The organism is Pseudolabrys sp. (genome assembly GCF_035943735.1).
Taxonomy (GTDB): domain Bacteria; phylum Pseudomonadota; class Alphaproteobacteria; order Rhizobiales; family Xanthobacteraceae; genus Pseudolabrys.
Genome location: NZ_DASZBV010000001.1, coordinates 1 through 56,968, shown reverse-complemented (window position 1 = coordinate 56,968; position 56,968 = coordinate 1). Strand labels below are relative to the sequence as shown.

At 64.0% G+C, this 56,968-nt stretch carries 53 protein-coding genes (1 of these 53 cut by a window edge); 16 read left to right on the top strand and 37 right to left on the bottom strand.

The window, feature by feature from the left end; translation table 11 throughout:
* The 10 genes from VGV41_RS00265 to coxB all read right to left on the bottom strand — a co-directional run.
* Window positions 1-1,155, bottom strand: the 5' portion of a protein-coding gene (locus VGV41_RS00265) for a pitrilysin family protein (protein WP_326861634.1). It extends 117 nt beyond the left edge of the window; only the first 1,155 of its 1,272 coding nucleotides appear in the window; the start codon lies at window positions 1,153-1,155; the stop codon falls past the left edge of the window.
* Window positions 1,152-2,567 carry a threonine synthase gene (thrC, locus tag VGV41_RS00260; protein WP_326861633.1) on the bottom strand — a complete coding sequence of 472 codons (1,416 nt, stop codon included), beginning with the start codon at window positions 2,565-2,567 and terminating at the stop codon, window positions 1,152-1,154. Before thrC ends, VGV41_RS00265 begins: the two co-directional genes overlap by 4 nt.
* Before the next feature lie 80 nt (window positions 2,568-2,647).
* Window positions 2,648-3,394: an SURF1 family protein gene (locus tag VGV41_RS00255; protein WP_326861632.1), complete on the bottom strand. Its 747-nt coding sequence runs from the start codon at window positions 3,392-3,394 to the stop codon at window positions 2,648-2,650.
* Window positions 3,391-3,774, bottom strand: coding sequence for a DUF983 domain-containing protein (locus VGV41_RS00250; RefSeq protein ID WP_326861631.1), 384 nt, complete (start codon window positions 3,772-3,774; stop codon window positions 3,391-3,393). The genes VGV41_RS00255 and VGV41_RS00250 overlap by 4 nt, the downstream gene beginning before the upstream one ends.
* Before the next feature lie 67 nt (window positions 3,775-3,841).
* A complete protein-coding gene (locus VGV41_RS00245) occupies window positions 3,842-4,699 on the bottom strand; it encodes a cytochrome c oxidase subunit 3 (protein WP_326861630.1) in 858 nt (285 codons plus the stop codon).
* 63 nt (window positions 4,700-4,762) lie between these two features.
* Window positions 4,763-5,371 (bottom strand): cytochrome c oxidase assembly protein, encoded by a 609-nt coding sequence (locus tag VGV41_RS00240; protein ID WP_326861629.1) that lies wholly within the window; start codon window positions 5,369-5,371, stop codon window positions 4,763-4,765.
* 12 nt (window positions 5,372-5,383) lie between these two features.
* Complete coding sequence (locus VGV41_RS00235) at window positions 5,384-5,557, bottom strand: CoxF protein (RefSeq protein ID WP_326861628.1); 174 nt, start codon at window positions 5,555-5,557, stop codon at window positions 5,384-5,386.
* Window positions 5,558-5,571: 14 nt separating this feature from the next.
* Window positions 5,572-6,537 carry a heme o synthase gene (locus tag VGV41_RS00230; protein WP_326861627.1) on the bottom strand — a complete coding sequence of 322 codons (966 nt, stop codon included), beginning with the start codon at window positions 6,535-6,537 and terminating at the stop codon, window positions 5,572-5,574.
* 70 nt (window positions 6,538-6,607) lie between these two features.
* A complete protein-coding gene (ctaD, locus tag VGV41_RS00225) occupies window positions 6,608-8,221 on the bottom strand; it encodes a cytochrome c oxidase subunit I (RefSeq protein ID WP_326861626.1) in 1,614 nt (537 codons plus the stop codon).
* 60 nt (window positions 8,222-8,281) lie between these two features.
* Window positions 8,282-9,124 (bottom strand): cytochrome c oxidase subunit II, encoded by an 843-nt coding sequence (gene coxB / locus VGV41_RS00220; RefSeq protein WP_326861625.1) that lies wholly within the window; start codon window positions 9,122-9,124, stop codon window positions 8,282-8,284.
* 418 nt (window positions 9,125-9,542) lie between these two features.
* On the opposite strand from coxB, the gene VGV41_RS00215 reads away from it, so the two are divergent.
* The 4 genes from VGV41_RS00215 to VGV41_RS00200 all read left to right on the top strand — a co-directional run bounded on the left by VGV41_RS00215 (window position 9,543) and on the right by VGV41_RS00200 (window position 12,782).
* Window positions 9,543-10,079 (top strand): invasion associated locus B family protein, encoded by a 537-nt coding sequence (locus VGV41_RS00215; RefSeq protein WP_326861624.1) that lies wholly within the window; start codon window positions 9,543-9,545, stop codon window positions 10,077-10,079.
* A 139-nt stretch (window positions 10,080-10,218) separates the two neighbouring features.
* Entirely contained in the window at window positions 10,219-11,103 is an 885-nt protein-coding gene (locus VGV41_RS00210; RefSeq protein WP_326861623.1) for an amidohydrolase family protein, read from the top strand.
* Window positions 11,104-11,155: 52 nt separating this feature from the next.
* Window positions 11,156-12,133: a tripartite tricarboxylate transporter substrate binding protein gene (locus VGV41_RS00205; protein ID WP_326861622.1), complete on the top strand. Its 978-nt coding sequence runs from the start codon at window positions 11,156-11,158 to the stop codon at window positions 12,131-12,133.
* A gap of 214 nt (window positions 12,134-12,347) precedes the next feature.
* Window positions 12,348-12,782 (top strand): hypothetical protein, encoded by a 435-nt coding sequence (locus VGV41_RS00200; RefSeq protein WP_326861621.1) that lies wholly within the window; start codon window positions 12,348-12,350, stop codon window positions 12,780-12,782.
* Between the two features lie 70 nt (window positions 12,783-12,852).
* Here the strand turns inward: VGV41_RS00200 and VGV41_RS00195 are convergent, their stop codons facing one another.
* Window positions 12,853-13,902: an amidohydrolase family protein gene (locus VGV41_RS00195; RefSeq protein ID WP_326861620.1), complete on the bottom strand. Its 1,050-nt coding sequence runs from the start codon at window positions 13,900-13,902 to the stop codon at window positions 12,853-12,855.
* 326 nt (window positions 13,903-14,228) lie between these two features.
* Between VGV41_RS00195 and VGV41_RS00190 the strand changes: the two genes are divergently transcribed.
* Window positions 14,229-15,563, top strand: coding sequence for an MFS transporter (locus VGV41_RS00190; RefSeq protein WP_326861619.1), 1,335 nt, complete (start codon window positions 14,229-14,231; stop codon window positions 15,561-15,563).
* A 65-nt stretch (window positions 15,564-15,628) separates the two neighbouring features.
* Here the strand turns inward: VGV41_RS00190 and VGV41_RS00185 are convergent, their stop codons facing one another.
* The 7 genes from VGV41_RS00185 to VGV41_RS00155 form a co-directional block, all read right to left on the bottom strand.
* Window positions 15,629-16,603, bottom strand: a complete 975-nt coding sequence (locus VGV41_RS00185; RefSeq protein WP_326861618.1) for an amidohydrolase family protein — start codon at window positions 16,601-16,603, stop codon at window positions 15,629-15,631.
* Between the two features lie 651 nt (window positions 16,604-17,254).
* Complete coding sequence (locus VGV41_RS00180) at window positions 17,255-18,142, bottom strand: hypothetical protein (protein WP_326861617.1); 888 nt, start codon at window positions 18,140-18,142, stop codon at window positions 17,255-17,257.
* 39 nt (window positions 18,143-18,181) lie between these two features.
* Window positions 18,182-19,213: an amidohydrolase family protein gene (locus tag VGV41_RS00175; protein WP_326861616.1), complete on the bottom strand. Its 1,032-nt coding sequence runs from the start codon at window positions 19,211-19,213 to the stop codon at window positions 18,182-18,184.
* A 26-nt stretch (window positions 19,214-19,239) separates the two neighbouring features.
* Complete coding sequence (locus tag VGV41_RS00170) at window positions 19,240-20,109, bottom strand: hypothetical protein (RefSeq protein ID WP_326861615.1); 870 nt, start codon at window positions 20,107-20,109, stop codon at window positions 19,240-19,242.
* A gap of 5 nt (window positions 20,110-20,114) precedes the next feature.
* Window positions 20,115-20,966, bottom strand: coding sequence for an amidohydrolase family protein (locus VGV41_RS00165; RefSeq protein WP_326861614.1), 852 nt, complete (start codon window positions 20,964-20,966; stop codon window positions 20,115-20,117).
* Window positions 20,967-20,993: 27 nt separating this feature from the next.
* Window positions 20,994-22,016 (bottom strand): ABC transporter substrate-binding protein, encoded by a 1,023-nt coding sequence (locus tag VGV41_RS00160; protein WP_326861613.1) that lies wholly within the window; start codon window positions 22,014-22,016, stop codon window positions 20,994-20,996.
* A gap of 21 nt (window positions 22,017-22,037) precedes the next feature.
* Window positions 22,038-22,916, bottom strand: coding sequence for a Bug family tripartite tricarboxylate transporter substrate binding protein (locus VGV41_RS00155; RefSeq protein ID WP_326861612.1), 879 nt, complete (start codon window positions 22,914-22,916; stop codon window positions 22,038-22,040).
* A 318-nt stretch (window positions 22,917-23,234) separates the two neighbouring features.
* Here VGV41_RS00155 and VGV41_RS00150 point away from each other — a divergent pair, with 318 nt between their 5' ends.
* From VGV41_RS00150 to VGV41_RS00140, 3 genes are all read left to right on the top strand, one after another.
* A complete protein-coding gene (locus VGV41_RS00150; protein ID WP_326861611.1) occupies window positions 23,235-24,191 on the top strand; it encodes a LysR family transcriptional regulator in 957 nt (318 codons plus the stop codon).
* A gap of 122 nt (window positions 24,192-24,313) precedes the next feature.
* Entirely contained in the window at window positions 24,314-24,940 is a 627-nt protein-coding gene (locus VGV41_RS00145) for a dimethylmenaquinone methyltransferase (protein WP_326861609.1), read from the top strand.
* Between the two features lie 51 nt (window positions 24,941-24,991).
* Window positions 24,992-25,990 carry a tripartite tricarboxylate transporter substrate binding protein gene (locus VGV41_RS00140; RefSeq protein ID WP_326861608.1) on the top strand — a complete coding sequence of 333 codons (999 nt, stop codon included), beginning with the start codon at window positions 24,992-24,994 and terminating at the stop codon, window positions 25,988-25,990.
* 128 nt (window positions 25,991-26,118) lie between these two features.
* Here VGV41_RS00140 and VGV41_RS00135 read toward each other — a convergent pair whose 3' ends face one another.
* The 3 genes from VGV41_RS00135 to VGV41_RS00125 are packed head-to-tail and all read right to left on the bottom strand — an operon-like array spanning window position 26,119 to window position 28,914.
* The gene (locus tag VGV41_RS00135; RefSeq protein WP_326861607.1) at window positions 26,119-26,979 is read right to left on the bottom strand and encodes a polysaccharide deacetylase family protein; all 861 of its coding nucleotides are present in this window, start codon (window positions 26,977-26,979) and stop codon (window positions 26,119-26,121) included.
* Between the two features lie 30 nt (window positions 26,980-27,009).
* Entirely contained in the window at window positions 27,010-27,882 is an 873-nt protein-coding gene (locus VGV41_RS00130; RefSeq protein WP_326861606.1) for an isocitrate lyase/PEP mutase family protein, read from the bottom strand.
* Window positions 27,883-27,888: 6 nt separating this feature from the next.
* Window positions 27,889-28,914 (bottom strand): tripartite tricarboxylate transporter substrate binding protein, encoded by a 1,026-nt coding sequence (locus tag VGV41_RS00125; RefSeq protein ID WP_326861605.1) that lies wholly within the window; start codon window positions 28,912-28,914, stop codon window positions 27,889-27,891.
* Window positions 28,915-29,487: 573 nt separating this feature from the next.
* Between VGV41_RS00125 and VGV41_RS00120 the strand changes: the two genes are divergently transcribed.
* The 4 genes from VGV41_RS00120 (at window position 29,488) to VGV41_RS00105 (ending at window position 33,463) form a co-directional block, all read left to right on the top strand.
* Entirely contained in the window at window positions 29,488-30,213 is a 726-nt protein-coding gene (locus VGV41_RS00120; RefSeq protein WP_326861604.1) for a class II aldolase/adducin family protein, read from the top strand.
* A gap of 263 nt (window positions 30,214-30,476) precedes the next feature.
* Window positions 30,477-31,415 (top strand): tripartite tricarboxylate transporter substrate binding protein, encoded by a 939-nt coding sequence (locus tag VGV41_RS00115; protein ID WP_326861603.1) that lies wholly within the window; start codon window positions 30,477-30,479, stop codon window positions 31,413-31,415.
* Window positions 31,416-31,451: 36 nt separating this feature from the next.
* The gene (locus tag VGV41_RS00110; protein WP_326861602.1) at window positions 31,452-32,969 is read left to right on the top strand and encodes a tripartite tricarboxylate transporter permease; all 1,518 of its coding nucleotides are present in this window, start codon (window positions 31,452-31,454) and stop codon (window positions 32,967-32,969) included.
* On the top strand, window positions 32,966-33,463 hold the full coding sequence (locus VGV41_RS00105) for a tripartite tricarboxylate transporter TctB family protein (protein ID WP_326861601.1): 498 nt from the start codon (window positions 32,966-32,968) through the stop codon (window positions 33,461-33,463). The genes VGV41_RS00110 and VGV41_RS00105 overlap by 4 nt, the downstream gene beginning before the upstream one ends.
* A gap of 4 nt (window positions 33,464-33,467) precedes the next feature.
* Here VGV41_RS00105 and VGV41_RS00100 read toward each other — a convergent pair whose 3' ends face one another.
* The 6 genes from VGV41_RS00100 to VGV41_RS00075 form a co-directional block, all read right to left on the bottom strand.
* A complete protein-coding gene (locus VGV41_RS00100; protein WP_326861600.1) occupies window positions 33,468-34,970 on the bottom strand; it encodes an ethanolamine ammonia-lyase reactivating factor EutA in 1,503 nt (500 codons plus the stop codon).
* A gap of 26 nt (window positions 34,971-34,996) precedes the next feature.
* Window positions 34,997-36,214, bottom strand: coding sequence for a cupin domain-containing protein (locus VGV41_RS00095; RefSeq protein WP_326861599.1), 1,218 nt, complete (start codon window positions 36,212-36,214; stop codon window positions 34,997-34,999).
* Window positions 36,215-36,977: 763 nt separating this feature from the next.
* Window positions 36,978-39,374, bottom strand: a complete 2,397-nt coding sequence (locus VGV41_RS00090) for a xanthine dehydrogenase family protein molybdopterin-binding subunit (RefSeq protein WP_326861598.1) — start codon at window positions 39,372-39,374, stop codon at window positions 36,978-36,980.
* Between the two features lie 12 nt (window positions 39,375-39,386).
* Complete coding sequence (locus tag VGV41_RS00085) at window positions 39,387-40,187, bottom strand: xanthine dehydrogenase family protein subunit M (protein WP_326861597.1); 801 nt, start codon at window positions 40,185-40,187, stop codon at window positions 39,387-39,389.
* On the bottom strand, window positions 40,180-40,665 hold the full coding sequence (locus tag VGV41_RS00080; RefSeq protein ID WP_326861596.1) for a (2Fe-2S)-binding protein: 486 nt from the start codon (window positions 40,663-40,665) through the stop codon (window positions 40,180-40,182). Before VGV41_RS00080 ends, VGV41_RS00085 begins: the two co-directional genes overlap by 8 nt.
* 40 nt (window positions 40,666-40,705) lie before the next feature.
* On the bottom strand, window positions 40,706-41,686 hold the full coding sequence (locus VGV41_RS00075; protein ID WP_326861595.1) for an amidohydrolase family protein: 981 nt from the start codon (window positions 41,684-41,686) through the stop codon (window positions 40,706-40,708).
* A 258-nt stretch (window positions 41,687-41,944) separates the two neighbouring features.
* Between VGV41_RS00075 and VGV41_RS00070 the strand changes: the two genes are divergently transcribed.
* Window positions 41,945-42,919 (top strand): tripartite tricarboxylate transporter substrate binding protein, encoded by a 975-nt coding sequence (locus tag VGV41_RS00070; protein ID WP_326861594.1) that lies wholly within the window; start codon window positions 41,945-41,947, stop codon window positions 42,917-42,919.
* Window positions 42,920-43,007: 88 nt separating this feature from the next.
* Here VGV41_RS00070 and VGV41_RS00065 read toward each other — a convergent pair whose 3' ends face one another.
* Together VGV41_RS00065 and VGV41_RS00060 are read right to left on the bottom strand one after the other, a co-directional pair.
* On the bottom strand, window positions 43,008-43,358 hold the full coding sequence (locus tag VGV41_RS00065; protein ID WP_326861749.1) for a carboxymuconolactone decarboxylase family protein: 351 nt from the start codon (window positions 43,356-43,358) through the stop codon (window positions 43,008-43,010).
* A 203-nt stretch (window positions 43,359-43,561) separates the two neighbouring features.
* Window positions 43,562-44,458 carry a LysR substrate-binding domain-containing protein gene (locus VGV41_RS00060; RefSeq protein ID WP_326861748.1) on the bottom strand — a complete coding sequence of 299 codons (897 nt, stop codon included), beginning with the start codon at window positions 44,456-44,458 and terminating at the stop codon, window positions 43,562-43,564.
* Between the two features lie 210 nt (window positions 44,459-44,668).
* Between VGV41_RS00060 and VGV41_RS00055 the strand changes: the two genes are divergently transcribed.
* Window positions 44,669-45,058: a hypothetical protein gene (locus tag VGV41_RS00055; RefSeq protein WP_326861593.1), complete on the top strand. Its 390-nt coding sequence runs from the start codon at window positions 44,669-44,671 to the stop codon at window positions 45,056-45,058.
* Window positions 45,055-45,915, top strand: a complete 861-nt coding sequence (locus tag VGV41_RS00050; protein ID WP_326861592.1) for an alpha/beta hydrolase — start codon at window positions 45,055-45,057, stop codon at window positions 45,913-45,915. Before VGV41_RS00055 ends, VGV41_RS00050 begins: the two co-directional genes overlap by 4 nt.
* Window positions 45,916-45,942: 27 nt before the next feature.
* On the opposite strand, the gene VGV41_RS00045 is transcribed toward VGV41_RS00050, so the two are convergent.
* The 8 genes from VGV41_RS00045 to VGV41_RS00010 all read right to left on the bottom strand — a co-directional run bounded on the left by VGV41_RS00045 (window position 45,943) and on the right by VGV41_RS00010 (window position 55,525).
* Window positions 45,943-47,598: a UbiD family decarboxylase gene (locus VGV41_RS00045; RefSeq protein ID WP_326861591.1), complete on the bottom strand. Its 1,656-nt coding sequence runs from the start codon at window positions 47,596-47,598 to the stop codon at window positions 45,943-45,945.
* A 33-nt stretch (window positions 47,599-47,631) separates the two neighbouring features.
* Entirely contained in the window at window positions 47,632-48,210 is a 579-nt protein-coding gene (locus VGV41_RS00040) for a thiamine pyrophosphate-dependent enzyme (RefSeq protein ID WP_326861590.1), read from the bottom strand.
* A complete protein-coding gene (locus VGV41_RS00035) occupies window positions 48,210-48,737 on the bottom strand; it encodes a decarboxylase (RefSeq protein ID WP_326861589.1) in 528 nt (175 codons plus the stop codon). Before VGV41_RS00035 ends, VGV41_RS00040 begins: the two co-directional genes overlap by 1 nt.
* Entirely contained in the window at window positions 48,734-49,687 is a 954-nt protein-coding gene (locus VGV41_RS00030; RefSeq protein ID WP_326861588.1) for a tripartite tricarboxylate transporter substrate binding protein, read from the bottom strand. The genes VGV41_RS00035 and VGV41_RS00030 overlap by 4 nt, the downstream gene beginning before the upstream one ends.
* Before the next feature lie 141 nt (window positions 49,688-49,828).
* The gene (locus VGV41_RS00025; protein ID WP_326861587.1) at window positions 49,829-50,803 is read right to left on the bottom strand and encodes a tripartite tricarboxylate transporter substrate binding protein; all 975 of its coding nucleotides are present in this window, start codon (window positions 50,801-50,803) and stop codon (window positions 49,829-49,831) included.
* 83 nt (window positions 50,804-50,886) lie between these two features.
* Window positions 50,887-51,729 (bottom strand): fumarylacetoacetate hydrolase family protein, encoded by an 843-nt coding sequence (locus VGV41_RS00020; RefSeq protein WP_326861586.1) that lies wholly within the window; start codon window positions 51,727-51,729, stop codon window positions 50,887-50,889.
* Between the two features lie 26 nt (window positions 51,730-51,755).
* A complete protein-coding gene (locus VGV41_RS00015) occupies window positions 51,756-53,432 on the bottom strand; it encodes a hydantoinase B/oxoprolinase family protein (RefSeq protein WP_326861747.1) in 1,677 nt (558 codons plus the stop codon).
* Entirely contained in the window at window positions 53,429-55,525 is a 2,097-nt protein-coding gene (locus VGV41_RS00010; protein ID WP_326861585.1) for a hydantoinase/oxoprolinase family protein, read from the bottom strand. Before VGV41_RS00010 ends, VGV41_RS00015 begins: the two co-directional genes overlap by 4 nt.
* A gap of 117 nt (window positions 55,526-55,642) precedes the next feature.
* On the opposite strand from VGV41_RS00010, the gene VGV41_RS00005 reads away from it, so the two are divergent.
* Complete coding sequence (locus tag VGV41_RS00005; protein ID WP_326861584.1) at window positions 55,643-56,575, top strand: LysR family transcriptional regulator; 933 nt, start codon at window positions 55,643-55,645, stop codon at window positions 56,573-56,575.
* Window positions 56,576-56,968 lie beyond the last annotated feature (393 nt).

Sequence of the window (56,968 nt, the reverse complement as noted above, 5' to 3'; positions counted from 1 at the left end):
GCGCGCGCTCTCCACCGTCACCGCGTCGACCTTGGCGACGATCTCCTCGAGCGGGATCGGCCGGCCGTAGGCCAGCATCTGCCGCGCGAGTTGGCCGATGCGCGCTTCCGAGCTTTCCAGCGCCATCAGCAGGCCGGCCTTCATCTGCGCCTTGGCGCGGTTGACCTCCGCCTCGTTCAGCGTCTCGGTGGCGTTGCCGATCTGGTCGATGACGACGCGCATCAATTCCGGCGCATCGGTCTCGTCGGTGCCGGCATAGAGCCCGAACATGCCGATGTCGCTGTACGGCATGTGGAAGGCGTGGATCGTGTAGCAGAGGCCGCGGATTTCGCGCACCTCCTGGAACAGGCGCGAGGACATGCCGCCGCCCAGCGCACTGGTGAAGACCTGCATGCTGTAGAGGTCGGGATGCTTCACCGCCACGCCTTCGAGCGCCATGGCGATGTGCACCTGCTCGAGATCGCGCGTCTCGACGCGCGTACCGCCCGAGAACCGCGCAGGCTCCGGCGCCGGCCCGGCCGGTCCGACGAAGCTCGCGAACCGCTTCTCGGCCTCCTCGACGATCCGCCGGTGCTCGACGGCGCCGGCGGCGGCGATCAGCATGTCGGGCGCGCGATAATTGCGCGTCAGATAGGAGCGCAGACGCGCGGCATTGAACGAGCGCACGGTGTCCGGCGTGCCGAGAATGGAGCGGCCGACCGGCTGATCGGGAAACGCGGTCTCCTGCAGGCGGTCGAACACGAGATCGTCGGGCGCGTCTTCGGTGGCGCCGATCTCCTGCACGATCACGTTTTGCTCGCGGCGCAGCTCCTCCGGATCGAAGGTCGGATCGGAGAGGATGTCGGCCAAAACATCGAGCGCGAGCGGCACGTCGGCCTTGAGCACGCGCGCGAAATAGCCGGTCGATTCGACGCTGGTCGCCGCATTGAGATCGCCGCCGACCGCCTCGACGGTCTCGGCAATCTGCCGCGCCGTGCGCCGGCTCGTGCCCTTGAACGCCATGTGCTCAAGCAGATGCGAAATGCCGTGCTCGTCCGGCTTCTCGTCGCGGCTGCCGGCGCCGACCCAGACGCCGAGCGAGGCGGATTCCAGATGTTCCATGCGATCGGTGACAACCGCGAGCCCCGAGGGAAGACGCGTGACTTCGACGCTCATGCCGCTGCTCCTTCCTGTGCGGCGCGCGAGGCCGCCAGTACGAACTTTTCTACCTGCGTCTGGTCGGCCGGCAGGACGGTCACGCGCTCCTTGCGCTTGGTGAGGTCGCCGAGCCAGTCGGGCAGTCCGGGCTCGACGCCGCACGCCGCCTTCACCGCGTCGGGGAATTTTGCCGGATGCGCCGTCGACAGCACGACCATCGGGACCGACGGATCGCGCGGCTCTTTTTCGGCGACGGCCAGCGCCACCGCCGTATGCGGATCGGCGCAGTAGGACGCCTCGCGCATCCATGCGCGGATGGTGGCGGCGCTCTCCTGCTCATCGGCGCGGCCGGCCGCGAACAGATCGCGCATGGCCTCGAGTGCGTGCGCCGACACGGAGAAGCGCTTCGATTGCGCCAGCGAACTCATCAGCCCGCGCACCGCGCCGGCGTCGCGGCCGTAGGCGTCGAACAGCAGCCGCTCGAAGTTGGACGAGACCTGGATGTCCATCGACGGCGAGCTGGTGGCCATCACGTCGCGCACCTCGTACGTGCCCGTCGCGAAGGTGCGGGCAAGTATGTCGTTGACGTTGGTCGCCACCACCAGCCGGTCGATCGGCAGGCCCATCTTCCCGGCAACATAGCCGGCGAAGACGTCGCCGAAATTGCCGGTGGGAACCGTGAAGGCGACCTTGCGGTGCGGCGCGCCGAGCGCCGCCGCCGCGGCGAAATAATACACCGCCTGCGCCACGATCCGCGCCCAGTTGATCGAATTGACGCCCGACAGGCGGACGCGGTCGCGGAAGGCGTGGTGATTGAACATCGCTTTCACCAACGCCTGACAGTCGTCGAAGGTGCCTTCGACGGCGACGGCGTGGACGTTGGCGTCGGGCGCCGTCGTCATCATTAGGCGCTGCACGTCGGAGACGCGACCGTGCGGGAACAAAACGATCAGGTCGACCTGCTCGCGGCCGCGGAACGCCTCGACGGCGGCGCCGCCGGTGTCGCCGGAGGTGGCGACGACGATCGTCGTGCGCTCGCCGCGCTGGCGCAGCGCGTGGTCCATCAGCCGGGCGACGAGCTGCATCGCCAGGTCTTTGAAGGCGAGCGTCGGGCCGTGGAAGAGTTCCAGGACGAACAGGCCGGGATTGAGTTGCACCAGCGGCACGGTCGCCGGATGGCGGAAGGTTCCGTACGCCTCCTGCGCCATGCGCGCGAGGTCGGCATCGGCGATGCTGCAGCCGGTGAAGCGGCGGATGACGTCGGTCGCCACCTCGGCATAGGGCCGACCGGCGAAGCCGGCGATCTCCTCGGCGGACAGGCGCGGCCAGCTGTCAGGGACATACAATCCGCCGTCGCGAGCCAATCCCGCGAGCATGACCTCGACGAAATCGAGCGGAGCGGCTTCGCCCCGTGTGGAGATATAACGCATTGAATTTTCGTAGGTTTTTAAGGCGGTCCGGGACGCAAGGGGCCACACTAGCGGTCAGGGGCGGCTTTCACAAGGAACGCTCAGGCCGGCTTCTTGAAGTGGCCATAGACCCACATCCCATAGAAGGCGCCCAAGGCGGCCGCCAGCCCGAACCAGGTGATCGCGTATTGCAGGTGGTTGTCGGGCAGGTTGACGACGAGCTTGCCGGGCGATGGCAGCCCGCCGGCCGGCGCCGGCGCCTCCTGGTCGACGTAGAACGGCGCGATCGTCCCCCAATGGTGCGTAGCGGCCATCGCTGCGGGATCGCGCGCGAACCAGGTGTTGCCTTTGACGTCGGCAGCCGGCGTGAACATGCCGGGCGCCTCCGGCCAGCGCAGATAGCCGACCACATTCACGGCGCCCTGCGCCTCGCCCTCTGCCTGCCCGATCATCGCCTTGCGCGCGAGCGGCACGAAACCGCGGTCGACGACGATGGTGCTGCCGTCGGCGAGCTTGGCCGGCGCGAAGACGAAATAGCCGGGGCCTTTGACGTCGCTGCGCAGCGCGGAACCGGGTGAATAGACGAGTGCCTCCTCGCCCGGCGCGAACGTCGCGACGAAGGCGACGCGGCGGAATTCGTTCGCCGCCTGCGTCAGCGTCTGCCACTGCGCTGAAAGGGGCAGCGGCTGCGGCGGCCGATCGAGCCGCGACGTCATCGCGGCGATCAAGTCTTCCTTCCACACCTTGCGGTGCAACTGCCACACGCCGAGACCGATCAAAAACCCGACGCAGATCACAGTCGTCAGCGTGGTCCCGACGAGGCCGCGCACGCGTGCCGGCGCGCTCACTGATCGCCCCGCTCAAGGCGGCCTTCGGCCGCCTTGTGATGATATTGCAAGGCGATCAGCAGGCCCTTGAGCGGCCGCAGCGGGCCGAGCGTGACCAGCAGGATGAGCGGGAGCCACAGCGCCGCGTGGACCCAATACGGCGGTTGGTAGAGGAATTCGACGATCAGCGCCGCGAACACGACGATGAAGCCGCCGATCAGGATCATGAACACCGCCGGGCCGTCGCCGGCATCGGCGAAGCCGTAATCGAGGCCGCAATGGTCGCAAGCTTTCCGCAGCCCGAGAAATCCCGTGAACACCTTGCCCTCGCCGCAACGTGGACAGCGGCCGCGCAGGCCGCGCACGATGGAGCGCTCGATGGTCACCGGTTGCTGCCTCATCACTGGAATCCCCTAAAGCGAAAGGGCGGCGTTGCCGCCGCCCTTCGGAAACCTCAGGCCGGCGCGGTCATCCGCCGTGCCCGGCTGCGGCGCCCGCCCCCGAGCCCCACACATATATGCAGGCGAACAGGAACAGCCACACGACGTCGACGAAGTGCCAGTACCAGGCGGCGAACTCGAAGCCGAGGTGCTGGGTCGGCGAGAACTGGCCGTTGAGCGCCCGCACCAGGCAGACGATCAGGAAGATCGTGCCGATGATCACGTGCGCACCGTGGAAGCCGGTCGCCATGAAGAAGGTGGCGCCGTAGATGTTGCCGCTGAAGGCAAACTCGGCGTGCGAGTACTCGTAGCCCTGGATGCAGGTGAAGGTCGCGCCAAGCAGGATGGTGAGGATCAGGCCCCACTTGAGGCCCTGGCGGTCGTTCTCCAGGAGCGCGTGGTGTGCCCAGGTCACCGTGGTGCCCGAGGTCAGCAGGATCAGCGTGTTGAGGAGCGGCAGGTGCCAAGGGTCCATCGTCTCGATGCCCTTGGGCGGCCACACGCCGCCGGTGAAGGCGACACGGCCGACCTCGTTCAGCGCGTCGGGGAACAGCGCCGTGTTGAAATAGGCCCAGAACCACGCGACGAAGAACATCACCTCGGAGGCGATGAACAGAATCATGCCGTAGCGGTGCGAGATCTGCACCACGCGGGTGTGGAAGCCGCCGAACTCGGCTTCGCGGATTACATCGCGCCACCAGCCGACGAAGGTGTAGAGCACGCCGAGCACGCCGACGCCGAAGATGAACGGCGCGGCGGGGAACATGTGGTGCATCCAGGTGATCGCGCCCACCGCCATGATGAAGGCGGAAATGGAGCCGACCGCCGGCCACGGGCTCGGATCGACCAGGTGGTAGTCGTGATGCTTGGCGTGAGCGTCGGCCATCGTCGTCTCCGTTCAAGTCCCGTTTCGCTGTAGCGGCGCTGGCGGCGCCCCCGAATCTTGCCCTTAGAGTTTCTTCGACCCCGGAGCCGCCGGCGCTTCGGCGACCGGCTTCTCCGGATTCGGAATGCGGTAGAAAGTATAGGACAGCGTGATCGTGTCGAGCCGGTCCTGGTCGCTGTCCTTGACCAATGAGGGATCGACGTAGAACACGACCGTCATCTCGCGGGTCTCGCCTGCCTTCATGGTCTGCTGCGTGAAGCAGAAGCAGTTGATCTTGGTGAAGTAGGCCCCGACCTGCGGCGGCGCGACGTTGTAGCCGGCCTGCGCGGTGATTTCGCGCGCGGCCATGTTGGTGACCTTGTAGTGCACGGTCGCCACTTCGCCGATGTGGATATGAATCTCGTTCTGCTCGGGCTCGAACTTCCACGGCAGGCCCGGCGCGACATTGCTGTCGAAGCGCACATTGATCATGCGGCCGAGCACCTTGCCAGGCGCGGCGACCGCGACCTGGGTGGTGCCGCCGAAACCGGTGGTGCGGCAGAACCAGCTATAGAGCGGCACCGATGCGTAAGCGGCGCCGACCATCATCGCCGCGACGACACCGCAGATCCCGGCCACGATCACGTCGCAGCGGAGGTTCGGCTTCTTCGGATTTGGCGTGGGTGTGGTCATTGGTGCGCGTCCTCAGAACGGACGATTCAGGACGCCGGGACCCTTCACCAGCGTCATCACGTAGAAGAGAATGACCAGCGCGGCGAGCGCCAGCGCAATCGCGATCGAGCGCGAGCGGCGGGCGCGCTGCTGCGCTTCGGTGAGAACGACACCCTTATCCTTGTCGTCCCTCTGCGGTTCGCTCATGACGGCTCCGATGCTCACGTGGTCAGCCGAGCGAGGAGCCCGCCCCAACCGCGTTCGACCAGCAAGACCGCGAAGAGCAGGAACAGGTACAGAATCGAGAAGGCGAACAGGTTGCGGCTGGCGCGCTCAGCCGGCGCGCGCTCGAACAGCACCTGTACCGCCAGCAGCAGCATGATCGCGCCGGTCACGCAGGCAACCGTGCCGTAGAGCAGCCCGGCAAAGCCGAGCGCCCAGGGGGCGACGCCGAGCGGCACCAGCAGCAGCGTGTAAAGCAGGATCTGCCAGCGGGTCGACACCTCGCCCGCGACCACCGGCAGCATCGGCACGCCGGCGCGCGCGTAGTCCTGCATGCGGTAGAGCGACAGCGCCCAGAAGTGCGGCGGCGTCCAGAAGAAGATGATCAGGAACAGCAGCACCGGCTCGACCGCCAGCGAGCCGGTCACCGCCGCCCAGCCGATCATCGGCGGGAAGGCGCCGGCGGCGCCGCCGATGACGATGTTCTGCGCGGTCGAGCGCTTGAGCCACATCGTGTAGACGACGGCATAGAAGAAGATGGTGAAGGCGAGTAGCGCGCCGGCGAGCCAGTTGACCAGCAGGCCGAGCGTCACCACCGAGAAGCCCGACAGCGTCAGGCCGAAAGCAAGCGCCTCGCCCGGCTTGACGCGGCCCATCGGTACCGGACGGCGCGAGGTGCGGGTCATCACCGCGTCGATGTCGGCGTCGTACCACATGTTCAGCGCGCCGGAGGCGCCGGCGCCGACGGCGATGCACAGGAGAGCCGTGAAGGCCGTGATGGGGTGCATATGCCCCGGAGCTACCGCGAGACCGACCAGCGCGGTGAACACGACAAGCGACATCACCCGCGGCTTCAGCAGGGCGATGTAGTCGGAGACGGTCGCCAGACTCGGCTCAGCAAGATCGAAATCCGATCGCGCAGCCAGAGGACCTGAGAGTTTCGTACCTTCACCGACGAACGACATCTACGCTTGCTTCCTCGACATCCGGCGCGGCGAGACCCCGTGAACGGGACCCGGGATCTCGCCATTCGTTTCACTTGATTCGCGGCAGCGTCTCGAACTGGTGGAACGGCGGCGGCGACGACAGCGTCCACTCCAGCGTGGTCGCAGACGGGCCCCACGGGTTATCGCCGGCGACCCGCTTCTTCATGAAGGCCTCGATCACACCGATGAAGAAGATGAGAACGCCGAGGCCCGTGATGTAAGACCCGAATGACGATATCTCGTTCCAGCCGTGGAACGCCATGGGATAGTCGACCGTGCGGCGCGGCATGCCGGCGAGGCCGAGGAAGTGCTGCGGGAAGAAGATGATGTTCGCTCCGATAAACATCACCCAGAAGTGCGCCTTGGCGATGGCCTCGTTGTACATATAGCCGCTCATCTTCGGGAACCAGTAGTACCAGCCGCCGAAGATCGCGAACACTGCCGCGATGCCCATCACGTAATGGAAATGAGCGATGACGTAATAGGTGTCATGCAGCACGCGGTCGACGCCCGCGTTCGCCAAGACGACGCCGGTGACACCACCGATCGTGAAGATGAAGATGAAGCCGAGCGCCCACAACATCGGCGCGCGGAATTCGATCGAGCCGCCCCACATCGTGGCGATCCAGGAGAAGATCTTCACCCCGGTCGGCACCGCGATCACCATCGTCGCGGCGACGAAATAGGCCTGCGCGCCGGTCGACAGCCCGACCGTGTACATGTGGTGCGCCCAGACCACGAAGCCGATGCCACCGATTGCGACCATGGCATAGGCCATGCCGAGATAGCCGAACACGGGCTTCTTCGAGAAGGTCGATACGATCTGCGAGATGATGCCGAAGCCCGGCAGGATCAGGATGTACACTTCCGGGTGACCGAAGAACCAGAATAGATGCTGGAACAGCAGCGGGTCGCCGCCGTGGTCGCCGGAGAAGAAGGTGGTGCCGAAGTTGCGGTCGGTGAGCAGCATGGTGATGCCGCCGGCGAGCACCGGCAGCGCCAACAGCAGCAGGAACACTGTCACCAGGATCGACCAGACGAACAGCGGCATCTTGTGCAGGGTCATGCCCGGCGCGCGCATGTTGAAGATCGTGGTGATGAAATTGATGGCGCCGAGGATCGACGAGGCGCCGGCCAGGTGCAGCGACAGGATGACGAAGTCCACAGCCGGGCCCGGGTGACCCGAGGTCGACAGCGGCGGATAGAGCGTCCAGCCGGTGCCGGCGCCGAGCGAGCCGGGTTCGCCCTCGACGAACATCGAGGTGATCAGAAGCGCGAATGAAGCCGGCAAGAGCCAGAACGAGATGTTGTTCATGCGCGGGAACGCCATGTCCGGCGCGCCAATCATCAGCGGCACGAGCCAGTTGCCGAAGCCGCCGATCATCGCAGGCATCACCATGAAGAAGATCATGATCAGGCCGTGGCTGGTGGCGAACACGTCGTATTCGTGGGACGACGGGAAGAACTGGATGCCGGGATTCTGCAGTTCGAGGCGGATGGCGATCGACATCAGCGCGCCGATGACGCCGGCCATCATCGCGAACACGAGGTACATCGTGCCGATGTCCTTGTGGTTCGTGGAATACACGAAACGCCGCCACCCGGTCGGATGGTGCGCGTGAACGTCGTGCGTGTCGTGGGCCGCCGCGGTATTGCTCGCCATCGTCATTACCCTTCGCAGATTGTCGCCTGTCACCGTATTATATTCGGCTCACACTATATGTCACTCGGCGGCGGCGAGCGTCGTCGGCCCGCTGTTGTCGGCGGAGAATTTCTTCTTCGCCGTCGCCAGCCACGCCGCGTAATCCTTCTCGCTCAGGACATGGACGGCGATCGGCATGAAGGCGTGGTCGCGGCCGCACAGCTGCGAGCACTGGCCGTAATAGGTGCCCTCGCGCTCCGCCTTGAACCAGGTCTCGTTGATGCGGCCGGGGACCGCGTCGATCTTGATGCCGAAGGACGGCACCGAGAAGGAGTGGATCACGTCGGCGCCGGTGACGAGGACGCGGACGACCTTGTTCACCGGCACGACGAGCTCGTTGTCGACCGTGAGCAGCCGCGGCTGGCCGGGCTTGAGGTCCTTGTCCTGCACCAGGAGCGAGTCGAACTCGATCTTCTGGTCGGGATAGCTGTAGCTCCAGAACCACTGCTTGCCGGTCGCCTTCACCGTCAGATCGGCGGGCGGGACCTTGAGTTCGTAGAACAGCAGCCGGAACGACGGCACCGCGATCGTCACCAGGATCAGCACCGGCACCACCGTCCAGACCATCTCGATGAGGGTGTTGTGCGTGGTGCGCGACGGGACCGGATTGCGCCGGGCGTTGAAGCGCACGATCACCACCAGCAGCAACGTCATCACGAGCAGCGTAATGGCGACGATGATCCAGAGCAGGAAGTGGTGAAACCAGATGATGTCGTCCATCACCGGCGTCACGCCGGCCTGCAGATTCATCTGCCAAGGATGAGGCTGTCCCATCGGCTCATTGGCGGCGAACGCCGCGGCCCCCCCGGCAAACACGGCCACGAACGTGACCACACATGCGACCAACCGCTTGAGCAACATCATTGTCGACTGCTCTCCTCGACGAGAAAACCGGCCTTGCGAATCAAGGCTCCTTTTGCCGTCCACCGCAGGACTGATGTTCGGCCGGAACCCCCTCTGAGCACGGCACTTTGCCACGGGCGTGGCAGCTTGAACGGTGCTTCGGGTGGGGAAATCCCGGCTTCTCAAACCACAATTCCGACGCTGCCGCAATGCGCCAAATTACGCCCGCCACAGGGCTGACCGTATTACCCCCAGGCGGAAAAAATCGCCGTATTTACGCCACCCCGGCGCGGCTTAGGTCTCGCGTGCACCGGCGGTTGTTCTCGGGGGCCGCGTCGCTTGACAGGATCGGCCGGGCATGACCCAAACGGGGGGACGACGATTAGATAAAGCCTGGCGCGATTCGCGACGGCGCTGGCCGGGCCAAAGGACTGGAGTCATGGGCTTTTTCAACCGGCTCAGGACCGCTGTAGCGGGCTCGATCGGCGGCGGGGCGCTTGTGGCGGCCGCGCTCGTGCTTTTCGTGCCGTCGCAGGAAGCCCTTGCCCAGGGCGCGGTAAAGTCGGTGCACAAGGATTGGCAGATCCGCTGCGACACGCCGCCCGGCGCGAAGTCGCAGCAGTGCGCGCTGATTCAGAGCGTGACCGCGGAAGACCGGGCCAATGTCGGCCTGACTGTCATTGTACTCAAGACGGCCGACCAAAAGAGCCGGTTGATGCGGGTCGTGGCGCCCCTCGGCGTGCTGCTGCCATCGGGTCTCGGCCTGAAGATCGACAATGTCGACATCGGCCGCGCCGGCTTCGTGCGCTGCCTGCCGAACGGTTGCATCGCTGAAGTCGTCATGGACGACACCCTCATCGGCAAGCTGCGCAACGGCAAGACAGCGACCTTCATTATCTTCCAGACGCCGGAAGAGGGTATCGGCTTCCCGATGAGCCTCGCCGGCTTCGGCGAGGGCTACGACCAGTTGCCCTGATCCGGCTCCTGCCCTTCTGAAATCGCCGGCAAGTCCGGCACGATCCTGATACCGGCCTCGGTGCCATTGCCGTCCCTCGACGGCCGGCGAAGCGCGGCCTAAGCATGCCGATCGTCACGATCCGCATGCGAGGCCCCGCGTGAGCACCGAGCAGAAGCCCTGTCCGCCGCCTGATCGCAATCCGCACCCGCCGGCTTTCGCGGTGCCGGCCGGCGCGACCGATTGCCACGCGCATGTCTTCGGCCCGGCGGTGCGCTATCCCTACCAGCCTGACCGCTCCTATACGCCGCCGGACCTGCCGCTCGCCGACCTGCGGCGCATGCATGCGACGCTCGGTCTACAGCGGCTGGTGCTGGTGCAGGCGAGCGTGCACGGCACCGACAGCAGCGCCGTGCGCGATGCCGTCGCCAGCGATCCCGCCAACCTGCGCGGCATCGCGGCGATGACGGAAGAGACCACCGATAAGGAACTGGCAGCGCTGCATGATGCCGGCATTCGCGGCGTGCGCGTCAACCTGGTCGACCGCGGGGGCATGCCATTCCGCTCGCTCGACGCGCTGGCGCAGGCGGCCGAGCGCATCCGCGATCTCGGCTTCCACATCGAACTGCTCGTGCACGTCGAGAGCTTCCCCGACCTGCGCACGCTGGCGAAGACGATCTGCGTGCCGATGTCGGTCGGGCATATCGGTTACACCAAGGCGGCCGCCGGCGGCCTGCAGCATCCGGGCTTCCAGGATTTCCTGGCGCTGCTGCGCGACGGCTATTTCTGGGTGAAGCTCACCGGTCCTTATCGCATCAGCGCGTGCACGCAGTATCCGTACAAGGACATTTCCGACATGGCGAAAGCGGTGATCGCTGCCGCGCCAGAGCGCATCGTCTGGGGCTCGGACTGGCCGCACGTGATGGTGCAGACGACGATGCCGAACGATGGCGATCTCCTCGACGCGCTCGCCGAATGGGCGCCGGACCCGGTAGACCGCCATCGCATCCTCGTCGATAATCCGGCGCGCCTTTACGGCTTTTAGTTGAACCGCACAGCACAGAAGAAGCGGTCGACGATTTCCAGGGGAGGAGATTATGCAGAACCGCTTCCGACTCGTAGCGGCCGCCGCGCTGGCGACGACGCTCATTGTCCACGGCGCGCCCGCACGCGCGCAGAATTTCAGCGACCGCCCCATCAAAATGATCGTCGGCGTCGCCGCCGGCGGCGCCACCGATGTCACCGCGCGCGTCATCGCGCAGAAACTGTCGGAAAGTTTGAAGACACCGGTCATCGTCGAGAACAAGCCCGGCGGATTCTTCGAGCCGGCCTACCGCGAGCTGACGAGCGCGGCGCCGGACGGCCACACCGTGTTCATGATCTCGGCCGCCATCGTCGTGGCGCAGCCGGCGCGCAAGAACTACCCGTTCGACATCCGCAAGATGACGCCGATCTCGGAAGTTTCGTCGGGCCCGTTCATCCTGACGGCGCGCAAGTCGCTCAACATCAAATCCGTCGCCGATCTCGTCGCCTACGGCAAGGCCAACCCGGGCAAGCTCACCTTCGGCTCGGGCGGCGGCGCCGGTTCGTCGCTGTCGCTGTGCGCCGAGCTCTTCCGGCTCAAGGCCGGCCTCAAGATCGTCAACGTGCCGTACAAGGGCGCCGCCAACGCACTGACCGATCTCATGGGGAACAGCATCGACGCGATGTTCGACGCACTGCCGGTCGAGGTCGAACAGGTGAAGAGCGGCAACGTCGTCGGCCTGGCGGTGACCGGCGCGAAACGCTCGCCGGCGCTGCCGGACGTGCCGACGATGATGGAAGCCGGCATCAAGGATTACGAGACCTACAATTACTTCGGCCTGATCGCCCCGCCGAACACGCCCAAGAATATTGCCAAGGCGCTCAGCGACGCCACCGCCAAGGCCGTCGCCCTGCCCGAGATCAAGGCGCTGTTCGAAAAGCAGGGCATGGCGCCGATCGGCAGCGATCCGGACGCGTTCGGCAAGGTGCTCGGCGAGGATTTGCAGCGCTGGACCGACGTGATCAAGGACGCCGGCATCACGCCGCAATAAGCGCCTGCCCGCGTGGCGGCCCGCGCCGCCGGCCATTGCAGTCCTGTCGGCGCAACACCCGCGCATTGTTCCGCCGCGCGGGAATCGCAATTTTGTGTAGAGCTGTTTGCTCTGCCCGCCGTCCGGCAGGGAACGCTGTTCATTGTTCCTGTGTTTTTGGTCCGACTGTATCGCCCACCGTTCAGGCGAGATGGTAAACACAGGGAGGCTTCACATGCGGAACATTGCTAAATTCGCCACTGCCGCCGCGCTGGTCGGCGCGATGGCCATTGCGACGACGCCGAGCCAGGCGGAACATGGCCGCAATGCGGCGGCTGCCATCGGCTTCGGCGCCGGCGCACTGGTCGGCGCGGCCGCTGCCAGCAGCGCATATAACGGACCGGACTACGCCTACGGTCCGGATTACGCCCCGGCCTATTACGGCGGCGGCTATGCGTATCAGCCGGGCTATGCCTATGAGGCGGCGCCGGCATACGAGCCGGCCTATGCCTACGAACCCGCGCCGATGATCGCGCCCTCGTCCTGCTGGGTGAGCACGGACAACACGCGCGGCTTCGGCTATCGCGGCTCCTGCGCGTCGCACACCCAGGACACCGACGCGGCGACGCTGGGTCAGGCGCGACGCAACCTGAGCATCGGGCGTCCGTAGGCAAACGCGCTCCAGACCTGCTGTCTGAGGCTGCGGGGCGCGGCGGTTGTGAAGCCGCCGCGTCTCGCGGCTATTCGCATAACAGCGGTGTCAATCGTCGCCCGCCGCATCCGCACGCGGGGCTGAGACACATCATTTTCTGGATCGTGCCGCCGAGGACCGCGGGCCGGTGCTCTGCCGCAACCGCCGCATTCACCGTCGCCACCGGATCCACCTCGCCCATCTCGAATGGATAATCGCTGCCCAGCACCAGCCGCTCGACGCCGACCAGGTCGATGAGATAGCGCAACGTCACTGGACTGAACGTCACCGTGTCGAAATAAAGCCGTCGCAGCACCTCGAGCGGATCGCCGCGGAATCCTTTCGAACGCGGCTCCGGGCGAAATTCGGCGGCATGACGGAATCGCTCGATCTGATACGGCAGGAAGCCGCCGGCGTGCGGCACCTTGATTCGCAGCTTCGGGAAGCGGTCGAACACGCCGGAAAACATCATGCGCACGACGGCGATCGTGGTCTGCAGCGGGTAGCCGATGCAGTTATGCAGGAAATAGTCTTGCAGCCCCGCCGGCCTCTGCTCGTCGTAAGGATGGAAGATCAGAAACGTGCCCATCTCCTGCGCCGCGGCCCAGAACGGATCGAGCGCCGGATCGTCCAGGAAGCGGTCGGGCCCAAGATAGGTAGCGATCTGCGCGGCGCTGAAGCCGTATTTGTCAGCGCAGGTCTGCAGCACCGCGATCGCGGCCTTCGGATCCTGCAAGGGCACGTTGGCAGCGCCGGCGAAGCGATCCGGATTCGACGCGGCCACAGCGGCGATCGCTTCGTTCTGCAATTCCGAGAACTTGATGCCGAGATCGCGCGGCATCGTATAGGCGGAGAAATCGACCCAGCCGGTGAGGATCTGCATGTCGATCCCTTGCCGGTCCATGGTCGCGATGCGTTCATCCAGGTGCGTAAGAAAGAGCGGCAGCGGACGCACATAGGACGAACCGGCCAACTGCACGAGCGGCCGCGCCGCGTCGCCGCTGAAGCTCACGCCGTAGCCGGCCGCGTTGCTGCGCAACGCTTTGTACATATCGGGTGGGACGATATGCGCATGCGTGTCGATGACGGGTGTGACCATGTCTGCTCCCAACGATTGGCGCGGATGCGCATCAAAGCTTGGAGCAGCAGGGCCCACAAGCGTAAGTCGGGTTTACGTCGCCGGGTTTTTGCAGCGTGAAAGTGGCGTGTGCCGCTGCGGCGGTGCTTGCACGTGGTTCGATTTTGACCGAGCATGACCGGTAACGATCGCCGCGCGGCTCAGCGGAAATGCTGCAACGCCGCATTGCATGAGCGATCGGTTCGAGAAAATCCCAGTCGTCGAGCACTTCGCGGCATTTACTGCCCGCTCAGAAAAACAAGACCGGACCACCGGCGGGGAACAGCGACCATGAGGGAGGACTTCCCATGTCGACAGCTTCCATAGCTGGAACGGAGCCTTGGTATCGCAGCCTCAATGCAAACCAATGGAAGACGATGATCGCCTCGAACATCGGCTGGATGTTCGATGGCTATGAGACCTTTGCGCTGATCCTGACGGTCGGGGTCGCGCTGCACCAGTTGCTGCCCGCCTCCGAGCTCTCGCATACGCAGGCCTTCGCCGGCACCGTCATCGGCATCACGCTTCTCGGCTGGGGCGTTGGCGGCGTCATCGGCGGCATATTGGCCGATTATCTCGGCCGCAGGCGCACGATGATCCTGGCGATCCTTGCCTATTCGCTGACCACCGGCCTCAGCGCCCTGGCCTGGGATTGGGTGTCGTTCGCGCTGCTCCGCTTCGTCGTGGGCGTGGCGATCGGCTCCGAGTGGGCGACCGGCGCGTCGATGACCGCGGAAGTGTGGCCGGACCACGCGCGCGGCCGTGGCGCCGGCCTGATGCAGTGCGGACTTGGCATCGGATTCTTCCTCGCCTCGTTCATCTGGCTGTTCATCAGCGGCTACGGTCCGAACGCCTGGCGCATCATGTTCCTGCTCGGCATCGTGCCCGGCCTGTTCGCGCTGTGGCTGCGCAGCGGCATTGACGAGTCAAAACGCTGGGAAGCCACCAACGAAAAGCGCAAGAGCGCCCGCGCCAAGAAGATGAGCGGCGCCGTGCTTGCCCCCGAGGAGCACGCGCTCAACCGTTTCACGATTGCAGACCTGTTTGCCGACCCCGAGCTTCGGAAGCGGGCCATCATCTGCTTCTTCATGTCGCTGACGACAACGTTGGCGTGGTGGGGAATCTCGACCTGGGTACCCCCCTTCGTCGCGGCGGTCGCAGCCGCGCAACACCTGCCGCCACAGACTTGGGCCAGTTATGCGGCCATGAGTTACAACATCGGCGGCATCATCGGATATGCCGGACTGGGCTTCATGGCCGACCGATTCGGGCGCAAGCCCGTCGTCATGCTGTTCTTCGCAGCCTCGCTGGTCCTCACGCCGGCGCTCTACATGTGGACGACGAACCTGGAGCTGCTGGTGCTGATTGCCGCCGTGAACGGCATCTTCACGCTGGGGCAGTATTCGTGGCTGTCGGTATGGCTCCCCGAACTCTTCCCCACGCGCATGCGGGCCACCGGCATGGCCTTCGTGTTCAACGCGCCGCGCTTCATCGCGTTCATGGGGCCGCTGTTTGCGGGTCTGCTGATCGTGCAGTTCGGCGGTTTCAGCAAGATGGCCGTCGCCTTCTCGCTGATCTACATCCTCGGCTTCGTGCTGGTGCCGTTCCTGCCCGAAACCAAGGGCCAGCCGCTCCCGACCTGATCTGAAAACGACATGGCCCGTGCGGCGCTCGAACGCCGCACGGCCGCACGCAAAGGGCCTCGCCTTCAGAGCCGCAGCAGCCGCTCCGCATTGCCGTGCGCAATGCGTTCGCGATCGGCCTCGCTGACCGGCAGATGCTGCAGAAAGCTGCGCGCCTCCGCCATCGAGCCGTACGGGTAATCGGCCGAGAACATGATGCGGTCGACGCCGATCTCCAGCAGCAGATTGAGGAAGGTCGGCGTGAAATTGAAGCCGCCGAAAGTGTAGTGGACGTTCTGGCGCAGGTAGTCGGCGACGGGGCGCGCGAGTTTCGTCAGCTGCGGCGGCAGAACCCTGTTCGTCCGCTCGAGCATGAACGGGATCGCCTCGCCCATGTGGCCGATGCAGATCTGCAGCTTCGGATGCCGGTCGAACACGCCGGCGAGAACCAGGCGCAGCAGGTGCACCGCCGTCTCGATGTGCCAGCCCCAGGCGCCCGTCGAGAACACGGCTGTCACCGCCGGCGAGAAGCCGCCATAGAGCGCGTCGAGCACGGGCTTCGCCGGCGCCGTGGGGTGCAGGTAGATCGGCACGTCGAGCGCTTCGGCCCGCGTGAGGATCGGCGCGAAGAATTTGTCGTCGAGATAGCGGCCGCGCGTGTGGCCGTTGATGTTGGCGCCCTTGAAGCCCAGCTTGCGCACGCAGCGCTCGAGTTCGTCTGCGGCCTTGTCCGGCGCCTGGGTCGCCAGCGAGGCGAAGCCGGCAAAGCGTGTCGGATGCTTCTTGATCGCCTCGGCGAGCCAGTCGTTCGACTCGCGCGCGCAGGCGACCGCCTCGTCGGGCTCTGCCTGCTCCACGCCGGGCGCGTTGAGCGACACGACCTGCATATCGATGCCCGCCGCATCCATCTCGGCGACGCGCTTGTCGCCGAGGTCGGTCAGCCGATCGACGATCACCGCCCCGGCCGGCCCGGAATCGCGGAACCTGTTCATGAAATGCTTGCCGGGCCCCGCGAGGAAGGCAGGGGTGATGAAATGTTCTTCTACGGTGATGGTGCGCATCGTCACTCCTTGGACGTTCTTCGTTATGGTCGGGGATTCGCGTGCGGGGTCGGCCGGCACACTAGCTTGGGGAACGGCGCGTCAGGAAGAGGCTGTCGGTGGGGCGATACTGCAAACAAAATTCTCTACGTCCCGCCCCATCGCGCGTCGACCGCCTGCCGGCCCGCAAGGTTACCAAATACGCAAAAACACGTGACTTTTTGTCGATAGACGCCCCCGCCGGCGGTGAAAGGATAATGTCTCAGGGACCTCATCAGCCATAAGCATCATAATCGGTCCACCTTAAAGGGGAGCCGCCATTGCATCCGCGTCCGTGGAGTTTCGTCGCTGCCATCGTGGCGGCGATTTCGCTGTCTTGGCCGCTGCCTCCGGCCCATTCGGCGGAGTTTCCAGAACGGCCGCTCCAGATCGTCGTGCCCTATGCGCCCGGCGGCCCGAGCGATGTCGGAACGCGCCTCATGGCCGACGCGCTGTCCCGCCACATCGGCCATCCGGTCGGTTGCAGTCGTCAGCCCCCTCCTTGCCGACGCTTGCCGGCCTCGCCGGAGCGGATAAACCTGCGCTCAGTTCGATCCTGAAAGCTTCGGGACAGCTTTTTGGCCGGAACCTGGCCGCATAGCGACAGCGGCACGGAGCTACGGCGCCACCTAATCAGCTCAGGCCGCGGGTCGTCTCGTCGAACAGCTCGTCGACGCTGAAGCGGCGCGAAATGAGCTTCTGATCGAAGGTCAGATCGATGATCGTCTCGAGCGAGCGCCGGTTCGGCTCAAGCCCGAATTGAAGCGTCGCCGCGTTCTTGTCGCCCGCACGCACGGCGGCGTCGTGACTTTCCTTGAGCAGTCGGAACACCTCGCGCACCAGATCGGGACGCGTGCGCGACAGTTCGTTACGGATCACCATCAGGTGGTTGATCGTGTAGCCGTGCTTGTCGGCCCACGCCTTCGACGCCGCCTCGTGGTCGGGAATGAGATGCTTGAGCCGCGGATCGGGCAGCTTGTCACCGACGATGGCCGCGTCGAGCTCGCCATCGAGCAGCATCTGCGCGATGTTTTTGCCGGCCGGGGCGCGCTCGACAAAGGCGGGATCGGTGTATTCCGCAAGATGCGGATCCTCGAAGGTGACCCATTTAACCTTGCCGAGATCGACGCCGTACTGTTCCTTGAGGATGCCGCGCACCCAGACACCGGTGGTCACCGTATAGGCTCGCACGCCGACGCGCTTGCCGGCCAGATCGGATGCTGTCAACGGTCCGCGTTCAGGATTGTAGGCGATGGTGTGATGCTGGCCGCGGGCGACGACGACGGCGGGCATGAGCACGTAGGGCTTGTTATAGGTCTTCGCCTGCAGATAGGTGACGATCGCCAGTTCGGACAAGTCGAACTTCTGCTCGCGCACCAGCGGCTTGAAGCCGGTATTGGCGACCTTGATGTCGGCATAGGTGAAGCCGACGAGATCGGAACGTAGTTCCCCGGACTTGAGCGCCCGCGTCACCGGGTAGTCGCCGAGCAGCGTGAACAGGTTGGTCTTCTGCGACGTCATGTACGCAATCCCCTTTTTCGTCTGTTTTGCACGCTGCCGTCAGGCGTTCAAGCCGACCGCCTTCAGCCGTCCAGGGAGCCGCGGGTAAACCCGCAGTGCATTGCCGGAGAAGATCTTCGCCTTATCTTCCGCGCTCAGCCAAGTGGCCTTGTCGAGATACTTCTTGGTGTCGTCGAAGTCGTGGCCGGTCATCGGATCGACGCCGCGCACGGCGCCGACCATCTCCGACGCGAACAGGATATTGTCGACCGGCACCACCTTGGTCAGCAGCTCTATCCCCGGCAGATGATAGACGCAGGTGTCGAAGAATACGTTCTTGAGCAGGTGCTCCTTCAGCTCCGGCTTGCCGTTGTTCAGCGCCAGGCCCCGGTAGCGGCCCCAGTGGTACGGCACCGCGCCGCCGCCGTGCGGGATGATGAACTTGAGCGTCGGGAAGTCCTTGAACAGGTCTCCCATGATGAGCTGCATGAAAGCGGTCGTGTCGCCGTTGATGTAATGCGCGCCGGTGGTGTGGCAGCATGGATTGCACGATGCGCTGACATGGATCATCGCCGGCACGTCGAGCTCGACCATCTTCTCGTAGAGCGGATACCACGAGCGGTCGGTGAGCGACTTCGTCTTCCAGAAGCCGCCGGACGGATCGGGGTTGAGGTTGCAGCCAACGAAGCCGTACTCCTTGACGCAGCGCTCGAGCTCGGCCGCGCAATTGGCCGGCGACACGCCCGGCGACTGCGGCAACTGGCAGACGCCGATGAAGTTCTTCGGATAGAGCGTGCAGACGCGGTGGATCAGGTCGTTGCATAGGCGCGACCAGTCCATGCTGGTGCGCTCGTCGCCGATGTGGTGGCTCATGCCGGCGGCGCGGGGCGAAAAGATGGTGAGATCCGTGCCGCGGGAACGCTGCAGCTTGAGCTGCGCGCCTTCGAGGCTCTCGCGGATCTGGTCGTCGGTGATGTTCAGGTTGCCCGGCGAGAGGTGCTCGCCGTGCCCGATCGCCTCGGTCTGCCTCTTGCGGAAATCGTGCAGCTGCTGCGGCTCGGTGGTGTAGTGACCATGGCAATCGATGATCATACTCTTTGCTCCTAACGGTGCCGCGATCAGCGGGAGAGGATGGCGCGCGTTTCGGCGAACATATCGTCGACGCTCATGCGCTTCGGAATGAGGCCTTGCTGGTAGGTGTATGCGGCGATCAGTTCCAAACTCTTGCGGAGCGGTTCCGTGCCGAAGGGCAGCGGATCGGGATCGGACGGCGGGCCAGCCAGCCGCTTGCCTTCGCACAGCAGCCGCCAGACCTCGCGCGCCGTCTCAGGATCACGCGTGACATCGGCGCTACGCATGACAACGAGGTGATTGATCGGCACGGTCTTGTGCTTTTGATGCCAAAGCCGCGCTTCGGCCTGCGGGTCGCCGAACAGCGGCCGCAGGCGCGGGTCCTTGGAGGATTCGCCCAGCACCGCGTCCAGTTCGCCGTCGATTAGCATCTGCACGATCTTTTTACCGGCCGGCGCGCGCAGGGTCGTGTCGTGATACTCAGCGACGTGCGGATCCTCGAACGTCACCCATTCGATGCTGTCGAGATCGACGCCATAGTCGTTCTGCAGGATGCCGCGTAGCCAGGCGCCGGTGGTGGTCGTGAAGGAGCGGATGCCGACGCGCTTGCCGTCGAGGTCGCGCGGCCCGAGCGGTTTCGCCGCGTTGCAGAGCGCGTAAGGCTGCTGGAAGCGGCCGATCATCCCCGCCGGCAGCAGCGCCAGCGGCTTCCCGTGTGCGCGCGCGATCAGATAAGTGACGACGGCCATTTCCGACACGTCGTACTTCATCTCCCGGATCATGCCCTTGAAGCCGTCCCAGACCGGCTCGATCTCGGTGAACTCGAGATCGAACAGGTCCGAGCGCACTGCGCCCGATTTCAGCGGCGCAGTGTGCGGATAGGTGCCGATCAGCGTCTGCAGCTTCCGGCGCGCCACGATGCTCAGCCCTTTAGGACCGGGTACAACGTCTGCGCGGTCTTGCCGAAGATCCAGTCCTGATCGCTCGCCTTGGCGAAGGCGAAGGCCTTCTGCGCCGCGGTCAGGATCTCCTTCATGGTGCCGACCGAATTGGGGAAGTTCGAGCCCCAGGCGATGCGCTCGGCGCCGAACGTGTCGATCATCTTGCCGAAGAACGTCTCCGGTGCACCATTGCCCCAGCTCTTGGGCGAAACGTTGATCGGCGTCACCTTGAGGTAGACCTGCTTGTACTTAGCCAGGTCGAACAGCGCCTGCGCCTTGGCATAAGGCGGCCCGTCCTCGAACGGCGCGCGCGAGAAGTGGTCGAGGATCATGGTGATCTTCGGGAAGCGATCCATGATCTGGCGCAGCAGCGGGATGCCCTCCTGCTTCATCTGCATGCAGACTGGGATGTTCTTGGCCTGCGCATGCTCCCAGAACGGATCGGCCTTCGGATCGACAAAGAAGGTCGCCTGGTTCGGCAGCGTCGAGCCGGTGGTGAACAGGCGCATGCCGGTGCAGCCGCGGCCGAGCCAGTAGTCGAACGTCTTCACCGCGTCCGGCGCCAGCACGTCGATCGAATAGACGCCGGTGAAGCGCTCCGGCACCGCCTCGACGGCGTCGGCGACGTAGCTGTTGTCGTAGCCGTAGGCGGTCGAGGAATGCACGATCGCCGCCTTGGCGACGCCCGCCTCGTCCATCGCAGCGAGCAGTTGATGGTACGTCGTCGGCCGCTCGGTCGACCAGGTCGACTGCGTGCCGCCGAGCGGATCGAGCGGATACTTCTTGGTGTCGGGCGAGACGATGTGCGGATGGATATCGATGATCGAGGACATACAGGCCTGCTTACTGTTGGACTTCGCTCAGGCGTCGACGTTGACGAAGACGCGGTCGAGTTCGGGACGGGAGGGGATCAGCTCCTGCTGCAGCGCATAGGTCACGAGCGCCTCGATGCTTGGCCGGTTCGCCGCCATGCCATAGGGCAGCGGATCGCTCATGAGCGAGAAGAAGCTTCGATAGCGCTTGTCTTCCGCGCTGTCACCTTTGCCGAGCCGCAGCCCCTCGAGATAGGGCAGCTTGGCCGTGGTGAAGGCGTTCATCATGCTCTGCGCCAGCCAGGGATGGCGCGCAATGACCTCGTCCTTGACGACGATGAGACCGTGGATCGGATAGATGCCCGTGCGGCGATACCAGTCGTGCTCGACCTGCTCGACGTTGGCGAGCAGTTCGGGATAGGTCCCGGTGTCGCCGCCGGTCGGCGCGTTCATGTCCCAGTTGCCAATCGGCGGGCCGGCGCGGCCGACGCCCGCGGGGCCGGTGAAGCCGGCCTGGATCTCGCCGCTCGCCATCATGCTCTGCAGTGACTTGCCTTCCGGCGCATGCACGACGTTCGATGGCAGGACGAGCGAGGTGACGTGCTCCTCGTCGTCGACGACCCAGGTCACCTTCGAAGAATCGAGACCGTACTCGTTCATGAAGATGCCGCGCGTCCATACGCCGGTGGTCACCGAGTAGGCGCGCACCCCGACCTTCTTGCCCTCGAGGTCCTTCGGCTGGCGGATCCCGGCATCCGGCCGCACCACGAAGCCGCCGTGATGGAATCGGCGCATCAGGAAGATCGGCAGCGCGATGTACGGCGCACCGCGCGCGCGGGCGATCATGTAGGTAGTCGGCGCCATCTCGCAGATGTCAAACTCGACATCGCGCACCATGCGGCGAAATGCCTGGATGATCGGCACCACCTCGACGAAATCCGGGTCCACGCCTTCGATCGGAATGCTGCTGTCCTTGATCGCGCGCGTGTGGCCGTAGCTGCCGATCGCAATCTTCAGGCGGGGCCGCTCCGAGCCTTGCGGGATGGCCGCCGGTTTCGTTTGCACGTTCACGTCAACTCCTCGCGCTACCGCTTACTGTTTCGGAATTCCGGCCTTGTCGATCACCACTCGCCATTTGGCGATGTCGTGCTTGATGCGGTCGTCCATCTGCTCCGGCGTCGTGGGCCGCGGCTCCATGCCGAGCGCCGCCATCTTGTCCTTGATCTCCGGCAGTTTGAGCACGGCGCTGATCTCGCTGCTCAATTTGCCGAGAACGTTCTTCGGCACGCCGGCGGGACCGGACAAGCCGTTCCAACTCGTCACCACGTAATCCGGATATCCGCTATCCTTGACCAGCGGTACACCGGGCAATTGCGGGTCGGGATGATCGCCGGAGGTGGCGATCACATGCAGCTTCTTGGCCGTGATCATCGGTCGCAGCGCGGCGAGATAATCGAAGCCCACATCGACGTCGCCGCGCAGCAGGGCCGTTACCAGTTCAGGCGTCGTACGGTAGGTGATAAGCGCCGTCTTGATGCCTGTCGTCATGCGAAACAACTCGGCCGAGAGGTTCTGCGTGCTCCCGACATTGATCGCGCCGAAATTCAACTTGCCCGGATGCTCCTTGGCGTAGGCAACGATCTTGGCGACCGTGTCGAGCTTGGCGTCGGCCTTGGTCACCAGAAGCATTTCGAACTCGGCCAGCATCGACACCGAGGTGAAGTCGGTCAGCGCGTTGTAGGGCGGCTTCTTGAACAACGATTCGTTGATGGCCGAGCCGTTGCCGGTCAGGAACAAGGTGTAGCCATCCGGCGGAGCGGCCATGACCAATTTGGCGGCGACGATGCCGCCGGCGCCCGGCCGATTATCGATAAAGAAATTCTGGCCTGTCCGTTCGCTGAGCTTCTGGGCGACGAGGCGCGACGTCACGTCGGCAACCCCGCCCGGGCCGTACGGAAGCACGATGCGCACCGGCTTATCCGGAAAGCCGGACTGGGCGTGCGCTGCAACAAGAGCGACAGCGCCCGCCAGAACAGCCGCACATAGGCGCAATCCACGGATCGATAGCGTCATGTTTTCCTCCTGCACGGCTTTGTTCTCCGGCGGCCGGGCCGGGCGATGCTTCGATCGTGCCGTGCTGGCTGAATGATTGCCCGCTGGCGCGGCAAGTCCATTCCGATTAGGCTCACGGATCGATATGGAAATCGTCATCATGGCGCCGACACTCGACGGAAGCGCGATTTTCGGGCCGTAGTTGTTGCTCGAACGGCTCATATTGGAAAGCTGTCAATGATCGACTTCCGGTTGCTGCGTCATTTCTGGTATTTTCTCGCCGTGGCCGACGAGCGCCATTTTGGCAAGGCGGCGAAGCGGCTCGGCATGTCGCAACCGCCACTCAGCCAGCAAATCCAGGTGCTCGAGCAGATGCTCGGGGTGCAGTTGTTCGAACGGTCGCGCCAGGGCGTCCGGCTGACGCGCGAAGGCGCCGCCATCCTCGGCCCGGTACAGCGCTTCATGGAGCACGCGCAGCGGCTTCAGGTCGCCGTCAACGAGGCGAGCCAAGGCCGCAGCGACATTCTCAGTGTCGGCGCGATCAATTCGGCCCTGTTCGACATTCTCCCCTCGCTGCGGCGCATCGCGGCGCAGCGCTACCCCGGACTATCGATTGCGATCGCCGAATTGAAGAGCTCGGAAGCTCTGGCGGCGGTGCAGAGCGGCGAGATCGACCTCGCCTTCGCCCGCCTCGGCGACCGCGTTCCCGACCTCGAGGTGCGTCCGATCGTGCACGACCACCTGGTGCTGGTCCTGCCGCGGGACCACGCGCTGACGGCGTCGAAGAGCGTCGGCATTCACGAGCTCGCCGACGAGACTTTCGTGCTGCCGCCGCGCAGCTCGAGCCCGAGCTATTTCGACCAGATCACCAGCGCCTGCCGGGCCGCGGGCTTTTCGCCGCGCGTCCATTTCGAAGTGCCATCAGTGGTGTCGCAGATTGCCTATGTGGGCTGCGGCGTCGCGGTCGGCATGGTGCCGAGCCGGGCGATGCGCTTCGGCGGCGGCGAAGTCGTCTTCCGGCCACTGGCCGAGACCGTCAATGTCGTCAGCATTGCTGCGGTCTGGAATCCGCAACGGCGCAAGGACGTTGTGCCGGAGATCATCGATATTGCGGAAGCGATCGGGGCCAACCAGGTCGCGCTGCCCGTCCAACCCATCGCGGCGCGGCGCATCGCCGCCAAAGCGCGGGCGTAAGCGCGAAACCGACGACGGGCGCGGCCATACGACTTGGGTATCGAACGATAGTGCAGAATGTGTTGGACAGAGGCCCCGGAACATCGGATTCCTGCGCCAGGGGAACGCTCGGACAAGACCACATGACACCGTATCAGGACATCGCCGAGGAACTGCTGCAGCACGGGACTTCCACGCTCTGCGAGGCGTCAGGGCTTCCTTGCGCGCTCGACTTCGCCTTGCGGCCGGTCTGGCCGGGTGCCGCCGTCGCAGGGCCAGCCTATCCGGTGCGCTGCGCGCCGGGCGACAATCTTGGTATCCACATCGCACTCGACGCTATGCCTCCGGGGCACGTGATGGTCGTCGATGCCTATGGCTATATCGCCGGCTACTGGGGCGAAGTGCTCACCGTGGGTGCGCAGGCGCGCCAAGTGCTCGGCCTCGTGATCGATGGCGGCTGTCGCGACATTGCAGCGCTGGAGCGGCGCCAGTTTCCGGTGTTCGCCCGCGGCGTCGGCATGCGCGGCACGGTCAAGCATCATTGCCCGTCGGCCGGGGAACCGATCGTTGTCGCGGGAGTGATGATCGCGCCGGGCGATCTCATCGTCGCGGACGCCGACGGCGTGCTGTCGCTGCCGCAGGCCCACGTGCAACGAACGCTGGATGGCGCCCGCAAGCGCACCGAGAAGGAAGCCGGCACGATGCGGCGGCTGCAGTCCGGCGAGACGACGCTCGAACTGCTCGGATTGACAGCGCACCGCAAGCGCTGACAATTGCAATCCACTTCTCGCTCAAAGACGGTTCATAAAATGCGATCTTCAATGACGCCTCATGCCGGTGCGGCCGGCCGCATCGACCGCCGCAGCTTCATTGCCCTGTCGGCCGCCGCGCTCGCATTGCCGGGCAGCCTGCGCGCCGCGCCGGCCTACCCGACGAAACCGGTACGCATCGTCGTCCCCTACGGACCGGGCGGCATCGCCGACGTGACCATGCGTCTCGTCGCCGACCAGTTGAGCAAGAAGTTCAACCAGCAGTTCTTCATCGAGAACCGGCCCGGCGCCGGCGGCGTCGTCGGTATCCAGGCCGCGCTCTCCGCGCCGCCCGACGGCTACACGATGATGATGATTGGCGGGGGCCTGTGCATCGCCAAGGCGTTGTTCAAGCATCTGCCCTACGACATCGAGAAAGATATCCAGCCGGTCTCGACTACGGCCTCGTACGGCCTCGTGATCGTCAGCAAAACGGGCTCGAAGTACCAGACGATCAAGGACGTGGTCGCAGCCGCCAAGGCGAAACCGGGCAGCCTCAACGTCGGCACGATCAATGCCGGCAGCACGCAGAACCTCTCCGCCGAATTGTTCCGCATCCGCGCCGGCATCGACGTCGCCATTGTGCCGTACAAGACGACTCCCGAGCTCGCGAGCGCCGTCCTGCGCGGCGACGTCGACGTGGCGTTCGAATATTTCGCCGGTCTGCAGTCGCCGATCGTGAACAAGCAGGTGACCGTGCTGGCGACGACCGGCGAGACCCGCGCCACCAATCTGCCCGACGTGCCGACCGTGATGGAAGCCGGCGTTCCGGATTACGACGTGACAAGCTGGAACGGCCTCGGCGTGCATGCGGGCACGCCGGCCGAGCTCGTGGCCTTGCTCCATAACGCGATCGACGAAGCGCTCAAGTCCGACAGGGTGCAGACATTCTCGAAGAAAGCCGGCATGGACGCGAAGGGCATGGCCCCCGCGGCGATGAAGACGCTCATCAAGAGCGACGTCGCGACGTGGACGGAAGTAATTCAGAAGGCGGGGATTAAGAAACGTTAGCCGCTCACGCCTCTGCGCGCGAAGGCGGCCTGGGATTAGTTGCCGGCACGAAGTCCACAGATGCCTGAATGCTCGCACTGGGCTCGTACGTCGCCAAAAGACGGCGTATGGCCCAAAAAAAGCCGCTGCTATTCGGATCGCTCGCGTCTTTCGAGGAGCCGCCGCGGGTCCGGATCGAGCTTGTTCTTCATGACCCAGTCGGCGATTTCCGCGTGCGACGCGAACCAGACGTCCGGGAAGCTGCGCATGTAGTTGAAGATCTTCTGATAGATCGCCGTGATCATCGGCCGACCGCCGTTGTGACAGTGCATCGACAGCGGCAGGTAGGATCCCGGCTCGCGTAGATACAAGTAGTCGAACACCTCACGATAGACGTCCCACAGATCCATCGAGCTCGATTTCAGAACGCGATTGTCGGTGAAGTCGCTGCCGGGAATGTGGACGATCGGGCCCTTCTTGGTCTCGATGAAACGCGGCAAATCGGAATCGCGCGCATCGCCGTGCCACAGCAATCCTTCGGCTGCGAGGAACTCGCGCGTGTGTGGGCTGAAGGCCATGCTCGGGCTGATCCAGCCCCGCGGACGCATGCCCGACACCTTCTCTAGAAGATCGAGACATGTCTTGATGGTCTTCAGTTCCTGCTCCGGCTCCATGGCTGAGAGGACCTGGTCCTGCAGATAAGCGTGGCCGGCGACGTCATGGCCGGACCGCACGATCTGCGCCACGGCGTCGACGTAAATCTCCGCACAGCGGCCGCTGACGCAGAACGTGCCCTTGATGCCATGCTGGCTCAACAGGTTGATCAGCCGATAGACGCCGATCTTTCCGCCATAGCTGCCCCAGGCAATGCCCGCGAGATCGACGGTCCCTGCCTTGAGCGGGCTCGCCTGCACGCCGTAAGGCGGCGCTTTCCCTTCCGACCAGGTTTCGAGCATTACAGTGACGCCAACCGCCATGCGTTTTCCATGCGGCCAGTGGAAGGCAGTCATTTGAGTGTTTCCCTTTATGATCGTCGATGATCAGCGCTTTAGATAATCGGCCGTCCACGTGGCGTAATCCGGCCGCCGCGTCGCCTGGGCGAGCGCCTCGCCGTCGAGGCCCTTGATATCCGCAGAAGGCGTGCTGTTTGCGAGCGCCGCGAGCGCTTCGTGGCACGCACGCATTGCTGCGAGGAAAGGCCGATGCCCCTGCAGGCAGATCCGAACGCCGTAGGTGGCGAGCACATTCGGGTCCGAGAGCGTCGGCGGAACGGCGCCGAGCAGGATCGGCAGCCGCACGCGTTCGCGGATTGCGGCGAGTTGCTCCGCCGACCGAATGCCGGAGAAGAACAATGCGTCGGCGCCGGCATCGGCATAGCGTACGGCTCGCGCGACGGCGTCATCGATGCCGGAGATCGAAGCCGCCGCCGTGCGGGCGATGACGACGAGGGCGTCGTCGCACCTTGCCGAAACGGCCGCCTTGATCTTCCTCTCGCCCTCTTCAGGAGTAATGAGCGCTTTGTCGCTGCCGTCGAAAGGCGGCGGCAGGAGGGTGTCTTCGATCGTCAGCGCCGCGAGGCCCGCGGTCTCCAACTCCTCGACCGTGCGCATGACGTTGAGCGCGTTGCCGTAGCCGTGGTCGGCATCGACCATGATCGGCAGGTCGCTGGCGCGGCATATCCGTCGAACCAGCGCGGCGAACTCGGACATCGTGATCACGCAGAGATCCGGCGCGCCGAGGATCGCCATGGAGGCAACCGAGCCTGCCAGCATACCGACCTTGAAGCCGAGCCCGGCTGCCATTCTGGCCGACATCGGGTCGAAGACATCGGCCGCGAACCGGCATTCGGTTTGCTCCAGCAGCGCGCGATAGCGGAGGCGCCTATCCTTCGGTGTCACGACCTTAGCGCTCATGCTCGCCTACTTCCTCGTTATTCCCGCGGCGTCGATCACGCTGCCCCATCGTTTGATCTCTGCTTCCATGCGCCGTGCAAACTTCTCGTGCGGCACCGGGAGAGCCTCGAATCCGAGCCTCTTGAATTTCGCAATGGTGTCCGGCTCCTTGAGGATTGCCGTGACATTCGCTTCCAGCGCCGACACGGCCACCTTCGGCATGCCCTTGGGTCCATAAAGGCCGTTCCACGACGTGATATCGAAATCCGGCACGCCCTGCTCAGCCATGGTCGGCACATCCGCCAGGCGGTCGTCACGCTGCCCCGAGGTGACGGCAAGAACGCGAATCTGTCCCGCCTTGATCGCTCCTTGAAGCCCACCATAGGCGTTGACGACGACGTCGACGTCGTTCCGCAGCAGCGCCACTTCGAGCTCCGCCGGCCCGCGATACGGCACCACCGTCACCTTGAGCTTCATATTGAGCGTGAAGAGCAATGCGGCGAGGTTATTGCTCGTGCCCGCCGACGAGGTTCCGATCTTCAGTTCGCCCGGATGCGCCCGCGCTGCCTCGATGAATTCCTTCAGCGACTTGAACCGCGATTTTGCGCTCGTGACGAACAGATAAGCGAACTGACTCACCCCGACGATCGGCTCCATCTCCTTGCGCGGATCGAACGGCTCGCGGAAGAGACTTACTCCGATTGCAGTGTTGTTGCCGACCCACGCGATGGTGTAGCCGTCATGCGGCGCGTTGGTGACTGTTCTTGCTGCGACGACGCCGCCTGCCCCTGGATGGTTTTCGACGACGACCGGCACTTTCATCGTCTCGGACATCCTGGCCGCGAGCAGCCGAAGCTCGACGTCGGAGGCTGCCCCAGGCGCGAACGGCGTGACCACCTTGATGGTACGCTCCGGAAAGCTGGCGGCCTCCGCACGCCCGCCCGTCAGCAGGCATGCCAGCGCCAAACAAGCGAAAATAATTTTTAGGTGACCTGCCGGTTGTGCCACAAACAGCCGACGCTGTCCGCCAAGCGGCGTCCCGATGCGCGCCATACGTATCCTCCCATATCATTTCGTTATTTTTTGCCATGGTAGAGAGCAGCAAATAGCCTCTCAAGAATGTTTAGCGTATCGACTTGATACCCGTAGCAAATCGGCACCCGCGATCGGCTCGATATTGAGGTCGCGCTCAAGTACGACAAAGCCGATGTCGCGGCCCGTATGTTCGACTTTTAGAGATCACCCGCCGCCCTCGGAGGGTGCCCCCTAGGGCATTAGCCTCTACAACGTATGTCTGAGCAGAGTGCAAGGCCAGTATGCTGCAGAGTTGAGCAGATTTGGCGGGTCAAAGGATGTAATCGGAACCGAAATAGAGGCAAACAGGATTATGCCCTTTGCGCTTACACTAGAAGATGTCGGATTCGCTGAAGAAGGGACGCTCATATCCCCGTAAACAAAAGAGTCGAAATGTTCTTATAGCCGGCTCACACTCCGACCGACGTGAAATAGCGGAACATCTTATGTACATTGAATTGAAACGGCCGGCTTTCGACGGGGGAGACAGTATGTCAATGCCTGATCACGCCGAGGCGGCAATTCCGCCGAGCTACTGAGATACGGCTCAACATGCAACGCCGTGAAAGTGTTCTTCGATGTGAGGTTGCTGCCGCGACCTTGCTCCTCAACGACCTCGGGATCATGGGCTACAGCGGCCATATCGCGGCGCGGCTTGATGACTCCCAAACTTTTCTGATCCAATCATTCCAGCAGAGCCGCTCGACGATCGGGCCGGATGATCTTTTGGTCTGTGATCTGGATGGCGGCGTCGTGTCCGCCCCTGCCGGCTCACGCCCTCCTTCCGAGGTTTATCTTCATTGCGAGATTTTCCGTGCCCGAGCCGACGTGCAGGCGATCGCCCATTTCCACCATGAACGCACGACAGTCTTTACGCTTGCAAAAGGCGCCAAATTGCAGCCCGTGAAGAACCACGCGGCGCGCTGGATGAGCGGCATCCCCGTTCATGATGATCCGAGTCACGTGAGTACGTCGGAGCGAGGGCGCTCTCTCGCCCAGACGCTCGGCGGCAAACATGGGCTACTCATTCGGGCGCATGGCCAAGTCATCGTCGCGGAGTCGGTACAGGGCGTGCTGATTGACAGCATTCACTTCGTTGAGAATGCGCAAGCCATGTACGATGCCGCTTGCCTCGGCCCGGTTGCACCCCTCACGGAGGCGGAGATGGCGGCTTTCAGCAGCGAATTCGACCGCAACAAGCACATCGCCAAGCTGTGGGAGTATTATGTCGGCCGCGGACGCGCGAGCGGAATGCTCCCCAAGGCGTGGGCGCTCTGACCTCACTCACATTGCCAATTAAATGCATGGGCATTGGGAACCGATCCGCACGGCTTGCGATCTGGTTCGTCGTGCCTGCATAATGGACACGAGCGAGACCACGGTGATGACTAAGCCGCGAGCACATCTGCGGGAGCATCGCGCATAGCAGACTGAATGCTAAACTATTGCCCCCGCTACCGCGCCGCAGAAGCGCGGAGCGGTTGAATAGGGAGGAACCTATGCCAGACGTGCAACGGCGTTGTTTACTCGTCTCGCTCGGCATGTCGGGCGCAGCATTGATGTTGCCCCAGCCCGCCTTTGCCGCGGCGATTTATCCAGACAAGAACATCAGCTTCGTCATCCCCGACGGCCCGGGTGGCGGCTTCGACAGCTACGTGCGCGCAATCACGCCTGCGATGCAAAAATATCTGTCGCAAAAAGTGACCGTCGTGCCGACCAATGTTCCCGGTGCCGGCGGGGCCCGGGCCGCGAACGAAATCTTTCGCGCGCGACCGGACGGCGCCACGATCGGCATCTTCAACGTGCCCGGTATCTACATCCAGCAGGAGCGCGGTAACGCGGGCTTCGACCTGGAGAAGCTCACCTGGATCGGGCGCCTGGGAGTCGATCACTACGGTCTGGCGGTCGGCGAGAATTCGCCGATCAAATCCATCGACGACCTGAAGGCGCTCGCGAAGCGGCGTCCGGTCAAGTTCACCTCCACCGGGCCGGCCGGCACCGCCTACAACGCTACTCTGATCGCCGCGCATCTGCTTGGCATCCGCGCGCAATTGATCACCGGCTACAAGGGTTCGCGCGATTATGTCATGGGCGCTGTACGCGGCGACGGCGATGCCGTGGTTACGGCCATCCCGACCTTGCGCCGCATGGCTGCCGGCAAGACCCTGCGCATCATTGCCACCTTCGAAGAGCACGGCAGCGTGCCCGGCGCGACTGATGCCACCGCGCTCGGCCAGCCCGAACTCGCCAGCATCACGCTGCAGCGGCTGGTCGCCGGCCCGCCAGGCTTGTCCGCCGACATCACAGCGACCTTGGCGGATGCCATGACCAAGGCACTGGCCGCTCCGGAGGTCGAGGCGTGGGCGAAGAAGGCGGATGCCGGGCTTGCACCTGAAAGCCCGGAGCAGGCTGCCGCCACGCTCAAGGAGCAGATCGCTTTCTACAACAAATGGAAACCGTATCTGAAGGCTGGTCACTGATCCGCTGACGGCGGTTGCACACAGGCCTTCGCACCCATGTTGCATGTCTGGCTCAGCGGCATCGAAAGTCTGTTGCAGCTTAGGGAATTGATGTTCCTTGCGCTCGGCATGGCCATCGGCCTGGTTTTCGGCGCCATTCCCGGTCTCGGCGGTAGCACCGCTCTGGCGCTGCTCATGCCGCTCACCTATGGCCTTGAGCCTTTCACCGCGCTCGCTTTGTCCGGCGGCGTCATGGGCGCGGTGCCGATGGGCGGCTCGATCACCGCAATCCTCCTGAATGCACCGGGCACCGCCCCCAACGCTGCGACCTGCATCGACGGCTATCCGCTTGCGCAGCAGGGCAAGGCCGGGCTCGCCATCGGCGCGGCAGCGAGCGCCAACTCGCTCGGCGGCATCATCGGCACCATCTCCGTGCTCGCCGTCCTGCCCATCGCAAAGGAGCTGGTACTGCTGTTCGGCCCGCCCGAGTTCTTTCTTCTGGCAATTCTGGGGCTCGTGGTTGTCGCCACGACTTCGCGCGGAAAGATGCTGCGCGGCCTGATCACCGGCGGTTTCGGCCTGATGGTCGCGTTCATCGGCTACAACAACGTGAGCGGCGATGTCCGGTTCACCTACGGAGTCGAGTATCTCTGGGACGGGGTGCGCCTTGTGCCGGCGCTGATCGGCCTCTTCGCCGTCGCCGAGATGATCAACCTCATGGTCAAAGGCGGCACCGTGGCGCGCGATGCCGGTACGGTGAAGATCACGCGCATGATGAGCGGCGTAATGGAGACGTTCCGCCACCCTGCAACGGTGCTGCGCGGCTCGATCGTGGGCACGGTCGTCGGCGCCATTCCAGGCGTGGGCGGCGTCGTCGCCTCGTTCCTGTCCTACAGTCTCACCGTGCAGGCCTCCAAGGATCCGGACTCCTTCGGCAAGGGCAATATCGAAGGTGTGATCGCGCCGGAGGCGGCGATCAACGCCAAGGACGGCAGCGCGCTCATTCCGACTTTGGCATTCGGCATTCCCGGCGGTGCCGAGATGGCGGTGTTCCTCGGCATTCTCGTGCTGCATGGCCTGCAACCGGGGCCGTTGATGCTGATCCAGAACCAGACGGAAATTTACGGGCTGGTCTGGGCACTCACGGCCTCGTGCATCCTTGCATCATGCGTCGGCCTGCTGCTGGTCCGGCCGCTCGCCATGGTGACTTTGGTCGACTCCGAAATTCTGGCTCCGGTCGTCATCTGCGTCGCCCTCGTCGGCTCCTTCGCCATCGACGGCCAGATCGGCAATGTCGTCATCACCGCCGTCTTCGGCATTCTCGGCTATCTGATGCTCCGCTTCGACTATCCGCGACTGACCGTCGTCGTCGCGCTGGTCCTCGGCGGGACGGCGGAACGCAGCTTCCACCAAACAATGATGATGAATAATGGCGGTTGGTCGATCTTCGTCGATCGCTGGGTGTCGGCTCTGCTGCTGGCGGCGATTGTCATCCTGCTCGGGTCGCCCGCCCTGCGCATGCTCGTACACAGACTGCGCGCGCGGCCGATCGCGGCAGAGAAGCCGCAGACATGAGGCGCGCCTTTGGAACGCCCATCGTCGATTATCTGCCGGCACTGGTGCTCTGGCTGCTCACGGCGGCATATCTGATCACCGCCTATGGCTACGACGCGGAATCTCGGGTCATGCCCGCGCTCGTTGCCTGGGCCATGCTGCTGCTGCTGCTGCTCGATCTGATATCGAGGACACAGACACGTTTCGGCCAGGCGCTGACCCGCTGGCTCAATCCCGGCGCAGCGCAAGTCAAGGGTGCGTCGACGGACCCCAACATCACCCGAAAGCAATTCGCGGCAGTTCTCTGGCTCGCGGGTTTTGCGACGGCGCTGCTGCTGATCGGCGTCCTCTACGCGGTGCCGGTCTACGTATTTGCGTCGCTGCGCCTGCGCGGGCGCCGCTCCTACCTAGTTTGCCTAACCGCCGGTGCCGGCATGGCGCTGCTCGTCTGGCTGCTGTTCGCCATGCTGCTGCAGCTCAACCTGTACCCCGGCCTGCTGCTCCAAGGCGTTTGACAGGTTATGCGACGGACACCGCCGCCGCTTGCGGAAAGATGAGCGACTTGATCACCACCGGCACGGCGCCGGACGTGTCGATCATCTTGCCGACATCGATATAATCGAATTCCTTCAAGTCCAGTCCATCGACGGAAATGATCGCATTTTCGAGCTTCAGTTCTTCGCGGCAGTGGATGCCCAGCAACCCGCCGACATCGCCATCGCCGACGAGCACCAGGGGATGACCACGTGAGAGCACCGGCGCAAGCCCTTCAATCAAGCCCCGGCAGCAGGCGTCCAGTCGTGCAAACGTCGCCGAGCCCCGCCAGGGAAGAAACACCGCCACCGCACTCCCGCCCTCGGCAAGGTCAAGACGCCCTAGCGATGCCGCAATGGCGGAGCCGATCTCGCCTTGATCGATGACGGTCTTGTCAAGCGCCAACTGCGGCGCGATTACCGGCACGTTACGCAGCGGCAGTATGTCGAGCGGCGCAACGTAGATCGTGCTGCCACTCACCTGTGTGGTGTACTGGGATGCGCCGATGACGGTGGCGCGGATGAAAGCGTTCGCCGGTTCAATTCTCGCGCCGGCGCGTTCGGCGCGCGTGCGAACGGCCGCGGCAAGCTGCGGTCCCAAGTCGCCAAAGCCGCCCGTCTGGCGACCGTAGAGATATTCCGAGACGCCGCCCGAGAACGTAAGCGTTTGAAGGGCCCCGCTGCGGCTCAGCGGCGCCAGCCGCAGCAGGCTCACCGATCGCAGACGAGGCGAGCCGCCCTGCATTGCCTCGAACAGGCGATCGGCCATGGCTTCGGCGACCGCAGTGGCACCGGCTGGCGTCAAGACGGCGCCGACTTCGCACGGAAGCCCGAGATCGACGAGATAGCGACGGCCGGCGTCTTCCAGCCGCATCAGCCTGCCATCAGGACCGATGCAAATGAGCCGTGCACCGACATCCACGGCGGTGAGATCGGCCACGCGTCCTTCCGCGCAAACGGCAATTTTTGACGTGCCCCCGCCGATATCGACGTTCATGACGGCGGCACCGCTGCTGATCGAGCGCGCCACCGCACCCGATCCATAGGCCGCCATAGTGGTCTCCAGATTGTCGCCAGCGCTCACGGCCACCATCTTGCCCGCCTGACGCGCAAACAGTTCGCCGATCCGCCGGGCATTGCTTCGACGCACCGCGACACCAGTTAGGATGAGCGCGCCGGTGTCGATCTCATCGGGATCTATCTGCGCTTCCTCGTACTGTCGCTCGATGAACCGGCCGAGCGCGCCCGCATCGATCGTCTCGCCGTCTTCATAGGGCGTGAGCATGATGTCGGATTCGAAGAAGGCCTCGCGCTCGCTCACGACGTAGCGGCTGTCGAGCCGCTCGAGCACGATGCGCGAGAACACCAGATGCGAGGTGGACGATCCGATATCGACGCCAACGCTAAGGATGCAGATCTGGTCTTCTTCGGCCAACGCGCGCCCGGTATCGGAAAAAAACACGCGCCCGCCCTCGGCTTCTTCGGACATGTTGGTTTCTGCCCGTCGGGGCCGCCCTACTCTTTCGGCAGTTCACCCTTGTAGCCGCGATCGTAGAACTCCGGCGCCATGCGGTTCTGCGCGCCGTTGCGGTTCAGTGTCGTTTCGTATTCGGCGCGGATGAAGGGATCCTCCATCCAGTACGGGATTGCCGTGCCGCCTTCCGGAATGTCCATGCCGGTGTAGTCGATGTGCGTTTCGCCCGGCGGTCCCGGCTCGCGGCCCGGCGAGTTCGGGCCGAACCAGGCGGTTAGCCGCAGCGGATCTTTCGAAACGCCGAAGTGCTGGTGATACCAGCGCGCGCCGCCGGGCGCCGCCGACACCATGCCGACAGGCTCGTAATCGACGCGCTTGATCAATTCGGCCTTGCCGTCCTTCCACGGATTGACGCCGGCATGTTCCGGCCAAGTGTAAGTGTAGCCTTTTCCCTTCAGGCAGATCAGCACCGCCGCCGACGTATGCGCATGCGCCTTCGAGTATCTGCCATTCTCATGCTGGGCGATCCAGAGATAGAACGTATTGCCTGTCATGAAAGGCTCGATGCGCCTGTACCCAGGTGAGCGGCGGTTATCGAGCGGCAGGTCGCAATTCTTGATGTCGGGGATGAAGTTCGTACGCCGCATGGCGAGCCCGCGCACGGGATCCGGCTCGATGTCGTCCTTCGGCTTGTAGAAGTCATCGGCGCCACTGAAGCGGTCGCGAAATTCGTACGAGCAATTAAAGATGGCGTCGGTGTTGTTGATGAGATTCATCAGGTTCGGCGCGGTCGTCCCGCCGAGCAGTAATGCGGGGCTGGAGCTGGCATTGACGATCTGATGCCAGGCATTCACCGGGATAGAGAACAGGGAACCGGCCTGCCATTCGAAAGCGTGCCGCTTGCGGTCGCCCTCCAGCCAGACCTCCGTCGACCCGCGCCCCTCCACCACGTAGAAAATCTCTTCGTAGAGATGCTTCTCGGGCTTGAGCGCGCCAGCGCCCGGTATCTCGACTACATAGCAGCCCCATTTGCCTTCGGTACCGTAAAGCTGGATGAAACTGCCGCGGCCACCCGTCCGCGCCCACGGCGCCAACGGCAGATTCTGCACCTTGCTGACACCGATGTCGCGAAAGACCGGGATGCCTTCCGCCTCCATGAAGAGGTCGTAGGGTGTCTTCGGTCGCCCGAATTTGCCGAAGCCGGCGCGCTTTCCCGCGGTCGGCTCGTGCCAATGGCTGCGTCCAGAAACCTCATGCATTGCATACACCTGCGCCGCGGCATGACATTCGAATGAAGTGTCCGTCCCGATCCAATGCGCGCCGCGTTTCGATTAGAGCCATTTTCCGGTTAGCAGATATTGCTTGTTGAGGCTATCGCATCGCTGGCGGGTCGGAAGCTGGCGAAGAGCTGGCAGCGGGTCGTCGTTTCCGGGTTTCAATGCACATACTAGGTACCGAACCAAGGCTTATCCGACCCGTCTTCGGGCTTCGGTACGAGATCAAACAACGTCCTTCGCGGCCCGCGTCCTTGCCAGATGTGTGAACACGCTAGCCGAGAAGCCCGTGCTCATTGGCTGAAGTACGGAGTCTCAGAGAAAAATCGGCCGAAGAGAGCAATGCGGCCGGACCGTTGCGCACAAGGGTCCGAAGGCCCATCGCCAAAAAGGACCGTTCAAAGGGATAAGAATGGAAATCGGAGACGAGAGGACGGGACAGGCTGGCGGTGGGAGCGCTACTGCAAACGAAATTCTCTATTTCAAGCCCTCTCAGGTCCGGTAAGCGCCCGTCGGCCCGGCTGTACTGACCGGATCCTCTAACGCCAGGAGCGAGACCGGGCAATCCGAAGCTTTCGTCGGCTTAGGGTGATGACCAGCGGTTACCCTTTTGAGTGGGCACAGCTGACTTGCCCTAAACATCGGAAAATTGGCCCCCTAGTCCGCGATCCTCGTTGGCCCATTTCCAGCCCCATCTACCCGGACCTGAAAAGCCAACCTCGCGGCCTCCTACGGCCGCTGTGCCTATTCAGCTTAGCGAAATGTCCTGCTCGACCGCATCCGGCACGATGCGCGAGCGCTGCGGCTTGCCATGGATGGCGCGCCAGATCCGCTCCGGCGTAGCCGGCATCTCCATATGCGTCACGCCGAACTCCGACAGCGCGTCGACGATGGCGTTGATGACGACACCGAGCGCCGGCGTCGTACCGCCCTCACCGGCCGGCCGGATGCCGAGCGGGTGCGTGGTCGACGGCACTTCGCTGATGTCGGTGGTGAACGACGGCAGGATGTCGGCGCGCGGCATGGCGTAGTCCATGAACGATCCCGCCAGCATCTGTCCGGAGGTCGCATCGTAGAAGCAATGCTCGAGCAGCGCTTGTCCGACGCCCTGCGCAATGCCGCCGTGAGTCTGGCCGTGGATGATCAGCGGGTTCACCGCCTTGCCGACATCGTCGATGGTGGTGTGGCGGATGATCTCGACAAGGCCCAGGTCGGCATCAATCTCGACTTCGCAAACGTGACAGCCATAGGGGAAGCCAGCCTCGTTGACCGTTTCGTCGCACTCGGCGCCGAGCGGACCGCGCAAGTCCTGCGGCAGGTCCGCGCGCGTCGCCATCGCTTCGGCCACTTCGGCAAGCCGCATGACCGCTTCGCCCGCCACGGTGAAGGTGCCATCGGCGAAGACGACGTCAGCGGGACTCTTCTGCAGCAGCAGGCCGACGACCTGCTTCGCTTTGTCGATCACCTTGTTCGAGGCACGCCATATCACGATGCTGCCGAGCCGCATGCCGCGCCCCGAATGCGTGCCGCCGCCGACGTCGACGATGTCGGTGTCGCCGGTGACGAGACGGACCTTGTCGAACGGCACGCCGAGCCATTCGTTGAGCAACTGCGCGAAGCTCGTCTCGTGCCCCTGCCCGTTGGAGACCGTGCCGATCACCAGCTCGGCGCTGCCGTCGGGATGCACCGTGATCCTTGCCTTCTCGCGCGGAATGCCGGTGGCCGTATCGACGTAGTTGGCGACGCCGATGCCGCGATATTTACCGCGCTTGCGCGCTTCCGCCTTGCGCGCGGGGAAGCCATCCCAGTCTGAAAGCACGAGCGTGCGTTTCATCACGCCGATATAATCGCCGCTGTCATAGACGAGGCCGAACGGATTCCGGTAAGGCAGTTCCGATTGCGCCACGAGATTGCGCAGTCGCAATTCGACGCGATCGAAACCGGCCTGACGCGCCGCCAGATCGATCAGGCGCTCCATCACGTAGATCACTTCCGGCCGGCCCGAGCTGCGGTAGGGCCGCGTCGGCGCCGTGTGGCTCAAGACCGCACGGGCGCGAAAATGCGCCGCCGGCATCCGGTAGATGCTCGACATGATCTCGACGCCCTTCTGGACCATCGAGAAATTGCCGGTGTGCGAGCCGAGATTGCCGACGTTCGAGCCGCGCATCGCTAGGAACGTCCCATCGGCGGCGAGCGCGAGTTCGGCCTCGACGGCGAGATCGCGGCCCTGATAATCGCTGAGCAGAAGTTCGCTGCGCTCGCTCGTCCACTTCACCCGCCGGCCGATGCGGCGCGCCGCCCAGGCGACCAGCGGTTGCTCGGCAAAGATGGCGCCGCGAGTGCCGAAATTGCCGCCGACGTCGCGGATGACCAGACGCACATGCGTTTCCGGCACGTCGAGTACGAGCGACAGGTCGCGCCGCAGCCGCAGCGTCGAGCCGCTGCAGGTGTAGATGGTGTAGTGCCCGGTCTGCGGATCGTATTCGCCGATCGCCGCGCGCGGCTCCATCGGCGAGCCGGCGACGCGCGGAATCCAAGTCTTCACCTTGACGACCTGGGCCGCCTTGCGGAAAGCGGCTTCGGTCGCTGCCGCATCGCCGACCTGCGCGTCGATGCAGACATTGGACGAATTCTCGTCGCGGACCCGCGGCGCGCCCGCGGCGGCGGCCTCGACCGTGAACGTGACGCTCGGCAGCGGCTCGTAATCGATCTGCACGCGGTCGGCGCCATCCTTGGCGGCGTCGATGCTTTCCGCGATCACCATGACGATCGCCTCGCCGACGAAGCGCGCCTTGTCCGCCGGCAACGGATAGTCCGGCATGTTGAACGCCGGTGTGCCGTCGGAATTGACCAGCGGCATCTCCGCGGGATGCAGCGAGAACGTCTTGTTGGGGATGGGCTTCATCTGATCGGCGATGAAGTCGGCGCCGGTCAGGACAGCAATGACGCCGGGCACGGCAGACGCCGCACGCGTGTCGATGCCAAGAATATTGGCGTGCGCATGCGGCGAGCGCACCATCACGGCATAGGCCTGACCGTCGACGTTGAGGTCGTCGGTGTACCGGCCGCGTCCCGTGATCAGCCGCAAGTCTTCCTTGCGCGGAACCGGTTGGCCGATGCGCGTGCTGGTGGCGGGGGCGTGCATCTTGCTGTCGTCCTACCGCGGCTGCGCTGCGGCGACCGCGCGTTTGGCCAACACAATGATCGCATGCGCGCGATATTCGGCGCTGGCGTGGATATCGGAGGTGAGCCCGTTCGGATCGGCGGCAACACCATCGAGCGTCGCCGGCGAGAAGTCGACAGACAGCGCCTGTTCGGCCGCCGTCAGACGAAACACCGAAGCACCGGCGCCGGTGATGGCTACGCGCACGCCGGCCCGCGTCTGCGCGACGAACACGCCGGTGAGCGCGAAGCGGGACGCCGGATGCGGCAGCTTCATGTAGCCGGAGCGAAGCGGCATGGGGAAGCGGACCGCGGTGATGATTTCGCCATCGTCCAGCGCCGTTTCGAACAATCCGGTGAAAAATGAATCACCGGCGATCTCGCGGCGGTCGGTGATCACGGTGGCGCCGAGGCCGAGCACGGCCGACGGATAATCGGCGGCGGGATCGGCGTTGGCGATCGATCCGCCGATGGTGCCGCGGTTGCGCACCAGCGGATCGCCAATGCCGCCGGCGAGCACGGCGAGAGCCGGAATGGCCTGCCTCACCTCTTCGGACGCGGCAACGACCGCGTGCCGGGTCATGGCGCCGATGGTGAGCGTATCGCCCTCGCGCCGGATTCCCTGCAGCGCCGCGATCGACTTGAGAGCGACGAGATCGGAATATTGCGCCAGCCGCAGCTTCAGGGACGGCAGCAGGCTCATGCCGCCGGCAAGCAGCTTGGCTTCCGCCTTGGCGCCGAGCAGACGTGCGGCCGCGTTCAAATCCTGCGGCTGATGATAGATGAAATCATGCATCGGCTTGCCCCGAACGCATCGCGCTGGCGCCCGCGCGAATGGCGCGCACGATATTGTGATAGCCGGTACAGCGGCAGATATTGCCGTCGAGCTGCTTGCGCACCGTGTACTCGTCGAGATCGTGACCGTTGCGGCGCACGATATCGATCGCCGACATGATCATGCCGGGCGTGCAGAAGCCGCACTGCAGGCCGTGCTCCTCATGGAACGCGCGCTGCATGGGATGCAGTTCGTCGCCGTTCTGCAACCCCTCGATTGTCGTCACGGTCGCGCCGTCGCAAGCCACGGCCAACGCGGTGCAGGACTTGATCGCCACACCGTCGACGTGAACGGTGCATGCACCGCACTGGCTGGTGTCGCAGCCGACATGCGTGCCGGTCAGCCGCAGATGATCGCGCAAGAACTGAACCAGCAGCGTCCGCGCTTCAACCTCAACCTCACGGCGGACGCCGTTGACCGTCATCGAGACGAGGGGCATGTGCTTGTCCTCGAGCAGGCCGTCATGACGTGCCCTGGCTCTATGAAATCCCGAACAGCCGCGCCGCGGTGCCGCCGAGGATCGCCTGCCGGTCGGCGGCGCCGAAACTGCACGCGTCGATCAGCTTGACCGGCTCCGGTTCAGCGATGACGAACGGCTCGTCGGTACCCATCAGGATGTGATCGGCGCCGGCCTGCTCGGCAATGAAGCGGATGGTGGCCGCGTCGTAGACCACCGAGTCGAAATACAGTCTGTGAAAGCCGAGTGCCGGATCGGCGTTCTGCGCCGGCGCGGTCGCGAAACTGCGCCGCAGGCGGCCGAACAGCACCGGCAACGCGGCGCCGCCGTGCGAGATGATCAGGTTTACGCCTGGGTACCGTACCAGATGGCCGGAATACAAAAGGCGCGCCACCGCCATCGTGGTGTCGGTGACGCGGCCGACGGCGCTCACCAGACCGTAGGCCTTGAGCCGGTCGTCGCGTGCGCCGAACGTCGGATGGATGAAGATCGCCGCCTTGCGGGCCGAGGCGACCTCCCAGAACGGCTCGAGTTCGGGATCGTCGAGGACACCGCCCTGCCCCTTCGGTTGCGTGCCGATCATGGCGCCGTGGAAGCCCTGATCGAGCGCTTCTTCGAGCGCCCGCGCGGCGAGTTTGCCGGACTGCATCGGCACCGTCGCGAGCGGCACCAGGAATGGAGTGCTCGCAGCCGCCTTCAGAAGATGCGAATTGAAGAAGCGGCTCCACTCGAGGCCTTCGTCGGCCGGAATGTCGTAGCCGAACACGTCGAGCCAGCCGGCGACCACCTGCTTGTCGATGCCGCGGGCGGCGAGTCCCTTGCGGCGGCGCTCGACGTCGCTCATGCCGTTGGGCACAGGACGCTTGGCGTCCTGGTTGGCGAAGGTGAAGCGTACGCCATCCCGCCCGGACGCGGCCTTTACCGACGGAAACAGACCGGGCCGCGACAGTACCTCATCGAGGAAACTCTGCGGGACGAAGTGCGCGTGGGCGTCGATGATCATCGTTCTTGCTCTGCTGGGCCGAACGCCCAATGAAATTCCGCAGGTCGCGTGCCCAAGGGTCCAGCCCACTTTCGCCTGTGTGCTTCGCTACTTAGCGCCCGGGCAACGCGAAATCGCTAGAGGCTTTGGGGATACCCAGCAATTTCTTAATGGACAAGGACGTGTGAGTTTTTTGCAATCTCCGCCGCCGTCGTCAATTGCTAGCTAATAGGCTGGCAAGCCGGCCGACAACGAGCTTTGCCTCGGGAGGATCCACCTATGCGTATCTATGCCAAGGCCGTCATGGCCGCCGCGCTTCTCGCCTTCGCGGCGCAGGGCGCCGCCGGCGCGGCAGATTATCCGACACGGCCCATCCGCGTGCTTGTTCCCTATGGCGCCGGCGGGCCCAGCGACACCGGCGCGCGCCTCGTTGCCGAGCCGCTGAGTCGCCAGCTCGGCCAGCCGGTCGTCATCGAAAACCAGGGCGGCGCCGGCGGGCTGATCGCCACAGAAGCTTATACGCGCGACAGCAAGCAGGATGGCTACACGATCCTGCTCGGCGCCATCGGGCCGTTCGCCATCCTGCCGCACGCCAAACACGTCAGCTACGACGTCGAGAAGGATTTCGTGCCGCTCGGCCTCGTCTACGAGTCGCCACTGACGCTGGCCATCAGCCCAAAGCTCGGCATCAAATCGCTCAAGGAGTTCGTCGCCTATTGCAAGGCGCACCCGGGCAAGGTGACGTTCGGATCGGCCGGCGTCGGCGCCGTCACCGACCTCGCCATCGAACTGTTCAAGCACGAGGCGCAAGTCAACGTCATCCACGTACCGTTCCGCACGTCCAACCAGGCGACGCCCGCTTTGATGGGTGGCCAGATCGACGCCATGTTTGCCTCCACCCCGAGCATCGCCCCCCAGATCAGAGCGGGCCAGGTCGTCGGCATCGCGGTCGCCGGCACGAAACGCCAGGCGACGATCCCGAAGGTGCCCACGATGGCCGAAGGGGGCCTGCCCGGCGTCGTTGCCTCGAGCTGGTTCGGCTTCAACGTATCGTCCAAGGTGCCCGCGCCGATCATAAAGCGGCTGCAGAGCGCGATGACCGCGGCGCAAAAGGATCCGGCCTACCTGAGCATCCTGGCCAAGCAGGGCGCCAGCTACGGCGAAGCCGGTGTCGAGCCCTACGCGGAGCTGATCAGGAGCGACTACAAGAAATGGGGCGCGATCATCAAGGAAGCCGGCATCAAATTGGAATAATCAGGCCGGGCTGGCATCGTGATGTGGCGAGGGCGCCTTCGGGGCGCCCTCGTTCGTTTCTGCTTGAGCGATCGATGCTCAATCGACATCACGCCGGTGTTTCCTTGAACACCAGGGCCGCCTCGTGCATCGCATGGTTGCCCGCGGGCGCGCCGCAATAGACCGTCGCCTGCAGGATGATTTCCTTGATGTCGTCCTGCGTGAAGCCGTGCGTCAGTGCGGAATGCACGTGCAGCTTGAACTCCTCCCATTGATGCAGCGCGATCATCATCGACATGACCATGTAGCGGCGGGTCTTGTGATCGATGGCCGGCCGGGTCCAGATCTCGCCCCAGACATGGCGGGTGATCATCTCCTGGAATTCGGTGTTGAAGGCGTTGCGGTTCTTCAGCGATCGATCGACCCAGGCATCACCGAGGATCGAGCGGCGCACCCTCATGCCCTGCTCGTAGGTGTCGTCAGCAGCCACGTTTTCCTCCCGGGCCGGGGCGGCCCTTCCTGAATTGGGTGCGATTGCAGTCGTGCCGGCGCGCCTGTCTTCGCGCCGGGAACCGCTGGTTCGATTTATTGCGCGCCGCCCCGGACGGAGCAATTTCGCTATCGGCACACTGGCGTGACTTTTCCGCATGCCCGCCGGCGCGGCTAGGCTGCGGCGGGATCCTGCGACAGCTTCGCAAGCACCGGATCGAGCTGCCGCTGCAGCCAGGACAGGAACTGCCGTGTCTTGCGGCTGGGGCCGGTTTCCGCACGCCACACGGCGTAATAAGAACCCTGCCGTACTGGTTTGTCGAACAGCCGCACCAGTTCGAGCGCGGCAAATTCTGGCGCGAGCACCGGCACCTGCCCGATCACGATGCCGAGCCCGTCGACCGCGGCCTGAGACGCCAGCATGGAATTCGGGAATTCGATGATTTCCATGCGCGCCAACGGAAAATCCGGCCGGCCGACTGCGGTCAACCAGTCGACCCAGTCGTTGCGCCGATTGGCGGAAATCAGTAGCCGGTACGACGTCAGGTCATCGATGGTGCGGAGCGGGCGACGGGCCTTGAACAGGCTGGGGCTGCACATCGGCTGCACCCAATTTGCGAATAGCATCCGGCTTTCGGTCCCCGGCCAGTCTCCGGAGCCGACCTGGATCGAGATATCGACGTCCTCGCGCACGAAATCGACCGAGCCGAAGCCGGTGACGATCCGAACATTGATTCCGGGGTGCTCGGTGCGGAATTCGGACAGCCGCGGGATGAGAAAGCGCACGGCGAAGGTCGAGGGAACGCGGACGTTCAGCGGTGCGCTGTCCTGCGCCCGCATAATGCGGTCGGTCACCGAGGTGATCGTTTCGAAGGCCGGGGCGATCTCGCGGTAATACTCCTCGCCGACCTCGGTCAGAACATTGCCGTCACGCGAACGATGGATCAGGCGGACATCCAGAAAGGCCTCGAGAGCCGCAATCTGCCGGCTCACCGCCGACGGCGAAACGCTCAGAACCTCGGCCGCCCTGGTGAAACTGCCGACGCGGCTCGCCACCTCGAACACGTGCAACGGATTCAGAGGCGGTACTGACCTTGCCAAAACGCGGCCTCGTTGAGGAAAACTCAATCGACATTACCCATTACGAATTTGCCTGCCCAAGTCAAATGAACGAACCAAGCCTGCCGGGCCTCGCATTCGTGCCCGGCAACGTTGCGGTTGCACCGCGAAAACACGCATTTGGCGGCATCGATAGAGCCGCCGAACGGCCAGGACAGCGGAATGCCCCTTCCCGACCTGATCGAGCGGCTGCCTGCGCTCGTGAACGGAAATCCCGCTGTGTTGCGGCGCGGCCGCTATCTCAGCACCGACATGATGATCGAGGTCGGCACAACGCCGTTTTATCTGTCCATCGTCCAGGGTCGCATCGAGAGCCTGTCGCGCGGACCGCTGGTGATGCGCTCCTGGTCCTTCGCAATCCGCGGCCGCGAGGACGCCTGGCGCCAGTTCTGGGCGCGGCACCCGGCGCCCGGGTTCCACGACATCTTCGCGCTGGCGAAATTCGGCGAATTCCATATCGAAGGCGACATCCGCCCCTTGATGACCAATCTCCTCTATTTCAAGGCTCTGCTCGAAGCCCCGCGGGCCCTTGCCGACGATGTGCCGCGATGACAGCCGCGATCGAACCTATCATCGGCCGATACATCCACCTCACGTTGCAGGGCCGGCCGCATCGCATCTATTTCGAAGAAGCCGGCGTGGGCATTCCACTCTTGTGTCTGCACACGGCCGCTTCCGACAGCCGCCAGTTTCGTCACATGATGACGAACACCGCGATCACCGACCATTTTCGGGTGATCGCGTTCGACATGCCGTGGCATGGCAAGTCGACGCCGCCCGACGGCTGGCAGGATGAAGAATATCAGCTCACCACCGACGCCTATATCGAGCTCATCCGCACCTTCCGCGACGCGCTCGGCCTGACGAAACCGGTGACGCTCGGCTGCTCCATCGGCGGCCGCATCGTTCTGCCGCTCGCGATGCGCCACGCCCACGAGTTCGCCGCGCTCATCGGCCTCGACAGCGCCGCGTACCAAACAGGCTGGTACGATTCGAGCTGGTTGCACCGCCCCGACGTGCACGGCGGCGAAGTGTGCGCCGGCATCGTGTCCGGCATGGTCGCGCCGCAAAGCCCCAGCAATTGTCGCTGGGAGACGCTCTGGCAATACATGCAGAGCGGACCGGGCGTGTTCAAAGGCGATATCTATTTCTATCGCGCCGATTCCGACCTCAGGCCCGACCTCTCCAAGATCGACACGTCGGTGTGCCCGCTCTACCTGATGACCGGCGAATACGACTTCTCATGCACGCCCGAGAACACGCGGCAAACTGCCGCCGCAATTCCAGGCGCGGAAGTCATCATCATGAAAGAGATCGGGCATTTCGCCATGAGCGAGAACCCGCAGCAATTTCGCCAATATCTTTTGCCCGTTCTCGATGCGATACGGACGCGGCTGACGGCGCGGTGACGACGAGGCGCGAGGCCTACCCGTCACCTAGTCTTCGATCGAGCGAACCGATGTTTCGGGCTTGAGACCGCCGCGGCGACGCGCCAGCGTGTTGGCGCCGTTCTCTTCCCACTTCGCCGCGGCCGCGTTCTGCGCAAAAGCCTCCCACTGATCGCTCCAGTCGCCGAGCGCATAGCCGTGCCACGGCGCTTGGAAATGCACCGGCGGCAGCTTCAGTCGATTCCAGATTTCCTGCGCGCGCTCCATGTAAGGCTTCGCCGGTAGCGCGATCGGCGGCATCGGATGCTTCAGGGTAGCGTCGATCAGCAGTGTCGAGTTGGCCGTGCGCGGATCGGGCTCGACGCCCGGCTTGCGGTCGGAGCTCGGCCCGTGCCCGGGCGAGCGGAACGGCACCACCAGCACGTCCTCGATTGGGTTTGAGCGGTAGGCCATCGACCAGAACACGGCGTTCGGGTTGGCCGGATCGACGTCTTCGCTCACAGCGATAACGATCTTGCCGCAGTCGGCGATGCGCGAGGCGGCAGCCTGCAGGCCGCGCCAGACTTCCGTACGCGGCGTATCGGCCGCGAACTGCAGGAAGATCAGCGGCCGCAGGTTGCTCAGGTTTTCGTGCATCGACACCTGCTTGATGCCGCGAATACCGATGCCGTCCTTGAGATGCGTGAGGAAGAGCGGCTCGAGCGCCACCTTGCGCATGACGCTCGATTCGCTGGGCGTCACCTGGCTGATGATGGAAGTGAATAACGGCGACTTGCGATGGGTGATCGCGGTCACCTCCATCGACAGATTGTAGTCTTCGAGCGCCACGTAACCGGTGCTCTCGCCGAACGGCCCCTCCGGTTCGAGCAGCTCGGTGCTGATCAACCCCTCGATAACGATCTCCGCATCGGCCGGAACCATGACGTCGATGGTCTTGGCGCGCACGACCTTGATGGGGCTGCCGGCAAGCGCACCGGCGACGGTCAGTTCGTCGAAATCGTACGGCAGGCGCTGCGGGCCGTTGTAGGCGATCACCGGCGCCGCACCGACGACGATGGCGCACGGCATCGGCTGGCCGAGCTTCTGGTATTTGAGCCAATGACGGTAGCCGCCGGAGCCGCCGATGCGCGACGACATGCGCACCGCGAGGCGGTCGGTGCTCTTCAGCGCCGCCCGATTGGTCGACATGTTGGCGATGCCATTCTCCGGATCCTTGGTGATGCAGAGCGTCGCTGTCAGTGTCGGCGCGGCATCGAAGCCCGGCGTGGACACCGGAACCGGCAGGCGCGCCAGACCGCCGCCGGGCTTCTTCAGGTCCTCGCCGGTGATGACGACGTCCTGGCAACTGCCGCGCTCGACCACCGTCGGCGGGATCGGGTTGGCGATGGCCGTCGCCCAGGCCGAACGGATGCGATCGACCGGACAGCCCATGCCTATCGAATAGATCTCCGGCGATGCGGCGAGCGCGCCGACGACGACGGGGATGTCGTATTTCTTGCCGGTGCAGTCGACGACATTGGTGAACAGGAAGGCGCGGCGGTCGCGCTCCGCCAGACCGCCGACGAACTGGCAGCGCACGAGCGGATGCAGCTCGGTGTCCTTGTCGATCGGGTCGTCGACGCGCACGAGCAGGCCGCGGCGCTCCAGCTCGGCGAGATGCGACTGAAGATCGAGGCTGACGGTGCGTGGGGGCTGGGCGTTCATCGCTTGCGTTCCGAAGTTAAGGGGTACCGGAGCTCAGCTCCGCGAATCCAACGTGGCGGCGAGGCTGGCCTGGAATTGCCGACGCGCCTCGGGGCCGTGCACGAGCGAATAATCGAGCTCCGGCTTCTGGCCGGCCCGGACGTGCAGGGTCGCAAACGACGGTCCCGGCGCCTGCATGAAGCCCGGCAGCTCGGTGCGCAGCGTATCGAGATCGGAGAATTCCGTCACGACGCGATAGCCGGCGGAGCGGGCAAAACCGGAGAAGGAAATCTTGTCCTGGCCAGGGATCGGATGTTCGCCGTTCGCCTCGTAGCAGCCGTTCTGGCAGACAAAATGGGTCAGATTAGCCGGCGCGACGCCGGCGATGGTGACCAGACTGCCGAGATTCATCAGCAGGCTGCCGTCGCCGTCGAGCACGATGATCCTGCGGTCCGGCAGGCCGATGGCGAAGCCGAGCGCGCTCGACGACGCCTGTCCCATGGCGCCTACGGACAAAAAATTCAGCGGGTGCGGCGAGATACCGATCCATTCGAAAGCCGACGAATAGACGGCGACGACCAGAGCGTCGCCCCGCAGTCTGGCGATCTCCTTCAGGCAGTCGGTGCGCAGCATCACGGCTTCACCCTCCGGCCGAACAGCACGACGAGCGGTCGTGATTCCGCGTAGGCGCGGTCCACAGCTTCGAGAATCTTGGCGATGTCGCTGTTCTCCTCGATGGAAAGCGTGGGCACTTCCATCGCGTCCAGGACCGGCAGCACGGTGCGCACGGAATACTTTTTGTTCTGCGACGGCGGCACGCCCGGTTCCTTGCCGAGCAGGCCGACGAACATGCACACCGGCAGCTTGTATTCGACTGCGATGCCGCGCACGGCGTTGAGCGAGTCGAACAAACCGGTCTGCTGCATCAGCAACGCCGATCGCTTGCGGCAAAGCGCGAGCGCGGCGCAGATCGAAACGCCCTCGTCCTCCTTGCAGATACGGACAAGATTGACGTCTGGCTGGCGCGAAAGCGGCCACAGCAAGCCGGCGCTGGTCGTGATATCCGGCAAGGCGACGATCGTGTCGAGCGCCGCCTGAAGCATGACGCGGATGATCGCGCCACCGTCGAGAAGGGTCGCGGCGCCGGTCTCGGTGCTCATTTCGATCGTCTGTCCTCTTGCGACACAGCCTTCCACTTGGAGATTTCTTTTTCGACCATCTGTCTCATCTCGGCTGGAGACATCGGAGCGGCGTAGATCGCCTGATTTGCGAGCAGCTCCTGCTCCTTCGGGCGCCCCAGCATGTCGTTGATGATGGCGTTCACTTTTTGAACGATGGGCTGCGCCGTATTCGCCGGCGCGATCAGGCCGAGCCAGAGCAACGCCTCGAAATCCGGGAGGCCTTCCTCGGAAAGCGTCGGCAGATCGGGGAACCGCGCCACCCGCTTCGTCGACGTGATGCCGAGCGCGCGTAATTTCCCCTCTTTGATGTATTGGTGCGTGGTCGTCAGGATGCCGAATTGAGAATCGATGCGGCCAGAGAGCAGGTCGACGATGGCGAGCGTCGAGCTCTTGTAAGGGACCTCCGTCAATTTGATGCCGCTCGTTCGCGCAAACAGCGAGGCTGCCAGATGAGCGAGGCTGCCTTCGCCAACCGACGAGTAGGTCACCGGTCTCTTCTTGGCGAGCGCGATGAACTCCTTGAGGTTTTGCGCTGGGACCTTGGCATTGACGACCAGCACGTAAGGAGAGGTACCGATCAACGCGACCGGCGCGATATCCTTGACGGGGTCGTATTTCGCCGTGTTGAGCAGCGGCGCCGTGACGAGCGTCGTCGTCGTGGCGATGCCGAAGGTGTAACCATCCGGGTCGGCCTTCGCGACCTCGCTCGTGCCGATCTCGCCGCTGGCGCCCGGACGGTTCACGACAATCACTGTCTGGTTCAGCTTAACCGACAGCTCCTTGGAGATGACACGCGCGACCGTGTCCGCGGCCGAACCTGCGGGCAGCGGCACTATGATCTTGATGGTTTGATCAGGCCATGCGGCCTGAGCGGGCAGCGACGTAGCCAATGCGACGCTCACCGCCGCCGCGGCCAGGATTGTTCGCATGGTGCCTCCTCCTATCGCTGCTTCGAACGCAGGCAGCTTGCGGGCGACGTTATCGAAGCGTGAACCGGCGTAGCAATGGACAATTGGGAACCCACCTTTGACATTTTTGAAAACAGCAATCGCGCCGGCTTTATGCAGGGACTATTCCGGTTTGATGCCCATTTCCTTCGCTAACGCACGCCATTTGGCGATATCCGTCGCTATGCGGGTCTGGAGTTCGGCAGGACTACTTGTTTCCACCTGAAGAACTTCACCGGCCAGCCGCTTCTTCACGTCCCGCTCCGCCAAAACCGCCCGAATGTCCTGGTTCAATCGCTCGACAATATCGGGCGGCGTGGCACGAGGCGCAACGACGGCCATCCAGAGCACCGCTTCGTAGCCGGGTAGCCCTGCCTCGCTCATCGTCGGTACATCTGGCAGCACGTCCAGACGCTCTTGGCTGGTGACGGCCAGCGCCCGCAATTTGCCTTGATTGATGAAGGGAAGCGTCGCCGCCGTTGCGCCGAACTGCATCTGGATGCGGCCTTTGACCAGATCGAGAGCGGCATGCGTCGCCGACTTGTATGGAATCGCGGTCAGCTTGACCTTGGCCATGCTCGAAAAAAGCGAACCGGCAAATTGCGCGAGACTGGCCGGCCCGACCGTCGAATAATTCAATGCGCCGGGCTTCGCCTTGGCGAGGTCGATCAACTCTTTGATATTCTTGGCAGGCACCTCACTATTGACGACAAGGAGATAAGGGGCTTGGCCGACAAGGGAGACAAAAGCAAAGTCCTTCAGCGGGTCGTACGCGAGGTGTGGATTGAGACTCGGCGCGACCGCCAAAGTACTGGCCGTACCCAAGCCGATAGTATAGCCGTCCGGCGCCGCGCGGGCGATGAACTCGTTACCGAGTTCGCCGCTTGCTCCAGGCTTGTTATCGACAACGATCGTCTGCTTCAGCTTTTTCGACAAGCCATCAGCGACGATGCGGGAGACCAGATCGGTCACTGAACCGGCGGGAAACGGAACGACGAAATGGACCGGCTTGTCGGGCCAGGTCTCGGCGGCCGATGCGAATGGCGCAGGGCCTATTGCGCAGCAAATAAGGACGATCATTGAAATCAGCCGCCGCATGTTGGTTCCTCCATAAGCGGGGCACCGATTCGTGCCGGCCCCCTTTGGCGCCTTCCGACTTTTACGAATGCGAACTCCATCCATCATTCGGCGATAACGTGATTGCGGAGAATGCCGATCTCCGCGATTTCGACTTCCACGCTATCGCCCGGCTTCATCCAGAGCGGTGGCTTCCTGCGCGAGCCGACGCCGGCAGGCGTACCTGTCGCAATGCCGTCGCCAGGAAGAAGGGTCGTGACGCGAGAAAGATAGCTAATCAAAAACGGAATGTCGTACAGCAGCATGTCGATGCCGCTGCGCTGCACCTCTTGGCCGTTGAGGCGGGTCATCAGCGTCAGCTTACGCGGATCCGGAATCTCGTCCGCGGTGGTCATGCAGGGACCAAAGCCGCTCGTACGCTCGAAATTCTTGCCTGCGAACAGGCTGTGCTTCTGATAGTCGCGGAGCGATCCGTCGTTGAGGAGCGTATATCCGGCCACGTAGTCCAGCGCCTGCTCGCGCGCGATATGCCGACCCGGCTTACCGATCACCACGGTCAGTTCGCCTTCGTAATCGAAATGATTGGACGCTTTTGGCCGGACGATTGGCGTCTCATGCGCGACGATGGCGGTGTAATGCTTGAGGAAGACACGTGGATTTTCCGGAAGCTCGCTGCCGACCTCTTCGGCATGGTCGCGATAGTTGCGCCCAATGCACATGACCTTGTCGGCATCCGGCAGCACCGGAAGCCAGGAGATGGCCGCTAAACTATGGTCCGGCGCCATGCGCGCGGCAAGATCGCGAATCTGTGGCAACGCATCGGCCGTCAGCACGGCTCGCAGGGTAGGCCAGCAGTCGCGGTGACGCGCACCGAGATCGATTACCCCGTCGGTCGTGATGACGCCGTATGTGTCGGTGCCGTCCACGGTGAAGCTCGCAAGCCGCATGATCCCTCCCCTTCCTTGTTTCGGCGTCAGCCCTGGCGTTTGCCAGTTGCACGCAAAACGCCGTGTGTGATTTTACCGTTCGCGATATCCGCGGCGAGACGATCCGGATTACGGGTCTCCGGCGGACCGTAGCCGCCGCCACCTGGCGTGACCACGATCAAGCGCTCGCCGCGCCGGATCTGACCGCTATATTTGCTCGGAATCTCACGTTCGCCGGCCGCCTCGCACACCCGATAGCGGCTTCGCGCACCGTCGGCTCCACCGTCCAAACCGCGCGGCGGAAACTTGGCGCGGTCGCCGCGCACATTGATCGACGCGCGTTCCGCCAGCATCTCGTATTCGCGCACGATGCCCATTCCGCCACGAAATCGACCGTGGCCACCACTGTCCGGCGCAAGCTCGTAGCGACGAATACGGATAGGATAGTCGATCTCGACAGCTTCCACGGGAATATTCATGGCATTCGACGTACCGGTGCTGATCCCGTCGGCGCCATCACCATGCTGCGTGGCGCCCATCCCGCCGCAATAGCTTTCGTAGAAAACGAAATTGCGCCCGGTCCGCGGGTCGATGCCGCCGAACGACACGCCGGTCGGCACGCCGCAGGCCTGCGCGCCCAAGCGCTCAGGCACCGCGAGGGCGAGAGCTCCGAGCACAACGTCGGCGACGCGATTGACCGTCACCGAACGCGCATTGACCGGCGCCGGGTGATGCGGATTGAGAACGGTGCCTTCCGGAACGTAGATCTCGATGGCGTCCGCGAGGCCGTCGTTGAAGGCGATGTCGTTCGATAGCGCACACATGACGCAGTAGAACACGGTGGTCCATGTCTTCGACAACGGGGCGTTGAGCGGCCCCATGACCTGCGGATCGGTGCCGGTAAAATCGAAGCGCAGACGATCCTCGAGCACGTCGAGGCATACGCGGATGCCTACTGGACGATCGAGATTGATACCGTCGTGGTCCATAAAGTCTTCGAATTGATATCGGGCGCGCTTCATCGCGGAAATCTCGGCCAAAGCCTTGCGGCTGGTGATCTCGATTAAGGACTCCATCGCGGCCTTGATGCCGGCGCCGCCGAAGCGCTCGACCAGCCGCTGCATCCGACGCTCGCCGGTCAGAAGCGCCGATTCCTGCGCGTTGAGGTCGCCGAAGAAAATATGCGGGTTGCGGACGTTGGCGCGAATGAGCTTTTGTAACGTCTCGTTGGGACGGCCCGCTTCGTAGAGCTTCATTGGCGGCAGGACGAGCCCTTCCTGGTACAGTTCGGTGGCGCGCTGCGGATTAGACCCAGGCACCATGCCGCCGACATCGGTGTAATGGATGATGCAGCCGGCGAACGCGATGAGCTCGGCGCCATCGAAGATCGGACGAAACAGCGCGATATCCGGAAGGTGGCTGCCGCCCTGATAGGGGTCGTTGGTGATGAGCACGTCGCCGGGTACAAGCCCGGCCTTCGGATAGGCCTTCAGACAGGCGGCGAGCATATATTTCATCGAGCCGAGATGGCCGGGAATGACGACCGGTTGGGCGACGATTCGCCCCTCGTCGGTGAAGATCGCACAAGAGGCGTCCTGCGCTTCCTTGACGACTTGCGAGTAGGCTGACCGAAGGAGCGTGATCTCGATTTCCTCGGTCAGCGCGGTCAACGCGCTCGACAGAATGTCGAGACGATACGAATCGAGGCGGGGGGTCTCGCTCATGCCGCATCTCCGACGCGGGTAATCAGCAGATTGCCGTAGGTGTCGCACGCGACGTTCCAGCCGGGCGGCACAACGAGCGTTGAATCCTGGCCGGCGACAACGGAAGGCCCCTGCCAGCGATGACCGGCGCGGATCGTTTCGCGGCTGTAGCACGGACAGTCGTCGACCGGATGGCCACGAAACCATGTCCGCGCGCGCATGATGGGCTCCGGCGCCCCCTCGACCCGCGCCAGTTCCGGATGCCGCACCGCCTGGACGCGTCCGATGACGGTGAGCAGGACGTTGACGATCTGCACATCGCCTTCGGCGTGCCGCCGACCGTAAAGCCTCTCGTGCTTCCGATGGAAAGACTCGATCATCTCCCCGCGCGCCGCAGCGTCGAAGCCATCCGGCGGAAGCGGCACGCTCAGCTCGTAGGCCTGGCCGAGGTAACGCATCTCGGCCGACAACGATATCTCGATCGAGTTCGCCGGAATGCGGTAGCTCTGCAGCGAGCGCTCGCCTTCCGACCGCATGTCGTCGACAATGCCAGTTAGTTCCGTCAAATCGAGCGTGCCGACCGAGGCCACGAACGTGCGGCGGAAATCGTAACGGACATCGGCCGACAGAAGTCCCTGACTCGAGAGCAGACCGGGTGACGGCGGAACGATCACTTCGCGAATGCCGAGATCTTCGGCCAGCTCGACGGCGTGAACGGGACCCGATCCGCCGGACGGGATCAGACAGAAGTCCTGCGGGTCGTAGCCCTGCTCCACCGAGACGATGCGCAACATCTTCAGCATGTTGGCGTTTGCGATCTCCACGATGGCGCCGCAGGCCTCTTCGACGCTGATCGACAGAGGATCAGCGATGTCGGACTCGACGATGCCGCGCGCGCTGGCGACATCGAGCGCCATCTTGCCGCCGAGGAAGTGATCGGCCGGAATCCGGTTGAGCAGGACATTCGCATCGGTGATCGTGACGCGCTTACCGCCTTTCGCGTAGCAGATGGGCCCCGGCACGGCGCCCGCGCTTTCCGGGCCGACCTTGAGTACGTTGCCGTCGTCCAGTCGCACGATCGAACCGCCTCCGGCGCCGACTTCCGCCAGGTCGACTGTCGCAGCGCCGACGAAATAGCCGCCGCCGGTCAACAGTCGCGACATATTCACGCCGGCGCCAACCTCCTGACCGGAGGCGAGCCGGACCTCACCGTTCTCGATCAGCCCGGCCTTGGCGGTGGTGCCGCCCATATCGAAAGCGATGATGTTCTTGCGGCCGAGCAGTGAGCCGAAATACGCCGCGGCGATGACGCCGGCTGCCGGACCCGATTCGACGATGCGGCATGGGAAGGTGCTTGCTTCAGCGGCGGAGATGATGCCTCCGTTCGACTGCATGAGCTGAAGTGGCGCCTTTAAACCGGTGCCTTCGATTTCCGCGGACAGCCGGTCGATGTAGTGCGACACGCGCGGCCCGAGATAGCTGTTGACCGCGGTCGTGCTCGCCCGCTCGTACTCGCGGTATTGGGGGTAGATAGCGCTGGACCTCGACACGAAGCACTTCGGCAGCATCTCGCGGACGATAGCCTCCGTCCGCTTCTCGTGCGCGTCGTTGAGAAAGCTGAACAGGAAGCAGATCGCGATCGACTCCACTTCGGCATTGGCGAGCTTCGCCACCGCGTGGCGCACGGCGTCTTCGTCGAGCGGCTCGACCACGCCACCGTCCGCGCCGATGCGCTCCGGAATGCCCACGGTCAGTTCACGCGGCGCGAGCGGCGGGACTTTGCGATAGGCGGCGTCGAAGAGCGCATAGCGCTTGTGCCTTCGAATCTCGAGCAGGTCGCGAAACCCCGCGGTGACCAGCAAACCGGTCCGCGCACCGACTCCCTGGAGGATCGTATTCGACGCGACCGTCGTGCCGTGGATCAACTGGACGACGCTGCCAAGGTCGATCTTCAATTTTTCATCGGAGGCGGCCAGCCGCACCGCATTCAATACGGCCTCGGACGGATCGTCGGGCGTCGACGGCACCTTCAGCGTTTCGATGAGGCCGGTTTCACCGTCCTGGATGACCAAATCAGTGAATGTCCCGCCGATATCGACGCCAAAGCGATACACGCGCGCTGTCTCCCTCTCCCGGCCTCAGGGCATTGCAATAATGGGGCTGTCCACTGTATTTTTGAAATCAATACTTCACATGAGGTCATTCAGGCCGTGAATTTAGCTGGCTTCGACATGCGGCTGCTGCTGGTGTTCGACGCGCTGATTCGGGAACGTAGCGTCACGGCGGCGAGCCAGCGGCTGGGCCTGACCCAGCCGGCGACATCGAACGCCCTCAATCGGTTGCGGCATCATTTGCGCGATCCTCTGTTTCTCAAGACCGCTCAGGGGATGGAGCCAACGCCGCGCGCGGTTGCCTTGGCGGGCCCCGTGTCGCACGCGCTGCGGCAGCTCGAGGTCGTGCTCGACCCGCCGGTCATGCCGCCCGGCGGCAACAAATGGACATTCCAGATGGCGGTATCGGACCACGTGTCCATCGTCGTTCTGCCGCATCTTGCCGAGCGAATGGAAAAGCTGGCGCCCGGCCTCGAACTGCGGCTCAAGAGCAAGGTCTTGCGCACGCTTCCGGCCATGTTGGATTCGGGAGAGGTCGATCTGGCGCTCGGCTTCAATCCAAATCTTCCGAAGCGCTTCAAGTCTAAGTTGTTGTTCGAGGACCGATATGTCGCGCTCATGCGCTCCACGCACGCCCTGGCCCGCGGGCGTCTGACGCTTCCTCGCTTTGCTGCAGCACGCCACGTGCTCGTTCGCCCTTCTGGCGAGGCGGGGAGCCTGCTGGACCACATGCTCGAGCGAAAGCGAGCAAAACGACACATCAGCATGAGCGTCACACAACTCATCTCGGCCCTATTCCTCGTTGAGAGCTCCGATCTCGTGACGGCCGCATTCCGAAGCACGGCGGAATATTGTCTGGCGCGCAGCGGCTTCGACATCATTGCCCACCCCCTGCCGCTCGGCCCTATTCCGATAACGATGGTTTGGCACGCAGGCACAACGGATCATCCGGCCCATCGCTGGATGCGTGAGCAGATCGCGATGATCTGTAGGTCTCTTACCCGCACGATCTTGCAGGACACCGGTCGTCACGAAGCGGCATTTCACAAATAGCCGCGGCTGGAGGCGGTGACGCTTCTGTTGCGGTCCGCTTCATCCCGTCGACGCGATTGGCCAATCAGCTCAGCGTGCGCGTCGTGTCGTGTCGTAGAACAGTTATGGATGGCGCTACCCGATGCCGGTGAAGCATGCTTAAGCATGGGAGTCGCGTGCGACGCCGAAGCACCGGCTAGCAAAAAAAAGACCGAGTATGCCGCTTCGTAATTCCATTCGTAGTCCTCGGCCGAGGGTTCTGCGTTCGAAGCGGAAACCGAATGCGGCTTCTGTGGTTCCGCGATAGAGGAGTATCCCGACGAGAAAGCCGACCGTGAGAGTACATCGACGGGCGGGCTTACTCCGCGTCCTCGCCTCGGGGAGCCTTGGCCTCTGCGATCTCGGCGATGCGCA

Excerpts from the sequence above, each read along its gene's own strand:
- VGV41_RS00020 (WP_326861586.1), bottom strand. The coding sequence starts at position 51,729 with ATGCGGCTTGCGAGCTTCACCGTGGACGGCACCGACACATACGGCGTC.
- VGV41_RS00150 (WP_326861611.1), top strand. The coding sequence starts at position 23,235 with ATGATCGACTTCCGGTTGCTGCGTCATTTCTGGTATTTTCTCGCCGTG.
- VGV41_RS00110 (WP_326861602.1), top strand. The coding sequence starts at position 31,452 with ATGTTGCATGTCTGGCTCAGCGGCATCGAAAGTCTGTTGCAGCTTAGG.
- VGV41_RS00190 (WP_326861619.1), top strand. The coding sequence starts at position 14,229 with ATGTCGACAGCTTCCATAGCTGGAACGGAGCCTTGGTATCGCAGCCTC.
- VGV41_RS00125 (WP_326861605.1), bottom strand. The coding sequence starts at position 28,914 with ATGGCGCGCATCGGGACGCCGCTTGGCGGACAGCGTCGGCTGTTTGTG.
- VGV41_RS00180 (WP_326861617.1), bottom strand. The coding sequence starts at position 18,142 with ATGACGTCGCAGAAGACCAACCTGTTCACGCTGCTCGGCGACTACCCG.
- VGV41_RS00135 (WP_326861607.1), bottom strand. The coding sequence starts at position 26,979 with ATGACTGCCTTCCACTGGCCGCATGGAAAACGCATGGCGGTTGGCGTC.
- thrC (WP_326861633.1), bottom strand. The coding sequence starts at position 2,567 with ATGCGTTATATCTCCACACGGGGCGAAGCCGCTCCGCTCGATTTCGTC.
- VGV41_RS00235 (WP_326861628.1), bottom strand. The coding sequence starts at position 5,557 with ATGAGCGAACCGCAGAGGGACGACAAGGATAAGGGTGTCGTTCTCACC.
- coxB (WP_326861625.1), bottom strand. The coding sequence starts at position 9,124 with ATGATGTTGCTCAAGCGGTTGGTCGCATGTGTGGTCACGTTCGTGGCC.
- VGV41_RS00105 (WP_326861601.1), top strand. The coding sequence starts at position 32,966 with ATGAGGCGCGCCTTTGGAACGCCCATCGTCGATTATCTGCCGGCACTG.
- VGV41_RS00140 (WP_326861608.1), top strand. The coding sequence starts at position 24,992 with ATGACGCCTCATGCCGGTGCGGCCGGCCGCATCGACCGCCGCAGCTTC.
- VGV41_RS00215 (WP_326861624.1), top strand. The coding sequence starts at position 9,543 with ATGGGCTTTTTCAACCGGCTCAGGACCGCTGTAGCGGGCTCGATCGGC.
- VGV41_RS00050 (WP_326861592.1), top strand. The coding sequence starts at position 45,055 with ATGACAGCCGCGATCGAACCTATCATCGGCCGATACATCCACCTCACG.
- VGV41_RS00005 (WP_326861584.1), top strand. The coding sequence starts at position 55,643 with ATGCGGCTGCTGCTGGTGTTCGACGCGCTGATTCGGGAACGTAGCGTC.
- VGV41_RS00120 (WP_326861604.1), top strand. The coding sequence starts at position 29,488 with ATGCAACGCCGTGAAAGTGTTCTTCGATGTGAGGTTGCTGCCGCGACC.
- VGV41_RS00080 (WP_326861596.1), bottom strand. The coding sequence starts at position 40,665 with ATGCCCCTCGTCTCGATGACGGTCAACGGCGTCCGCCGTGAGGTTGAG.
- VGV41_RS00035 (WP_326861589.1), bottom strand. The coding sequence starts at position 48,737 with ATGAGCACCGAGACCGGCGCCGCGACCCTTCTCGACGGTGGCGCGATC.
- VGV41_RS00130 (WP_326861606.1), bottom strand. The coding sequence starts at position 27,882 with ATGAGCGCTAAGGTCGTGACACCGAAGGATAGGCGCCTCCGCTATCGC.
- VGV41_RS00145 (WP_326861609.1), top strand. The coding sequence starts at position 24,314 with ATGACACCGTATCAGGACATCGCCGAGGAACTGCTGCAGCACGGGACT.
- VGV41_RS00230 (WP_326861627.1), bottom strand. The coding sequence starts at position 6,537 with ATGTCGTTCGTCGGTGAAGGTACGAAACTCTCAGGTCCTCTGGCTGCG.
- VGV41_RS00095 (WP_326861599.1), bottom strand. The coding sequence starts at position 36,214 with ATGCATGAGGTTTCTGGACGCAGCCATTGGCACGAGCCGACCGCGGGA.
- VGV41_RS00240 (WP_326861629.1), bottom strand. The coding sequence starts at position 5,371 with ATGACCACACCCACGCCAAATCCGAAGAAGCCGAACCTCCGCTGCGAC.
- VGV41_RS00025 (WP_326861587.1), bottom strand. The coding sequence starts at position 50,803 with ATGCGGCGGCTGATTTCAATGATCGTCCTTATTTGCTGCGCAATAGGC.
- VGV41_RS00015 (WP_326861747.1), bottom strand. The coding sequence starts at position 53,432 with ATGAGCGAGACCCCCCGCCTCGATTCGTATCGTCTCGACATTCTGTCG.
- VGV41_RS00055 (WP_326861593.1), top strand. The coding sequence starts at position 44,669 with ATGCCCCTTCCCGACCTGATCGAGCGGCTGCCTGCGCTCGTGAACGGA.
- VGV41_RS00045 (WP_326861591.1), bottom strand. The coding sequence starts at position 47,598 with ATGAACGCCCAGCCCCCACGCACCGTCAGCCTCGATCTTCAGTCGCAT.
- VGV41_RS00115 (WP_326861603.1), top strand. The coding sequence starts at position 30,477 with ATGTCGGGCGCAGCATTGATGTTGCCCCAGCCCGCCTTTGCCGCGGCG.
- VGV41_RS00065 (WP_326861749.1), bottom strand. The coding sequence starts at position 43,358 with ATGAGGGTGCGCCGCTCGATCCTCGGTGATGCCTGGGTCGATCGATCG.
- VGV41_RS00030 (WP_326861588.1), bottom strand. The coding sequence starts at position 49,687 with ATGCGAACAATCCTGGCCGCGGCGGCGGTGAGCGTCGCATTGGCTACG.
- VGV41_RS00205 (WP_326861622.1), top strand. The coding sequence starts at position 11,156 with ATGCAGAACCGCTTCCGACTCGTAGCGGCCGCCGCGCTGGCGACGACG.
- VGV41_RS00185 (WP_326861618.1), bottom strand. The coding sequence starts at position 16,603 with ATGCGCACCATCACCGTAGAAGAACATTTCATCACCCCTGCCTTCCTC.
- VGV41_RS00070 (WP_326861594.1), top strand. The coding sequence starts at position 41,945 with ATGCGTATCTATGCCAAGGCCGTCATGGCCGCCGCGCTTCTCGCCTTC.
- VGV41_RS00200 (WP_326861621.1), top strand. The coding sequence starts at position 12,348 with ATGCGGAACATTGCTAAATTCGCCACTGCCGCCGCGCTGGTCGGCGCG.
- VGV41_RS00165 (WP_326861614.1), bottom strand. The coding sequence starts at position 20,966 with ATGTCCTCGATCATCGATATCCATCCGCACATCGTCTCGCCCGACACC.
- VGV41_RS00040 (WP_326861590.1), bottom strand. The coding sequence starts at position 48,210 with ATGCTGCGCACCGACTGCCTGAAGGAGATCGCCAGACTGCGGGGCGAC.
- VGV41_RS00250 (WP_326861631.1), bottom strand. The coding sequence starts at position 3,774 with ATGAGGCAGCAACCGGTGACCATCGAGCGCTCCATCGTGCGCGGCCTG.
- VGV41_RS00085 (WP_326861597.1), bottom strand. The coding sequence starts at position 40,187 with ATGCATGATTTCATCTATCATCAGCCGCAGGATTTGAACGCGGCCGCA.
- VGV41_RS00100 (WP_326861600.1), bottom strand. The coding sequence starts at position 34,970 with ATGTCCGAAGAAGCCGAGGGCGGGCGCGTGTTTTTTTCCGATACCGGG.
- VGV41_RS00075 (WP_326861595.1), bottom strand. The coding sequence starts at position 41,686 with ATGATCATCGACGCCCACGCGCACTTCGTCCCGCAGAGTTTCCTCGAT.
- VGV41_RS00245 (WP_326861630.1), bottom strand. The coding sequence starts at position 4,699 with ATGGCCGACGCTCACGCCAAGCATCACGACTACCACCTGGTCGATCCG.
- VGV41_RS00090 (WP_326861598.1), bottom strand. The coding sequence starts at position 39,374 with ATGCACGCCCCCGCCACCAGCACGCGCATCGGCCAACCGGTTCCGCGC.
- VGV41_RS00175 (WP_326861616.1), bottom strand. The coding sequence starts at position 19,213 with ATGATCATCGATTGCCATGGTCACTACACCACCGAGCCGCAGCAGCTG.
- ctaD (WP_326861626.1), bottom strand. The coding sequence starts at position 8,221 with ATGGCGAGCAATACCGCGGCGGCCCACGACACGCACGACGTTCACGCG.
- VGV41_RS00195 (WP_326861620.1), bottom strand. The coding sequence starts at position 13,902 with ATGGTCACACCCGTCATCGACACGCATGCGCATATCGTCCCACCCGAT.